Below are 57,671 nucleotides of genomic sequence, written 5' to 3'. Positions count from 1 at the left end.
TGATATTGCTCTTTAATCAGCGCATCTTTATCTAAGGCTTCGCTGGCGGCATAGCCCCATAAGTCTTGCCGCACGCGCTCGTGCATGTATTCGGCAAAGGCTTCGGCCAGGCGGTCCGCCAGTGACTTGAACATGATGGCGTTGTAGTCATCGTGATTTTTTTCAAAGTCAGCCAGGCGTTTTTCCATGCCCAATCCGGCGGTGACGGCAAACAGGCCGATGTAATCATCTATAGTTTCACTTCTCGATGGCCCTTTTGGTGCAATAAAGTCAGCCAGGCACTGGTTAGGGCGGGCCACACCGTCGATCACCGGTTTTTGGGTTTGCTGGCGCATGCCGTACCAGGTGAGTGCGACCTGGCTGCGGGTGTCGTCGGTATAGATTTCAATGTCATCCTGATTGACCTGGTTGGCGGGCAATAGCGCAATGACGCCATTGGCGCTTAACCAACGGCCATCCACCATGCGTTTGAGCATCACCTGCGCTTCGGCAAACACTTTGGTCGCAGCGTCACCAACCACTTCGTCTTTTAAAATCGCCGGGTAAAAACCGGCCAGGTCCCAGGTCTGGAAAAACGGACCCCAGTCTATGTATTGCGCGATCAAGGCTAAATCAATATTTTTAAACACGCGACGGCCGATAAACTTAGGCTTCACCGGCGCTTTATCGCCAGTGAACTCTACTTTTGCGGCATTGGCGCGTGCATCGGCCAGGCTCAGCATGGGCACGCCTTTTTTATTGGCATGCTGGTGGCGGGCTTTTTCGTAATCGGCCTGAATCTCGGCCAGGTAAGCCCCGCGTGTTTCTGGCGTGAGCAGGTTTTGCATCACACTCACTGAGCGCGAGGCATCGGGCACGTAAATCACCGGGCCTTGGTAATTAGGCGCAATTTTCACGGCAGTGTGCGCGCGTGAAGTGGTGGCGCCACCAATCAGCAACGGCGTTTGGTTTTCGACAAAGTGCGGGTCGCGCTGCATCTCTTTGGCGATATAAGCCATTTCTTCAAGCGACGGCGTAATCAGGCCACTGAGGCCGATAATGTCAGCATTTTCAGCTTTGGCCATGGCCAGAATCTCGGCCGCGGGCACCATCACGCCCATATTCACCACCTCAAAGTTGTTGCACTGCAACACCACCGACACGATGTTTTTGCCGATGTCATGCACGTCGCCTTTTACGGTGGCGATCACCACTTTGCCTTTTGGCTTGGCGACCAGGCCGGTGCGGCGCTCTTCGGCGGCTTTTTCTTCCTCAATAAACGGGATCAAGTGCGCCACAGCGGACTTCATCACGCGCGCCGACTTTACCACCTGCGGCAAAAACATCTTGCCCTGGCCAAACAGGTCACCGACCACGTTCATGCCGTCCATCAGCGGGCCTTCAATGACGTGAATCGGGCGGCCGCCGTTATTCATAATGTCAGCACGCACCTCTTCGGTGTCGGCCACAATAAAGTCGGTAATACCATGCACCAGCGCATATTCGAGTCGCTTACCAGGGGGCACCGGCGCCTCTGGCGTGCCGCGCCAAGCCAAGGTGGCTTCCTGTTTTTTACCACCGGCGACCAGTGTTCCGGCAATCTCGATCATGCGTTCGGTGGCCGCTAAAGGATTTTCCGGGTCGACCACGCGGTTGAGCACCACGTCTTCGACCCGCTCGCGCAACTCAGGGGCAATATCGTCATAGACGCCGACCATGCCCGCGTTAACGATACCCATCGTCATGCCGGCCTGAATGGCGTGGTAGAGAAACACGGTGTGAATGGCTTCACGCGCAGGCTCGTTGCCGCGGAAGCTGAAACTCACATTGGACACCCCGCCGGAAATACGGGCATAGGGCAGGTTTTGCTTGATCCAGCGCGTGGCTTCGATAAAGTCCACCGCGTAGTTGTTGTGTTCTTCAATGCCGGTGGCCACGGCAAAAATATTGGGGTCAAAAATAATGTCTTCTGGCGGAAAACCGTGCCCCACCAACAAATCGTAAGCGCGTTTGCAAATCTCGGTTTTGCGCGCATAGGTATCGGCCTGACCGGTTTCGTCAAACGCCATCACTACCACGGCCGCACCATAGCGTTGGCACAATTTGGCCTGCCGTAAAAACTCGGTTTCGCCCTCTTTCATCGAAATCGAGTTAACAATGGCCTTGCCTTGCACGCACTTTAGCCCGGCCTCAATCACCGCCCATTTTGAGGAGTCGATCATGATAGGCACGCGAGCGATGTCAGGCTCAGAGGCAACTAGGTTGAGGAAATGCGTCATCGCCTTGACCGCATCCAGCATGCCTTCGTCCATGTTGATGTCGATGACCTGCGCGCCGTTTTCTACCTGCTGACGCGCCACACTCAGCGCTTCTTCGTATTGCTCGTTGATAATCATGCGCGCAAACGCTTTAGAGCCGGTGACGTTGGTGCGCTCACCCACGTTTACATAGAGCGAGCTTTCATCAATGATAAAAGGCTCCAGGCCAGAGAGCTTGGTGGTGACCGGCAGAGTTGGCACCTGGCGTGGCGGCAGCGCTTTAATTGCGGTGTAAATGGCGTTGATATGGTCGGGCGTGGTGCCGCAGCAACCACCGGCAATATTGATAAAGCCACTATCGGCGAATTCTTTCACCAGGCTGGAGGTCACGTCTGGCGTTTCGTCAAAGCCGGTGTCAGACATAGGGTTAGGCAACCCGGCGTTGGGGTAAATGCAGACAAAGGTATCAGCGACTTTGCTGAGCTCTTCAGCATAGGGACGCATGAGTGTGGCCCCGAGCGCACAGTTGAGGCCAACCGTCAGTGGTTTAACATGGCGCACCGAGTGCCAAAAAGCAGTCACGGTTTGGCCTGAAAGAATACGGCCCGAGGCATCCGTCACCGTGCCAGAAATCATGATGGGCCAGGTTTTGCCTTGCTCGTCGAAGAAAGTCTCAATGGCAAACAAAGCGGCTTTACAGTTGAGCGTATCAAAAATGGTTTCCACCATCAAAATGTCAGCGCCACCATCAACCAGGCCGCGAATTTGCTCTAAATAAGAGGTGACCAATTGGTCAAAGCTCACATTACGCGCCGCCGGGTCGTTTACATCGGGCGAAATTGAGGCGGTTTTTGGCGTCGGGCCGAGGGCGCCCGCGACAAAGCGCGGCTTGTCTGGTGTGCTGTACTTCACGCACGCGGCCTTGGCCAGTTTGGCCGATTCCACGTTCATCTCATACACCAGATGCGCCATGTGGTAATCGTCTTGCGCCACACTGGTGGCACCAAAGGTATTGGTTTCAATCAGGTCAGCGCCTGCTGCCAGATACTTTTCGTGGATTTCTTGAATGACGTGCGGCTGCGTGAGCGTTAACAGCTCGTTATTGCCTTTAACGAACAACTCACGCTCGCCCGCTGGGCCTTGAAAGTCTTTGAAACGCGCACCGCGATAATCGGCCTCGGTCAGCTTGTATTGCTGAATCATGGTCCCCATCGCGCCATCCAGAATCAGGATGCGCTGTGAAAGCGCCTCACGTAACCATTGTTCAGTGGCGGAGATGGGCAGTTGCGGCATGCGTATCAACTTGAAAACAAAAGCGTTATTTTATCACAAGGCACTCCGCCACCCGGCAACGCATGCAGTTAGAAGTTAAAGCGTACCGTGGTCATCAACACATGATTTTCGCGATCGACCGTGCGCGTATTAATAAACTGGTGCAGATAGCCGGTTTCTACATTAGAAAAATCACTAAATTTCCAATTAGCGCCAATAAAAAAGCGGTTTTGGTCGATGCCGCGTTGTGCGCCCCACTCGGTCTGATTCAGGTTAACAAACAGCTCATCAAACATCACCAGCGATAATTTTGGATGCACCGGCAATGGCGTAGTCACACGCACCATTTGCCGCAAGCGATGCCCCACATCCTGAAAGTCTTCACGCCGCCGCTGCTCTAGGCGTGTGCGGCTGGTCAAGGTCACACTGGCGACTTCATCGAACTGATATTGAAACTGCTGCCACAGGCGGTTTTCGCGCTGCGACGACTGGCTGGGCGGATGGCTGATAATGGTGTCGTAGCCTAACCAAACGCTGGTTTTCGGGTTGAACTTGTAAAACACCGATGGCCGCAAAATCAACTGGTCAAAATGCTGGCCTTCGTTGCGCCAGCGCGGATGCGTGTCCATGCTCCAGTAAAAGTTGTCGGCGGGCAATTTGCCCTGGGTATAGAGACTAAACCAGTAACGGCCATCCTCTTCGGTGTCAGCTACCGCTTGCGATAAGCCACCAAGGACGAACATGAACAAAACACGGCTCAAAAAAATATGGCTGAATCGGAAAAATGACATTAACATCGCGGCATTCTATGTATCAATAATTCCAGGCACAAATATGGGCGGTATACCGCTCGCCTGGGCATCTGAGGGGACTGCATGATATCAGGTTTGGTTCAACTCTTTTTATGGCAGGGCCTGGGCGAGCTGCTGAGTAAATTCTTTTTACCCGGCATTCCGGGGCCGGTGCTAGGCCTATTGTTGTTACTGGCTTTTTTATGTTTAAGAAAACAGGTAGATAGCGACTTGGCACTGGTGGCAGATAGCTTTCGCCAGCACCTGGGCTTGCTGTTTGTGCCTGCGTCGGTGGGCGTATTGCTGTTTTTACCTGAGTTGCAAACACATGCGTTAGCGGTGAGCACCGCCTTAATCGTGAGCGTGATTCTCACCATTGCGGTGACAGCACTGGTACTTAAAGTGTTTTGGTATTTTTCACTCAAGCGCAGTAAAGGCCATCGCCATGAATAAGCGCATCCCGATTTCAGAGATCTGGGTCTACCTGTCTGGCGACCCGCTGTTCGCATTGATTATTACGCTGGCGACTTACCAGCTGGGCTACCTGCTTTATGTGCGTGCCAAGCGCAACCCGCTGGTTAACCCGGTAGCGATTTCGGTGATACTGACCTGCCTGGCCATAGAACTGCTAGACATGCCATATGAAAAATATTTTGAAGGTGCGCAATTTGTGCACTTTTTGCTGGGCACAGCAACAGTGGCGCTGGCCGTGCCTATTTACAATGGCTTTAAGCGCATGCAAGGCAAGATTTTTCACATTTGGGTCGCGCTCACAGCAGGCAGCACAGTGTCTATTGTGAGTGCAGTGGTCATTGCCAAGCTGATGGGCGCAAGTGACAACATTGTCGGCAGCATGTATGCAAAATCGGTCACGGCGCCGATTGCGATGGGCATTGCCGAACGGCTCAATGTGTCACCGACACTGACAGCGGTGTTTACCGTGATTACCGGCATGCTGGGGGCAATTTTGGCGCCCTACATCTTAAATAGCGTGAAAGTGCAGCAATGGTGGATACGTGGCACAGCCATTGGCGTGGGCGCGCATGGGCTGGGCATTACGCGTGCGTTTAGCGTCAATGAAGAAGCTGGTGTATTTGCCAGCATGGCCATGGGCTTGAACGGAGTGATTAGCGCGATCGGCTTGCCTATCGTGTTGACTTATTTACGGCCACATCTGGGGTTTTAGCCATACTGAAACCGAGCCTGTATTAAACAGCTTGAGCTGCTCATAAAACATTCTTTTTCGCCTTGTTGGCGAGTCACTTTCTGGTGCTTGTCCTTAAGACAAGTAACCAAAGAGGACGACACCCAGCCATCACGGCCTTCGGCTCCCTTGCGTTGCTCAACAAAATAAGCCGGTCACGAAACTCGCCCTGACAAGCCACACACTTCGTGGCTTGTTGCGGAGCTCAGACAGTCGCTCCCTCTACTCTTATTTTGTCTCCGCTACTCAGCGTGATGAATGGGATTTATCTCGCCAAACTCACGGCGTACAAGTTTGAACGGCTCAAAAACTCAATTCTTTTTTAATTCAACGCACTAAGAGTTGCAGTCGCATGGTGTTCGGGGTCCCCATCTGCCGCGCCGAGCAACGCAGGATTGGCGGGGGCCTTCGGCAAGCAACTGTTTGAGCTCCGTAGGAGCGAGTTTTTGATTGACGCCCGACAAGCCGAGTAGCACAGGGGACAAGCGGAAGCTGGGGTGCACTTTCTTTTGGTTACTTATTCTTTGGGCAAGCAAAGAAAAGTAACTCGCCGAAAAGGCGAAAAGCAACATCACAAACAACCACAACCGCGTGAGCATCGATGCCCCCCCCCGACGATGACTTCTTTGGTTGCTTATCCTAAGGACAAGCACCAGAAAATAACTCTCCGACAAGGCAAAAAAGGAAGTGACCATCTCCAAAACAGCGCAAACCAACGCACCAACTTGGTGCACTCAAAACTGACAGCCAGCTTACAAACGCCGCTTTTCTTAGAACTACGGCTGATTGCGTATTGTCATTCGCTATGTAAAAGCGTTTAATGTAAGCAATGTAAAGAGCATTTACGATAATATATTTTGGCGGTGTCGATGTTAACCTGCCAGCCATACAATGAATAAATATTCCGCCCAAGGCGATACAACACAAACACCACTACAGAATTGACGTTTTATTTCCGTTAACTGACTTATGCATAAACATCTGAACACCGCCGCGTTGCAACTCAGACTGTGGGTCGTCACAGTGCTGTTGGCTATGCTCGGCTTTGCATTGGTCGCAGAGTTTTCTGACCACTCCAGCTACAGTGACGACACGGTGCGTGTGCGTGTCGCCGAAGTGATCGAATACACAGGCGACGGTGAAACACCGTTCACACCGATTACCCCGTTAATTTCCCCGCCCGTAAGCGTGTCTGTTGCTTGCGTGATTCTATTTGCGTTACTGGCGATGCCTCGCCGTCGCGTGATCCCGCGCCCGGTGTTTGTACGCCACCTGCACTCACGCGCACCACCCGTCTAGCCATAGGTGTCATCGCGTTTGCGCCCTGCACAACGCCGCTGATCGCCACTCTCCTCCTCGTTGTTACCAGTATATCTCCCAGCGTCCACTCAGGACGGAGCCTAGGCTAGCGGTTGTGGTTTGCAACAAGAAAGGATAGTCTGACGATCAAGACAGGCCACCTGCAGTAAAGCCTTCGCCAACCACCTGTTTTTGCAAGTATTTCTCTTCACTTTTAAGATAAGAACACACTATGATTAAACAGAACTTAATCGTTTTAGGCTTGCTTGGCACGTTGCTCAGCGCTTGTCATCAAGAAGAGGCGCACGAAGAAGCGCCGCCAAAACTCGAAGTCACCACCCCTTGGCACAAAGACACCATGATTACCAAGGAATATGTCTGCCAGATTCATGCCATCCAGCATATTGAATTACGTGCGCTGGAACGTGGTTATTTGCAGGACGTGTTTGCCGGGGAAGGCCAAGTGGTCAAGCAGGGGCAACCGATGTTCAAGATCATGCCTAACGTTTACCAGGTCGATTTATTAAAAGCACAGGCTGAAGCCAAAACGGTGCAAATCGAATATGAAAACACCAAGGCGCTGGCCGAGAAAAACATCGTCTCGCAAAACGAGCTGGCGCTGGGCAAAGCCAAACTGGACAAAGCCAATGCCGAGGTACAGTTGGCACAAACTCACCTCAACTTTACCAATATCAACGCGCCGTTTACCGGCATCATGGACCACCTGCTAGTGCGTAAAGGCAGTTTGCTGGATGAAGGTGATTTGCTGACCACACTGTCTGACAACAGCCGCATGTGGGTCTACTTTAACGTGCCAGAAGCAGAGTATCTGGACTTTAAAATTCATCAAAAAAATGAAAAAGGCGTGCCGGTGAAACTACGTATGGCTAACGGTGCATTGTTTGACCAAGCCGGGGCGATTGAAACGGTAGAAGCCGACTTTGACAACAAAACCGGCAACATCGAATTTCGGGCCGACTTTCCTAACCCGCATAGCTTGTTGCGCCACGGCGAAACCGGCACCATTTTGCTTGAGGTGCCCTACCCTAACGCGATGTTAATTCCGCAAAAAGCCACTTTTGAAGTGCTGGATAAAACCTTTGTTTATGTGGTGAACAAAGACCACAAGATAGAGCAACGCATGATACAGATTGGCGCCGAACTGCCACATTTGTTTATTGTGAAGTCTGGTCTCAAAGACACCGACACCGTGTTGCTGGAAGGCTTGCGCCGCGTTAAAAACGGACAAAAAATCGACACCGAGTACAAAGCACCTGAAAAAGTCGTTCCTGAGCTGGAACTGTACGCAGAATAACCATTAAGGTGAAAAAAACATGTTAAACATCTTCCTCAGACGACCGGTGATGGCGATTGTGCTCTCGCTGGTGATGATTTTCCTTGGGTTTCTGTCGATCAAAACCCTGCCAATTTCGCAGTTCCCCGAAATCGCGCCGCCACGCGTGATTGTAACGCTGGCTTTTCCAGGCTCGAGTGCCGACGTATTGGTGCAGTCTTCACTGATTTCTATCGAGCGCGCCATCAACGGTGTGCCAGGCATGAAATACATCGTGTCTGACGCCACCAGTGCTGGTGAAGCCACGATACAGGTGATTTTTGACTTGGGCGTAGACCCTAACGCCGCCATGGTGCTGGTAAAAACCCGGCTGGACCAGGTGATGAGCAAGCTACCGCCGCTGGTGCAGTTAGAGGGCGTGATCGTTAACACGGTACAGCCGAGCATGCTGATGTATGTGAACTTGTACAGTAAAGATAAAAACGCCGACGAGAAGTTTTTGTTTAACTACGTCAACGTCAGCGTGATTCCTGAAATTCAACGCGTGCATGGGATTGCACAGGCACAAAACCTGGGTAGCCGCCAATTCGCCATGCGTATCTGGCTTAACCCTGAGCGTATGCGCGCCTACAAGGTATCCAGTAAAGAGGTGATGGATGCGATCAGCAGCCAGAGTGTGATTGGCCGCCCAGGTCGTCTGGGCCAAAGCTCGGGCATTTATGCGCAATCAAAAGAGTATGTGCTGGTCTACAAAGGCCGTTATAACAAGCCTGAAGAGTATGGCAACATTATTATCCGCGCCGACTCTAACGGCGAAATTTTGCACCTGCGAGACATTGCCAAGGTTGAGCTGGGTAGTGAGTTTTTTGATATTTACTCCAACAAAGACGGCTACCCATCTGCTGCGATTGTGCTCAAGCAAAACTACGGCACCAACGCCAGCGAGGTGATTGCTGACGTTAAAGTCAAGATGGAAGAGCTGAAGCAAAGCTTTCCGGCCGGTATGGATTATGAAATCAATTATGACGTGTCCAAGTTTCTGGATGCCTCGATTGAAAAAGTGATTCACACGCTGGCCGAAGCGTTTGTACTGGTGGCGCTGGTGGTGTTTATTTTCCTAGGCGACTGGCGCTCGACGCTGATCCCGACGCTGGCGGTGCCTATTTCGCTGATTGGTGCTTTCTTTGTGATGAAAGCGTTTGGGTTGAGCATCAACCTGGTCACGCTGTTTGCGCTGGTACTCGCCATTGGCGTGGTGGTGGATGACGCCATCGTGGTGGTGGAAGCTGTGCATGCCAAGATGGCCTCTGACCATGTCGGCCCCTACAAAGCGGTGCAACGCGTACTGGGTGAAATCGGTGGTGCGATTGTGGCCATTACACTGTTAATGACCTCGGTTTTTATCCCGATCACCTTTATGCCGGGCCCGGTGGGTGTGTTTTACCGCCAGTTCGCCATTACCATGGCCTCTTCCATCGTGCTGTCCGGTATCGTCGCGCTGACATTAACACCGGTGCTGTGCGCGATGATTCTCAAAGACACACATGGCCAACCTAAACGCAAAACACCCATCTCAGTGTTTCTGGATGGTTTTAACTGGGTGTTTGAAAAAGTCACTGGCCGCTATACCAACTTTTTAGAAAAAGTGGTCACGCTGCGCACGGTGACCTTTGTGGTGCTGGCGCTGTTTTCAGCCGGGATTGTCTATGTCGACAAAATCTTGCCAGCCGGGTTTATTCCTGGTGAAGACCAGGGCATGATTTACGCCATTATTCAAACGCCACCGGGCTCAACGCTGGAAACCACCAACAAGGTCGCGCGGCACCTGCAAACGCTGGCCAAACAAGTAGAGGGCGTGGAGTCTGTGTCGTCACTGGCGGGCTATGAAGTGCTGACTGAAGGGCGTGGCTCCAACGCGGGTACATGTATTATCAACCTCAAAGACTGGTCTGAGCGTAAGCAATCGGTGAAGCAGATCATTGAAGAGCTGGAAGAAAAAACCAAGAACTTTGGCGCGGTAGTTGAGTACTTTCAACCACCAGCCGTGCCGGGTTATGGTGCCGCGTCTGGCCTGTCATTGCGCTTGCTGGATAAAACCACCAGCGCTGATTACTACGTGTTCGACAAAATCAACAAAGAGTTCATGCAAAACCTGGGCAAGCGCAAAGAGCTCACTGGCTTGTTCACGTTTTATGCGGCTAACTATCCGCAGTATGAGTTGGTGATCGACAACCAGTTGGCGATGCAGAAAAAAGTCTCTATTGAAGATGCCATGAACAACCTGGATATTCTGATTGGTAGTACTTACGAGCAAGGCTTTATCCGCTTTAATAACTTCTTCAAGGTTTATACCCAGGCCGGGCCTGAGTTCCGCCGCTATCCAAGTGACGTACTGAACTACTTCGTTAAAAACGAAGATGGTGAAATGGTGCCCTACTCGGCATTTATGACCATGAAGAAGCGTCAGGGCCCAAACGAGATCACCCGTTACAACCTGTACAACTCGGCGGCGATTCGTGCTGAACCGGCGCCTGGCTACACGACGGAATCAGCCATTAATGCAGTGAAAGAAGTGGCACATGCCACCCTGCCTAAAGGCTACGACATTGCCTGGGAAGGCCTCTCATACGACGAAGAAAAACGCGGCAATGAAGCGCTGATGATCTTTATCGTGGTGCTGGTGTTTGTGTACATGGTGCTGGCGGCACAGTATGAAAGCTTTATTTTGCCGTTTGCGGTGATTCTGTCGCTGCCTGCCGGTATTTTTGGCTCGCTGTTTCTGCTCAAGATACTGGGGCTCGCCAATGATATTTACGCGCAGGTTGGCCTGATTATGCTGATTGGCCTGCTGGGTAAAAACGCCGTGTTGATCGTGGAATTTGCCGTGCAAAAACATGGCCAGGGCATGTCTATCCGCGATGCAGCGATTGAAGGTGCTAAAACCCGTTTCCGCCCTATTTTGATGACCTCGTTCGCCTTTATTGCTGGCCTGATTCCATTAGTGATCGCCACCGGTGCAGGTGCCGTCGGCAACCGCACCATCGGTACGTCAGCCATGGGCGGCATGCTGTTCGGCACCATCTTTGGTGTGATCGTGATTCCCGGCTTGTACTACATTTTTGGTACGCTGGCCGATGGTAAATCCATGATCCGTAAAGAGGAAACTGAACCTCTGACCGAGACCTACAAATACAACTCCCATCAGGATGATGATGAAGATGAAGAATAAGCATTTAACATGGATGGTGGCCGGGGCAGTGTCGTTGATGCTGCAATCGTGCGCGATTCCGCTGATTACCAGCAAACAGGCTGACACCACGCTGCCTACGCAATACCAGGAGTCTGTTGCCCCGGCGGGCAACAGCGCCAGCCTCAAATGGCAGGACTTTTTTGATGACCAGCACCTGGTCACGCTGATTGATACGGCAGTGAACAACAACAAGGAAATTCATATCATGGCGCAACGGATTAGCGTTGCCCAGAATGAAATCCAGGCACGTAAAGGGGAATATTTACCGTTTGTCGGTATCGGCGCCAGCGCCGATAAAGAGAAAGTCGGCAAATATACCCGCAATGGTGCCGTTGAAGAAAATCTGGACATCAAAGAAGGTCGCTCTAACCCAAGGTTTCTCGGCAACTACCAGTTTGGGCTGGTCGCGTCGTGGGAGCTCGACGTGTGGAAAAAGCTGCGCAATGCCACCAAGGTGGCGGTCATGGAGTATATGGCCACCATTGAGGGCAAAAACTTTTTGGTCACCAACCTGGTGGCCGAAGTGGCGCACGCCTATTACGAGCTGATTGCGCTTGATAACGAACTGCAAACATTGGATCAGAACATTCAGATTCAGCAAAACGCGTTATCGGTGGTGAAAGAATTGCAGCAATATGCACGGGCCAACTCCTTGGCGGTGAAACGGTTTGATGCCGAGGTGAAAAAGAACCAGAGCCGTCAGTATGTGCTGAAACAAAGCATTGTCGAGACCGAAAACCGCATCAACTATCTGCTGGGGAGAACACCGCAGCCGATTCAACGCGCCTCGGCTGACTTTATGGCCATGCAGAACAAAGTGATGCAAACTGGTGTGCCATCTGAACTACTATCCAATCGCCCGGACATTCGCCAGGCGGAGCTTGAACTCTCAGCGGCCAAGCTGAATATTGATGTGGCCAAGGCCAACTTTTACCCGTCGTTCTCGATTCGGGCAGGCTTGGGCTTTCAGGCGTTTGATCCTAAATACCTGCTGAATATTCCAGCCTCGGTGATGGCGTCATTTGGCGGCGAGCTGGTGGCACCACTCATCAACCGAAACGCGATTGAAGCACAGTACAAAAGTGCCAATGCCGTGCAGATTCAAGCGGCCTATGACTACGAGCAAAAAATCATCAATGCCTATATGGAAGTGGCTAACCAGGTTTCCAATATCGACAACCTGGATAAAAACTACCAGCTGAAAAACAAGCAAGTGGAGGCATTGACGCAGTCGATTGACGTCGCTAACCAGCTGTTTAAAGCCGCGCGCGCTGACTATATGGAAGTATTGCTCACGCAACGTGACGCACTGGATGCAAAAATGGAGCTGATAGAAACCAAGCAGCAGCAAGTGGCCGCGGTGGTAGATTTGTATCGCTCGCTGGGCGGCGGCTGGCAAACGCCTGATGCAACGACTACCAAGCAGTAAGCACGTTTAATCAGCAAGCATAGCCACACTAAAAGAGAGAAGTGCCGTTGGCCTTCTCTCTTTTTACGTCTATTTTTCACATCCATTGTTTACAGCGCTGGTTAATGTTCCGCGTCGGGCGCAGGCAGATAGGCCATCAACCAGTGCTCAATCACCACCACGATATAGGCCTGTTCTTCCAATGTGAGTGCCCGACCCTCGGCCATGCGGTGCCACTTATTTAAACAGCCCCGGCAACAAGTAGCGGTGGCGTGTTGTGCCACAAATACCGGGTGGCCACGCATCGGTGTTTGCTGGCCATCATTGGCAACCACGGCTGGCGCCAGGCGCTGGGCAATAAACTGTTCGGCATGGTCCAAAACAGTGGGTAGGCCTTTTTGTTGCAGATAGTGCAGGTCTTTGGCGTTTAAGCGGAAGCCAGTACGGAAGGTGGAGCGTTGCAGGGCTTGAAACAACGACTCCAGATCACGCATGGTATTTAATGCAACTGTGAGAGATGCAGGTCGCGCAGCTTGGGCGCTTTGATGGCAGTGACACCCACCACGGCAATGGTCATACAACCGCCAAACACCACCGACGGCACCAGCCCCATCAGCCTGGCGGTGAGGCCGGATTCAAACGCGCCTAACTCATTGGACGAGCCGATAAAAATACCGTTGATGGCTGACACACGGCCGCGCATATTGTCTGGTGTGGCCAATTGCAAAATGGTTTGCCGCAAGATCACCGATACGGCGTCCATCATGCCGGAAATGGCGAGGATGACAATCGCCAGCCAGTAGGTGCTACAGAGGCCAAACGCAATCATACACACCCCAAACCCGGCCACCGCCAGCAACAGCCAGCGGCCACTATGCTGATGAATCGGATGCTTTGCCAGCCAAAGGCTGGTGACGATCGCCCCCACGGCGGGTGCCGCACGCAACACGCCCAGCCCTTCGGGACCCATTTGGTAAATGTCATGCACAAACGCGGGCAGCATGGCCACCGTGCCGCCAAACAACACGGCAAACATATCGAGCAATTGCGCGCCAAGCACAACCTGTGTGCGCCGCACAAAGCGCAAGCCCTCACCGATGCTGGCAAATACTTTCATGGGTGCATGGTTGTGATGCTCTTTGACGCGCAAAGTGGTTGCGGCAATCGCCGCCGCCAATGCCAAGAGTGCAGACAAACCATACGCCATCGATTTGTCGGCAAAACCAATCAGCAAGCCGCCAATGGCTGGCCCCACAATCAGGCCAATCTGGAACATAGAACTGCCAATGCCAGAGGCTTTAGCGATTGAAGCACGCGGGATAATTAAGGCAAACAGCGTGTTATAGCTAGGCGAAATCAATGCGCGCGCAAAACCAGTGAGCGCGACTGTGCCATAAATCCACCAGGCCGCTTGCGGCGAAGGATGCTGGGTAATAAGCACCAGCAGCCCGGCATTTAATGCCAGAAATAATGCGGAAACGACAGCAAACCCCCGCCGCGAAAAATAATGGTCCACCGCATGCCCGGCAAACAGCGCACTGCCCATATAGGGGATCACCTCGGCCAAACCGATCAAGCCTAGCGACCACGGGTCGTGGGTGAGCTCATAAATATGCCAGCCAATGGCCACCATCATCATTTGATACGAAAGCACCATCAAAATACGATAAGACAGCAACTTGGGGAACGCATAGCCCTGATGGGCAAGAATCTGACGGACGGATAAAGACATGGCTGCATTATACGCTATCAGCACCAGCCGCCTGCGCATTGGCTTCTTGCGCAATAATCGCCTAAAATACCCGGGCGGGTGCAGTGAATCAGGCAGTAGGCGGTGACGCTGATGAGCCGTCGTTGACCTCGTGCGACCCTGCCGATATAGATGAGGCGCACCCGCCTCAGTAACACCAAGGGTTGAGGCGCACCCGCCATGACATCCTTTCAAGGAGCGCGTAGCAACATGCGTGACTGTTACCAATGCTGGTTGATCGCACTACTGCTGAGCCTGCCAACACCAGCACTGGCGCGCGAGGTGATGCAGCTGTGGGTTACGGTCGACTGGGAAGGCTTGTCATTACAAGAAGACAATCTGCAAGCCATGCAAAAATTCCGGCAACAGTTTCCGCATATCCCGCTCCTACACCTGATTAACCCCGCTTACTTTATACAGCCCGGCGTGAACCGCGCGCAAATTGGTAGCCAAATACGCAGCACCTTTTTGCCACAAGACACTATCGGCCTGCATATACACCCCATGCGTACACTGGTTAATTATTGCGGCATTGGCTACCAGGCTGCACCGTCTATTTCTGGCGCTGATGAAAATTGTACACAGAACAGTTGCGGCCACACCGTCAGCCTGGAATATGCGTATAGCCAGACCGAGCTCACACATCTGGTGCGTTGTGCCAGTGAGCTGATGGTGAGCAATGGCTTTAACCGCCCGCGGCATTTCCGCGCCGGGGCCTGGCAGTTTGGGCCCAAGTTACAAGCTGCGTTGGAGGCCAACCAGGTTCTGTGGGACAGCTCGCGCATTGATGCCAATTTACTCACCACGCGCTGGCATGTCGACAGCCCATTGGTAAAACTGCTACAACAACTGCACCCACACAGCACGCCCGTGGGTCAAATGATAGCGATGGATCAACCCTATGCCCTCGGCTATCAACTGATGGAATATCCTGACAATGCCGCCATGGCCGATTACACCAGCACCAAACAACTGCTCACCTTGTTCGAGCAACTATTAAACGCCCACCAGCCAGTGATGGTGATGGGCTTTCACCAGGAGTCTGCCGCAGATTACTTACTGCGTCTGGAGCGGGCGATTCCTCGTATGGAAGCCCTGGCCAAACAACGTAATGTCACCCTCGAGTGGATGCCATAAACCAGCAGAATGGATTTATTCTCAGCCCACCCCACTGAACCTGTAGCACTCGCTATCGGCGCCTATTGGCTGCCCGGGTTTGCCCTGCCCTGTATGCCATTGCTTTGGCAATGCTTACAGCAACATTTATTGGCACATCCGGCCCAACACATGATGACACCGATGGGCTACCCCATGTCGGTGGCTACCAGCAGCATGGGGCGTTGGGGTTGGGTCAGCGATGCGCAAAGCTATGGTTACAGTGCGCACAATCCGCTTACAGAGGCGCCGTGGCAAGCCATTCCGCCAGTGATACTCCAACTGGCGGCACAAGCGGCTGAGCAGGCAGGCTACGCCCGTTTTGTGCCCGACAGCTGCCTGATTAATAGTTACGCGCCAGACAGCAAGATGGGCTTGCATCGGGACAAAGACGAACAGGATTTTTCGCAGCCGATTGTCTCGGTATCACTCGGGCTCCCGGCCATATTTATGTTTGGCGGGGCCAAGCGCAGTGACAAAACCGCAAAAATACCCCTGCAACATGGCGATGTGGTGGTGTGGGGCGGTGCCAGCCGACGCTTTTACCACGGGGTGGCCGCCGTCAAGCCAGGGACGCACCCACTGACGGGTAGCAGACGGATTAACCTCACATTAAGGCAGGCAAAATAATCGACCATGAATGCCCCGCAGGCGCTCATGCACTTGCCAATAAAGTCTGCGCAATTTCTGATTAACATCAAAAACCCGCTTCACTTCCGGGTTGCATCTGTTTTTCAAAAGAGTAAACTGAAACTGTCTTATCGAAACTTTCACTTCTTTTTTATAGGTGAAAAACTTCGGTTGGATAATTTCAGAAAAAGGAGTTTGTCATGAATTTACAACTTACAGGACATCATTTAGAAATCACACCGGCATTGCGCGAGTACGTGTTATCCAAGTTCTCCCGCATCAGCAATCACTTTGATCATGTGATTGATGTCAAAGTCACCATGTCTGTTGAAAAGCTTGCCCAAAAGGTTGAAGCAACACTGCATGTGCCAGGCAACGATTTACACGCGACCTGCAGCGATGAAAATATGTACAGTGCTATCGACATGCTAACTGACAAACTTGACCGTCAGGTATTGAAACACAAGGAAAAACACGGTGACCACCATAAATCCGGTGGCGCAGTCAAACACCAGTTAAGTTCCTAAGTCTTGCCTCGCTTTCTCTACCCTTCCGGGTAGAGAACTCAAACCCGCTCAGCAGATTTCTTTTACGTCATTTCACCCCCGCCCGTCTGCATTCAGTTGTAAAATGGATGTCAATCTCATGTTTACATCTTGACCACACGTATGGCGCAAATCTCAGTCGCTGATTTGTACAAGCAGATTCGCAACAAACTCAAATTGAAATGGGTGGCAGGCGAATCAGGCAGTCAAAAAATACTGAACTCCGGCACGGTGACCAAACCCTCGTTGGCGCTGGTTGGACATTTGAATTTTGTGCACCCGAATCGGGTACAGGTGCTGGGCTGTGCCGAAATGGACTACATGGCAGGCTTAAGCATATTGGCGCTGCAACAGGCCGTGAGTAATTTATTCTCAACCGACCTCGCAATGGTGGTGGTGGCCAACGGTGAAAAAGTACCGCCCACCATGCTGGAGGCCGCCCAGCAAACGCAAACTCCCTTATTTACCACGCCCATGATCAGCCCGCAGCTGATGGAGTTACTTAGCCATTATCTGGCCGTGGCCACCGCAGAAACCACCAGCATGCATGGCGTGTTTATGGAGGTGCAAGGCTTTGGCGTGCTGATTACCGGCAGCGCCGCCATTGGTAAAAGCGAGCTGGCACTGGAGCTTATCTCACGTGGCCACCGGCTGGTGGCAGATGATATTGTCGACTTTTACCGCACCTCGCCCGAGCGCATTGAAGGCCGCTGCCCAGAGCTGTTACAGGACTTTCTGGAAGTGCGCGGCCTGGGCATTTTGAACATTCGCGCACTCTATGGCGATAATGCGGTCAAACCAACCAAGCCACTGGATATGATGATACAGCTGGAGCTGGCCGATGAAATGAAGCCGCAAGACCTGGACCGCCTGAGTGCTAACCGTCAAACTCAGCGCGTGCTGGATGTCGAAATCAGCAAAGTGATTATCCCGATTGCGGCCGGCCGCAACATTGCGGTGCTGGTTGAAGCCGCGGTGCGCAACCATATGTTATTGCTGCGCGGCGTCAATGCCACCAGACAGCTGACACAGCGGCAAAAACAAATCATGCTCAGAGAAAGTAAATTACGATGATAAAAAGGTGGTCACGCTTATGCAACTGGTGATTGTCACGGGGCTATCCGGCTCTGGTAAAACCATCGCTTTGCGTGTGTTTGAAGACAGCAGTTACTACTGCATTGATAACCTGCCAGCCACCTTGCTACCGCATATTCAAAACCATGTCGCCGACCGTGATGCGGCGAAAGTGGCTGTGAGCATAGACAGCCGCAGCATTGCCATTGAGTCTCTGCCGGATATCGTGCAAGCGCTCAAAACACAAGGCATTGCCGTGCATCTGCTGTTTTTAGATGCTAGCCTGGAAACGCTGGTCAAACGCTTCTCCGAAACACGGCGCAAACACCCGTTAAGCACGCCAGACCAGGCACTCTCCGAGAGCATTAATCATGAGCGCGAGCTACTGTCAGGCCTCAATAATTTGGGTCACCATGTAGACACCAGCAACTTGTCAGCCAATGCCTTGCGCCACCACACGCGTGACTGGATGTTGCAGATTGAGCAAAGTTACCAGGAGGCGCGTCCGCACTCACTGGTGTTGTCGTTTATTTCGTTTGGGTTCAAACATGGCATTCCGCTTGATGCCGACTTTGTGTTTGATGTACGTAGCCTGCCTAACCCGCATTACGACCCGGTTTTGCGTCCTTACAATGGCAAACAAGCCCCTATACAACAATTTCTGCAAAACGAACCACAAGTGCTTGAAATGCAGCGTGACATTCAGCACTATATAGAAAAATGGCTACCAAGCTTTTATCACGACCATCGCAGCTATGTCACCATCGGCATTGGCTGCACCGGGGGGCAACACCGTTCCGTCTATCTGGTGGAACAACTGGGGGCATACTTCAAGCAACAGCATCAAGTCATGATACGTCATCGTGAGTTACAAGATGCCCATGCCGTGGCGACCCCTTAATATACGGACTCTGAGAGTAAAATTATGATTGGTGTATTGATTATTGCGCATGGCAGCCTGGGCCCCAGCCTGATCGATTGCGCGACCCATGTGATGGGCAATCGCCCGGCACAGCTCGACTTTCTGGAAATTTCCAAGCATGACGACCCGGCTAATGTCTTGCCCAAGGCAGAGGCACTGGTCAAGCAACTCGACAGTGGCCAGGGCGTGCTGGTGTTGTCAGATATTTATGGCGCGACGCCATGCAACATCGTCACCCGCCTGCTGACACCAGATGCCATTGAAGGCGTCGCCGGGGTCAACTTACCCATGCTGGTACGCGTATTAAATTACCGTCATGAAGGCCTGCACTCCTGCATTCAAAAGGCATTAAGTGGTGGCCGCGATGGTGTTGTCCACTTTACCAAAACCACCTGTCACCACGCACAATAACGATTATTCTCTATGGCAAAACTCTCACTCGAAATCATCAACAAACTCGGCTTACACGCACGCGCCTCCACCAAATTCACCCAAACTGCCAGCCAGTTTAAAAGTGAAGTCTGGGTAGAAAAAAACGGGCGTCGCGTTAACGCCAAAAGCATCATGGGCGTCATGATGCTGGCCGCAGCCAAAGGCAGCATCATTGATATCGAAGCCACAGGCGCAGATGAAGAGCAAGCAATTGCGGCGCTGCAGGCCTTGGTGAACGACTACTTTGGTGAGGGTGAATAATTGACCAGTTTCAGCATGCACGGTGTAGGTGTTTCCAGTGGCATTGCCATTGGCCACGCACACCTGATCTCTCATGCCCTGCTGGAGGTGGTGCACTTTAAAATAGACGCCGATGGTGTTGCCGATGAAATCGCGCGCTTTGAGCGTGCGGTGGATCTGGTCAAGCATGACCTGGAGCAACTCAAGGCACAATTGCCCAAAAACGCACCTGCCGAGCTGGGTGCTTTTATCAATACGCACCTGGCCATGCTCAGTGACAAGTCGTTGTCCGAGGCACCCAAAGCGATTATTCGCAATGAACGATGCAATGCCGAATGGGCGCTCAAACAGCAAATGGATGACATCGTGGCGCAGTTTGATGCCATTGAAGACGCTTACCTGCGTGAGCGCAAGCAAGACGTCGTTCAAGTCGTCGAGCGCGTGATCAAGGTGCTGCTGGGCCGCGACCAACTCGCCGCCAGCGAAAAAAAACTGCAAGCCAGACAAGAGCGCGCCATGATTCTGGTCGCGCATGACGTTTCCCCAGCGGATGCCATCCAGTTCAAACATCATCAGTTTGCTGCGTTTATTACCGATGTCGGCGGCGTCACCTCGCACACGGCCATCCTGGCACGCAGCCTGAATATTCCGTCCATTGTTGCCTTGCAACGCGCACGCGACTTAATCAATGACGGCGAGTTGATGATTGTCGATGGTGCGGCAGGCGTTGTCATCGTCAACCCGGACCCAGAGGTGCTGGCGGAATACCAGCTCAAACAGAACCAGTGGCAGTTGGCGCAACAAAAGCTGCAACGCATCAAAACCACCAAAGCGGTGACGGTCGATGGTGTCGCCATTGATTTACTGGCCAACATTGAAGTGCCTGAAGATGTGATCAGCGCCAAAGCCTCTGGTGCAGTTGGCGTCGGTTTATACCGTACCGAGTTCCTGTTTATGAATCGCAGCGAAATGCCTGGCGAGCAAGAGCAGTTTGAGGCTTATAAACATGTCGCCGAGGCCATGAAAGGCTATCCGGTGACCATCCGCACACTGGATATCGGCGCCGACAAACAACTCAACCCGGATGAAGTCGTCACCGCGACCAACCCGGCATTAGGTTTACGCGCCGTGCGTTACTGCCTGGCCGAACCGCATATTTTTCACAGCCAGTTTCGCGCCTTGCTGCGCGCCTCGCATTATGGCCAGGTCAAAATACTGATCCCCATGCTGTCGACACTGGCAGAGTTACGCCAAACCAAGCTGTTGCTGGAGCGAGCCAAAGAATCGTTACGCAAGCAGAAAATACCGTTTGACGAGCAGATTCAACTCGGCGGCATGATAGAAATCCCGGCGGCCGCCATCAATGCCGATGCCTTCGCGCAAGAGCTGGACTTTTTATCCATTGGCACTAATGATTTAATCCAGTATACGCTGGCAATTGACCGTGCCGATGACGCCGTGGCGCACTTATATAACCCACTGCACCCGGCAGTGTTGCGGCTGATTCAAATGACGATCCAAGCCGCCACCAAGTTTGAAAAATCCGTCTCGGTGTGTGGCGAAATGGCGGGCGACACCCGGCTCACCCGCTTGCTGGTTGGCATGGGCATGCGTCAATTATCCATGCACCCTTCGCACATTTTGAGTGTTAAATCGCAAATCTTGCAGAGCGAAGAAAACATTCTGTCTAAACAAGCCAAAAAAATCCTGTCGTTCAATGACCTGGAAAAAATCGAGCCGCTGATTAAAAAATTTAACGGTGAAATGCTCTAAGCAAGGGCCGTCCAGGTCCTTGTATTTGGCAAACTCATCACCATCATCAACATATACAATCACCCAAGTGCGAACATTTGGCCAATAATAGGCCTCTATCGTGATATTGCATAAAACAAAGGATACTGTTGTGAGCACCAATCCATTACTCGTTTTTAACGGCCTGCCAAAATTTAATGACATTCGCCCCGAGCATGTGTCACCCGCCATTGACAGCCTGCTGGCTGAAGGCCGCAGCCTGATTGAGCAATTGGCCACGGCCTCTGAGACGCCTGACTGGCAACACTTTGTGCAACCGATTGAAAATTACTCAGAAAAGCTGTCACGTAGCTGGGGGCCGGTCGGCCATATGAACGCGGTGGTCAACACGCCGGAACTGCGTGAGGCCTATAACGATAACCTGGCCAAACTGACTGACTTTTACAGCGATTTGTCACAAGATGAACGCCTGTACAACAAATACAAGGCGATTCAAGCCAGCGCAGGCTATGCCACACTCAGCCGCGCGCAACAAAAAATCATAGACAACGAAGTACGCGGCTTTAAACTGGGCGGCGCTGAACTGCCAGCCGCCGAAAAAGTCCGCTTTAAAGAAATTGCCGAGCAATTATCTAAACTGGGCAGCAAGTTTGAAGAAAATATTCTGGACAACACCAACGACTTCAAGCACCTGGTAGCCGATGCTGCCGAACTTGACGGCCTGCCAGAAGATGCCTTACAGGCAGCGGCCGAAGCCGCCAAGGCCGAAGACAAAACAGGTTACCTGTTCACGCTGCACTACCCTTCTTATATGCCGGTCATGCAGTATTGCGGCAACCGCAGCCTGCGCGAAACGCTGTATCGCGCTTATGTCACACGTGCCTCAGAGTTCAGCAAGCCAGAGTGGGATAACACGCACCTGATTGCCGACTTGCTCAAACTCAAGCGAGAAGAGGCGCAGTTGCTAGGCTTTAATAATTATGCCGAACTGTCGCTCGCCACAAAAATGGCCGACACCCCAACACAGGTCATTGAATTTTTAGACACGCTGGCCAAACGCGCCAAGCCTTATGCTGAAAAAGACATGGCCGAGCTCAAAGCTTATGCCGAAAAACTCGGTTTTAGCGACATGCAGTCGTGGGATGTGGCCTTTATCAGCGAGAAGTTACGTGAGGAAAAATATGCATTCTCTGACCAGGAAGTAAAACAATACTTTCCGGAAGACAAAGTACTGGCCGGGTTGTTTAAAGTAGTCGAAACCATTTTTGGTGTGCAAGTGCGCAAAACCGACGCGCCGCTGTGGCATAAAGATGCCAGCTTTTATGAAATCAGCGACCAGCAACGCCAGCCGATCGCCTACTTTTACCTCGACTTATACGCGCGTCATGGCAAACGTGGCGGCGCCTGGATGGACGAATGTATTACGCGCCGCAAAACAGCCAACGGTATTGAGCTGCCTGTCGCCTACCTGACCTGTAACTTCTCGGCACCGGTCGGTGACAAGCCTGCATTGTTCACGCACGACGAAGTCATCACCTTGTTCCATGAGTTTGGTCACGGCCTGCACCACATGCTGACGCAAGTAGAAGAGTACAGCGTCTCTGGCATTAAAGGCGTGGAGTGGGACGCGGTAGAACTGCCCAGCCAGTTTATGGAGAACTTCTGCTGGGAGTGTGACGTGTTGCGCCACATGACAGCGCATGTAGACAGCGGCGAGCAATTGCCGCGCGCCCTGTTCGACAAAATGGTCGCCGCCAAAAACTTTCAGGCCGGCATGCAAACCGTGCGTCAAATCGAGTTTTCACTGTTTGATATGCGCCTGCACAGCACCTTTGACCCAGCGGCTAAACAAACCGCGCTGGATGTGCTGGAACAAGTGCGCAACGAAGTGGCCGTACTGCGCCCACCAGCATGGAACCGCTTCCCAAATAGCTTTAGCCATATTTTTGCCGGCGGCTATGCGGCAGGCTATTACAGCTACAAATGGGCAGAAGTACTGTCTGCCGACGCCTACAGTTTGTTTGAAGAACTGGGTGTGCTCTCAGAAGTTGCAGGTAGCCGTTTTAAATCCGAAGTATTGGCCCAAGGCGGCGCCCGCCCGGCCATGGAGTCATTTGTCGCCTTTAGAGGTCGCGAACCCAGCCTGGATGCCTTGCTCAGACATAATGGCATGGCAAGCTAACCACTCTCCTCACCAAGCCTTAGATGGCTTGGCTTTTTATGCACACTGTTTAAATACGCCAAGGAAACGCCATGTTACGCACTGCACGCTGGTTGCTAATCGCACTATGCCTGATCTCATCACACGGATTTGCTGCCGCCTCTGCAGAAGATGACATTCAAGCCAAAACACCAGATGGTGACGAAGTGGTTTTACACTCCAATGGCTATTGGGAGTTTAAAGACGCTAAAAAAGCGGCCGTGGCTAAAGTCAAAGTAGAAGAGTTTGAACGTAGCAATGGCTGCCCGCTTGGCATGCGCCCTAGCTTTCTCGGCATGGGACGCTGTATTTCTTATGACGACCCCATCCTCAAGCGCGGCTCATTGAGTGGCAAGAGTCGCTGAGCACGCCTCACCCCACAAAGCACTAAAACAGGGCAGCTAAGGCGGCCCTGTTGTTTTTTAAGGCGAGCTATCGTTTGCTTTCATATGCTCGCACCGCGCCAGTAAGCCGTTTGATTGATTTTTCAGACAAACGCTAAAGACAGGAACGGCCCTTGCTTAAACATGGCTTTACATTTAACGTTTAAGCATGATGATCAACTCACTCGACTTTGCCCGCCACGGCGATAAACAAAATTCAGCTTTTTTTGAAGAGTATTTGCAGAAGCTGCTCGAAGAACGTGACCAGATGGGGCTGACCGAGATGATTCAGGAAATTGATGCCCTGATGATTACGGTAGATCCGGACCATTCGATTCAATATATTGCCGAACTGTCACTGATGACGTCTTACCACTATCTGGTGACGCTGGAGAGTGAACACCACTGGACACATGTATTGCGCATAGACCTCAACTCACCAGATTTACTGGTGCGCGAGGTCAAAGACCCTAACCTGCGTGGCATTTTTCGCTCACTGAATGAAATCTACCCGGTGGGCGCGCGCAAGCCCAACAGCCGCTACATGGGTGAAATTATCCGTGTCAGCAATTTGCATGAAGTGGTCAAGCTGCAAGAAGAACGCGAGTTTCGGTTTTTTACGCAAGACGAGGTGCGTAAACTGGAGCTGCCAGGCAATGTGGCGGTGAGCAAACCCTCACCCTATACGCACAACATTGTCGGTTACATGAAGCGCGAGCCAGATGAGCTGCGCGTCTATTCGCTGGGCATCAGCACCATACGCCCCGATGTGCAGGCCGCGTATGACCAGGCCAAAGACCAGCAAGCCAAGCTGCGTATAGACGACTTGATTTTACCCGTCGACCACCTGGCGACACGTGTCTATAGCCAAAACCGTGAAGTGGCGATTCTGGAATACTTGTCGTGGTCTAGTTATTGTTTTTGGGGCGCCTACAATATCTGGGACCAGAACTCCTCAACCAACGTCACCAAAAGCGTGCATGGCTTTGCCGAAACCAAAAGTCCGGCCAAGGTATTCACCGCCAACAACACGCCTTATTTTGTCAATCATCTGGAAAAGCTGCCGTCGCCGACCGAAACCTTTGTGCGTAACTATGGCCCGCGTTTGCACCATATTGCGCTGTCGGTTAAAGACGGCACCCGCGATGGCAAAGAAAATATCGACTTTGTTGTCAACGCGATTGCCAGCCAGGGCAAAGGCTTTTTGCTGGATGTGATTGGCTCAAAAGAAGAAGGCCTGAAGCAGATATTTTCTAATGCGTCTGAACATTCATCGCTGATTATTGAGTATGTACAGCGCTACGATGGTTTTGATGGCTTTTTTACGCGTGACAATGTGGCCAAACTGACGGCCGCCGCAGGCGTGGAAGAGGGCGTGCTGGAGCAGCAAGCAAAACTGAGCCAACTGGCGGGCAAGTAATCGCGTGAGGGGTGGCTGCTTTATACTAGGCGCTACGTTAATGACCCCTCATCCGCATGCATCACGACTTTTGGCACCAGCGCTGGCAAAACCAGCAAATTGGTTTTCACTTAAATGCAGTGAATCCTTTTTTATCAACGCACTTTCACAGGCTAAACTTGCAGGCAGGCCAACGTGTGTTTGTGCCGCTGTGTGGCAAAACGCTGGATATTCACTGGCTATTAGCGCAAGGGCTTCAGGTCATTGGGTCTGAACTCAGCCAATTAGCTGTAGACGCATTGTTTATAGACCTCAAACTAACGCCTGAGATCACGCAAGTGGGCCCGCTGATGCACTATCGTGCGGCGAATATAGAGCTATTTCAAGGTGATTTTTTCGCGCTGAGTCAGGCACAGCTTGGGCCTGTGAATGCCGTCTATGACCGTGCGGCCCTGATTGCTTTGCCAGATGAAATGCGCACCCTGTACAGCCAGCAGTTAATGAAAATCACCGGTATGGCGCCTCAGCTTCTGATCAGTTTTGAATATGACCAGTCGTTAGTGCCAGGTCCGCCATTTAGCGTCAGCAAGCAAGAAGTTAGCGCCCACTATGAGGCGCATTACCAATGCACTGCGCTGGCAACGCTCACCATGACAAAAGGCCTGAAGGGGCAGTATCCAGCTGAAGAAACCGCCTGGCTACTCAGCCCGCGCTAAGGCACAGCCGACCAGGCTATCATGGTGCTCAAGCCAGTGCTGCAAGCTCTCAACCACCTGATGCGCGTTTGCACGTACCTGCTCGCTGGGCTGCCGCAGGTCGGGCACCACCACCACGCGCAAACCTGCCGCAATGGCTGCTTGAGCACCCAGCTCACTGTCTTCAAACGCAATACACTCATCAGCGTGCAAGCCCAATTTGTCTAGCGCCAGCAGATAAATATCCGGGTGAGGTTTACCGCGCTGCACCTCTTGCCCGCTGGTGACATGGCTAAAATAATCCAGCATACCAGTATGGTTTAAGCGATGTGTGATATGCGGCAAGGGCGAAGACGATGCCACGCTGCATACGATGCCTTGCGACTGGTAATACTGCAACAAGGCATGGGCGCCGTCTTTGAGTGGAAAAGCATGGTCGCGTGCTGCCAGAAAATCGTTTAGCCCCTGCATGACATGCTGAAAATTAGCCTCACTGCCTAACTGCTGCGTCATCAGGCGGGTCGAATCAGACCATATGCGCCCAACCAGCTCGACATATTCAGCTTGTGTGTACGTGATGCCGATGGTGGCCGCAGCCTGTATACAGCCTTGCATAATAATGCGCTCGGAGTCGATCAACAGACCGTCCATGTCAAAAATAGCCGCTTTAATCACTGACAACGCTCACTTGGCAAATAAAACACTATTTTACCGCGACCCGCTGAGGACTAAAAACACACTTTTGTATTTGTAATGGTTTTATTTGTCGCTTAAAACCCCTCAAACCTACACAACTTAACAAAGAGTGGCTACTATAAAACCACATGACACCAGCGCATCTACTGAAAGTCATGCCATGCACGAAACCGCTACAGGTGGAGGATGCACAGGTGGCGGCACTTAACCAATCAAGGAGCCCCGAATGGATAAAGCAAAACTGTATACCTTGCGCTGGTCGGCCATGCAAATTGCCAGGCTGGCTGTCGATGCTAAAGTCGATGCGCTGGCATTGAGCCAGATTGAGATTCTGTCGCAACTGCTGGAAGAGCCGGTGCCTGAGGAGTTTAGGCCGCCAGAACCGCCCCGCCCCAGCTTGCACCCGGAGGACATTGTCACCGAAAAAAAGCGCTATCCGGTCGGCGAAAAAAAGCTGTGGTATCCAGAAGCCGTCGTGCGCACTGACATTAAACGTGCAGCCCAGGGCGAATACCCGAAGCAATACCCTTACGGTGCCATTATTCACTTCACGGCCGGGCAATATAGCAAAGGGCTAGAAAACGCAGTGAGCGCGATTGCCAGCAGCCCTTATTTCTTTTGCTGCCTCAGCACCGATGGCACGCTGGTGCAAGCCAATCCGCTCAATCAATGGGGCTACCACGCGGGCGAAAGCGCCTGGACCATTGCCGGTGAAAAGCGTAACGGCGTCTCTAATTTTCTAGTCGGCATTGAGATCACCAATCCGGGCCGCCTCGAAGTGCATAACGGCAAGCATTACACCTATTGGGATACCGGCCACAAGCAACCGATAGACGCCAAAAAAGTACGTGTGATTGATAAAAATCGTGACAACATTCTGGCCGGGGCTTACCTGCCCTACAGCAAAGAGCAAGAAGCGACCCTGATTGAATTTTTGCTATGGGCCAAAGCCAACAATCCAACCGTGTTTGAGTTTGACTATGTACTGGGGCACGACGAGGTGGCTGGGCCCAAAGGCATCGGCCGCTGGCGCAAGAATGACCCAGGCGGCGCATTGTCGATGACCATGTCAGAGTTCAGGCAACTGCTCAAAGACGAATATAAAAAGCGTTATGGTTAACCCAGGCAAGCCAAACATGACAATGGCTTGGGGCACTTAATTAGGCTGGCGCATACGCCAGCGGTGTCACAGTGACGTTGACCGTGAGCTGCTGCTGGCCACCACCAAGCACCACCCCGCGCATGGGTGAAACATCGCTAAAGTCACGCCCCCAGGCCACGGTAATATGGTCCTGCTGTACCAGGCAGTTATTGGTGGGGTCAAAATCGACCCAACCGTACACCGGGCAATAGACAGAGACCCAGGCATGCGAAGCATCGGCACCCACCAGCCGAGGCTGGCCAGCAGGTGGATGGGTCAGAATATAGCCGCTGACATAGCGGCATGCCAACCCAAGTGAACGCAGGGCGCCTATCATCAGGTGGGCAAAATCCTGGCAGACGCCACGGCGGCCTTTGAGTACTTCATCTAATGGCGTGGAAATATCTGTCGCTTGCGGGTCAAACTCAAACTCGGCGTAGATATGCTGAGTGAGTGCCATGGCAGCTTCAAGCAACGAGCGCTGTGGCGTAAAACAGCTGCGCGCAAAACTGGCTAATGCCTCGCTGCACATGACTTTGGCGGTGGCATAAATAAAGGGGGCGGCGGTGAGGTGTAGCGTGGCCTGCAACTGCAACATGGCTTGTGCCTCTTCCCAGGCCGGGCTTTGCGTCAAGTCTGCCATAGTTGGGCGCGGCTGAATATCCACCTGAAAACGCGACAGCACGGCCAATGACTGGTGTGGCGTCAAAATGGTGAAGTAGTCATTATGGTTGCCAAAAAAGTCTGAGCGCCGTGACTGCTCGGCGGGCTGAGGCTCACAGGCCAGCGTATAAGAAACGCACTGCTGAAAGTCAGTCTGGCGCGGCATCATATGCAGCAGTTGCTGCGACTGAATCACAGCAAGATCGTAACTATAAAGCGTTTGATGTTCGACTTGATAGCGCATCGCGACCTCTTAATGTCTGGGCGTCACCAACGGACTGGCATAACTAAAAAAGCGCAGGCTCAACCGGTCTGACAAGGTCAGCGTGACGTCATAGGTGTGATTGAGCCACTCGGCCAGGCTGGCATTACCGGCAATAAAGCACTGGTCGGGGTCAAGTTGCAGCAATGTTTGCCAGCAACCATTAAGTTCGCTGGCAAGGCCGCCTGCATTGTCCTGCGCATCCATTTCTTCGAGGTATTTGACCAGCCCCTTGATCTGAAACACCACAGAATTAGGGTTGTTGGCATCCATCAACAGCAGGTCGAGTACCGGCAACCATTCTGGCTGCGAAGCATAGCGGGCGCGATAAGTAACCAGGTTATTGGTGACCTGTAACAGCCACTCCAGATTGCTGTGTTGCGGCATCGCCAGCGCACGACTGAGCAGCACACACATAAACTGCAAACGCTCAATGCGCCGCCCCAGCGACATAAAGCGCCAGCCCAGGTCACGCGTCATCCAGTCCATGGCAAAGCCAGTCAGGGTGACAAAGTGATTAATGGCCTGCTCAATGTAAGACAAAGCGTCTTGCAACGTCGCATGCTGGTGACGGGTAATAAACAAACGTGACAGTACATTGACGGTGCGCCAATGGTCATTAGAAATACGCTCACGCAGGTTAAATGCCTGCTGAAACAGTTGCTGCACGCTGGTAGCCAAGCTGCTGGATTGTTGTGAAAACACTGCCTGAATCAACAATGGCTCAATCTCATCGTCTGCCCATGGCTGCCAGTTGGCCTGTGCCTCTTCGTCCTCGGCGCCAGGCAAGAGATCAAACCACTGGCACAAGCCTTGCATGGTTGTCCACTCGCCATCACGCATTTCTGGGGTGTATTCGAGCAAGGCACGAATGGTTGTACGCAACATCATGGCTTTTTGCAAATTGCGCACCGAGTAGCGGCCATACCAAAACAGGTTTTCTGCCATGCGGCTGGAGAGATAGGCATTTTCGCGCACCAGGTCCTGGCTGGAGTTGGTTTTGCGTAACAGGCTGAACGGTGGCTGGCTATCATGCGACAGCACCCAGGTATCTTTGCTGGTGCCGCCACGCTGCATGGTCACTACACGCGCATCTTTACCACTGGCAACACGCGACAAACCGCCCGGCAAAACGGCATAGCCATTGGGCGTGGCAAATGCATAAACACGTAAGCTCACCGCCAATGAGCCGATTTGTGGCTGATGCTGGTGGTTGGTCAGCACGGGTGCATGCGAAATATCCACTTGCTCCTGCGCAATATAGTGGTCAGGCTGCGCCCGCAGCCGTGCAATCAGGGACTCTTTTTGCGCGGCATTTAAATCTTCGCCAAAGATGGGCGAAGACCGCACTTGCGGATAAGCCGGTTTAATCACTAAATCATCAAGGTGCTGGATCACATACTCTAGCGCAGCGGGCTCTCCACACCACCAGGTTGCCACCGACGGCATGCGCAATGCTTCGCCCAGCAACGACTGGCATACACCAGGCAAAAAGCCGAGCAAGGCGCCAGACTGCAACAAGTTGGCCCCCAGGGCATTGGCAATCAGCACATTACCCAGGCGGGCAGCCTGCGTCAGACCAGCGACCCCCAGTAACGATTCGGCGTTTAGCTCCAGCGGATCGCAGTAATCATCATCAATCCGCCGCAAAATAGCATGTACAGGTTTAAGCCCGGCAATGGTTTTGAGCCAGACCACGCCATTGCGCACCGTGAGGTCACTGCCTTGCACCAGCGGATAGCCGAGGTAGCCGGCTAAAAAAGACTGCTCATGATAAGTTTCGTTGTAAGGTCCGGGGGTCAAAATAACCACCAGTGGTGGCTCACCCGCACCCAGCGCCGTGATGCCGGGCACCGTTTGCGCCTGATTATCAGCCACACGATGTCCCCAATGCGCGAGGCTATCGCGCATGCTGGCAAAAAAACCACTCAGACGCTCAATATTCAGGTCACGAAACAGCTCGGGAAAAGCACTCGAAATAATGGTGCGGTTTTCTAGCGCATAGCCTGCACCCGTTGGCCCTTGCGTGCGGTCGGACACGACCCACCACTGGCCGTTAGGCGCACGCGCGAGGTCAACCGCGTAATGGTGCAAGGCAATATTGTCGTAGTGCGGAATACCCACCGACGACGGCAAAAAGCCGTTATGACCATAAATCAGTGCCGGCGGTAATTGGCCACTGGCCAGCAATTGCTGCTCACCGTAGACATCCAGTAATACCTGGTTAAGTAAGGTGGCGCGTTGTGCGACCGAGGCTGCAATATGCTGCCATTCGTCCTGCGGAATAATCAGCGGCAACACGTCCAGGTCCCACGGGCGCTGCACGCCATGTGTATCGGCATAAACGTTATAAGTGACGCCGTTATCACGCACTTGTCGCTGCACAGCCTCAATACGCTTGCGCATTGTCGCCGGCTCTTCAGACTCAAGCTGTGCCAACAGCGCCTGCCAATGCGGACGTGCCTGGCCCGTGCTATCTAGCAACTCATTGTAGCGGTCAGAAAAATAAAGCTGATTAAGCACTGATTGCATGCGGAATAAGGGCGCAGTTAAAGCACATTAAATAACAAAACTTAAATAACTAGACCATGAGTGTAGCAGGATGTTCACTCATTGGCCTGCCAACGCAGGTCTAGCGTGAACGGAAAACGTGGATTCGGTGGTTCTTTTACCACATCCACCTTGCCTGGGGTATGCCCATTTGCCCAAAAGCGGGTAAATCGACGTGCCTCAGCTTCATTGGCATTCACAGGGAACGTATTGTAGTTACGCCCACCCGGATGCGAGACGTGATAAGTGCAGCCACCCAGCGACTTGTTACTCCAGCTATCCACCAGGTCAAACACTAGGGGTGCCTGCACCGGAATAGTCGGATGCAATGCAGACCATGGGTTCCAGGCCCGGAATCGCACGCCGGCGACATACTCCCCGGCGTTGCCTGTCGGTTGCAGTGGCAACTGGCGGCCATTGCAGGTCACCACGTGGCGGCCATCGGTCAAGCCGCGCACCCGTAGTTGCATACGCTCCACAGACGAATCAACATAACGCGCCGTCCCACCGCCAGATACTTCTTCACCCAGTACATTCCAGGGCTCAATGGCCTGACGCAACTCGAGCTCAACACCGTGATAAGCCACCGTGCCATAACGTGGAAACCTGAACTCAATAAACGGCTCAAACCAGCGCTGTTCAAAAGCAAACCCGGCCGCGCGCAAATCGGCCACCACATCGGCCATATCTTGTGCAACAAAGTTGGGTAACATCCAGCGATCATGCAGCTCGGTGCCCCAATGCACCAGCTTGCCCTGATAAGGTGTTTTCCAGAAACGTGCCACCATGGCCCGTAGCAGCAAGCTCTGTAACAAGCTCATGCGCGCATGTGGCGGCATTTCAAACGCCCTGAACTCGACCAGCCCCAGGCGCCCGGTCGGCCCATCCGGTGAATATAACTTGTCGATGGAAAACTCGGCCCGGTGCGTATTACCCGTTAAATCAACCAGTAAATGCCGCAACAAGCGGTCGACCAGCCACGGTTGCTGGCTTTCTTTGCCCGCAGGCAGCATTTTTTCCATTTGCTGAAAAGCAATGCCAAGCTCATACAAATTGTCATCGCGCGCTTCATCTACCCGCGGGGCCTGGCTGGTGGGGCCAATAAACGTGCCGGAGAACAGGTAAGACAAGGCCGGGTGGTTCTGCCAGTAGGTAATCAAGCTACGCAGCACATCCGGTCGCCGCAGCAACGGGCTGTCCGCCGCCGTTTCGCCCCCCAGCGTCACGTGGTTACCGCCGCCAGTGCCGGTATGACGCCCATCCAGCATAAACTTCTCAGTGCCTAGCCGGCATAAGCGCGCCGCGTCATACAAATAACTCACATTGGCCACCAGCTCTTTCCAGCTATTAGCCGGATGGATATTGACCTCAATCACGCCAGGGTCAGGCGTCACACTCAGCAGCTTCAAGCGACTATCCCGTGGCGGCGTATACCCTTCCAGCCACAACTTGAGCTTGAGGTCGCTGGCCGTCTGCTCAATGGCGTTTAGTAAATCAAGGTAATCCTCGAGCCGGGTGACCGGCGGCATAAAGATAAACAAGCGGCCTTTTCGCACTTGCACGCACAAGGCAGTATGAATAACCTCACGCGCAGTCGGCTGGCTGGTTTTATGTTTCAGCCTCACCTTAGGCAGCTTGGCGTCGCCAAGTACGGTCTGTTCGGCAAACGTATCCAGCGCAAACGCGGGCTCAATCTCAGCAGGCAGTTGCCATGGCAACGAAGACAATGGCAGCCGCAAACCCATGGGGGAGTCGCCAGCCAGCAGATAAAGATGTTCGCGCCGCAACGGCCACTTGCTGGTTAGCCACTCACCTGCCGCCTGCGACTCTACCGGCTTTAAGGGCATGACATAACCAACCACCTTACCCAAGCCCTGATTCAGCACATTGGCCAACTGCTTACGCTCGGCGCTGTCGGTCAAATCGGCTTTGAGCGGGTCAATATTGTGCGCTAATTGCTGCTCTTGCTGCGCCAATGACCACACGTCTTCATAGGCGGGCACCACACAGGCCGCGGGAAAGCCCAGCATATCGGCCAAATGCATAGCGAATGCCTGCCCCTGTTTTACAGTATAGCCATCGCGACTGCCCTCGGCAGAAAACAGGCTCGCATCGTGCCACACCGGTTTGCCATCGGGCCGCCAATACATATTAATGGCCCAGCGTGGCAACGGCTCGCCGGGATACCATTTACCTTGCCCATAATGCAAAAAGCCGTTAGTCGCGAACTGTGCTTTCAGTCGCAATGCCAGCTCACCAGCCAGCGCGCGCTTGTGTTCGCCGAGCGCCAGCGTGTTCCATTGTGCGCCATCCATATCATCAATTGAGACAAACGTCGGCTCACCGCCATGCGTCAGCCGCACATCCATCTTGGTCAATTGTTTATCGACCTGATCGCCCAGCTTCACAATGGCTTGCCAGTCCTGCTCGCTATAAGGCTTAGTCACACGCGGGTCTTCATGAATGCGCGTCACCGTCATTTGGTGGCTAAATGTCACCTCAGCCACATCCGTCAGGCCCACCACTGGCGCAGCCGAAGACGGCAGCGCCGTGCACGCCAGTGGAATATGTCCTTCACCTGCCATCAGGCCCGACGTTGGGTCTAGCCCGACCCAACCAGCGCCGGGCACAAATACCTCGGTCCAGGCATGCAGGTCAGTAAAGTCCACCGTGGTGCCGCTCGGGCCATCCAGCGCCTCCACATCGGCCTTGAGTTGGATTAAATATCCGGACACAAAACGCGCAGCCAAGCCAAGCTGGCGCATCACCTGCACCAGCAGCCAGGCAGAATCCCGGCATGAGCCAGTACGCTTTTGCAAGGTGTCTTCTGGTGTTTGAATGCCCGGTTCCATGCGCACGGTATAACCGATATGCCCCTGCAAGCGCTGATTGACGGCAACCAGAAAGTCAACAATGCCAACCGCTGGCTGTACGACTTCATGGCGAATGATGTCCATCCAGCGTTGCAGCAAAGGCCCCATCGGCTCCGCCTGCAAATAAGCGGTTAACTCAAAGGCCTGTTGCTCGGTATAGTTGAATGGAAACTGCTCGGCATATTTCTCAACAAAAAAATCAAACGGGTTGATTACCGTCATATCTGCCACTAAATCGACCGTAAAATCGAGTTCGCGCACCATTTCAGGGAATACAAACCTGGCAATATAATTGCCGTAAGGGTCTTGCTGCCAATTAATAAAGTGTTTTTCTGGATTCACGGTCAGTGAGTACGACAACACAGGCGTGCGCGCATGCGCAGCAGGCTTCAGGCGGACTTCATGCGGTGACAAATTGACCAGGCGGTCGAATTGATAACAGGTGCGGTGATGTAAAGCGACGCGAATAGCCACTGCATATCCTCATTGGAGTGATGATTTTAAGCAGTAAGATGCAGGAAATATGCCAGCTGTGCGCAGAAAGCCATAGGCACAGCTGAGAAAGAAAACTAACCGGGGCAGATGACTGGCAAGTGCTACTTGCCGCCACCGACCAGACTTTTCACGGCGCTGACCACATCGCCTGGCATGACCACAATTTTACTGTTGTTGGAATCCGCCATTTTTTGCAGCGATTGAATATAACGGTCACCAAGCAAAAACGTTGCTGAAGCATTATTTTCTTTGACAGCTTCAGTGATCATTTTAATTGCCTCAGCCGAGGCTTTGGCGCCCACCATTTGCGCCTCGGCATCTTTACGTGCCGCTTCCAGACGCGCTTCAGCATTCAAAATCAAAGACTGCTTGGCACCTTCGGCCTGGGTCACCACAGCCACACGCTCACGCTCGGCGGCCGCTTGCCTTTCCATCGCATCTTGCATATTGGCAGATGGCTTGATGTCCTGAATCTCGACACTTTTCACGGTCAGGCCCCAATCGAGCGCTTCATCAGCAATGGCCTCTTTCAACTCTGCCTTGATACGGTCACGTGAGGTGAGTGCATGATTGAGGTCCATACCCCCAATAATAGAGCGCAAACTGGTTTGCACCATATTGCGCATGGCCTCGCGAAAGTTTTCAATGCCGTATACCGCACGCTCAATGTTGGTGACTTTGATAAAAGCCACCGCATTGGCCAAAATCACCGCGTTATCGCGTGTAATCACCTCTTGCTCCGGCACATCCAGAATAATGTCTTTGGTGGTGACTTTATAGCTGACACTGCTGAAAATCGGGTTAATCACATGCAAACCCGGCGTTAAAATCCCGGCAAACTTGCCCAGACGCTCAACCACCCACTCTTCGCCTTGCGGCACAATGCGCACGCCTTTAACAATGGCAATGACCACTAATACGATGACGATGACACTCACTTCGGTCATAACAACTCCCTTGATTCAATTAATTAATGTGTGGCACTGGCGCAACCCGCAGGCTGTTACCTTCAACTGCCACCACTTTGGCCGCTTGCTGCTCGCCAATCGCTACATTGGCATGCGCAACCCATTCGCGGCTACCTAACACGCCCTGCGTAAACCGTATTTTCCCGGGCTGCAAAGGTGAGATCGCGACAGTCACAATGCCTTCGCGGCCAATCTCTTCACCCTGCGCCTGACCCACACGCAATGCAGGAGTGCGTTTTTCCAGTTTGCGTATCACGGCCAGCGCCACCGCAGATAACACCGCATAGTTCAAGGCTTGCAGGGCGAGCGGCATCTCGCTAAATATGGCGCACAATACCGCCATCACCAATGCGGCAATCCCCAGCCACAATAAATACAGTGTCCCCAGCAGCATTTCCAGGCACAGCAGCACGAGCCCCAGCCCACACCACCACCATAATGTCGTCATTCGCATACCCTTCCAACGAAATTGCAGCTCATGGTATCACTAGTTGTGTCAGAATGGTGCGTGATGAACCCGCCTGCACTCCTATCTCTCGACGCAGATCGCCCCACTCGCCTGCAGCAAATCAGCGCGTACTTTCCGCATGCGTCAGGCAACGATCTGGATGCGGCATGGCAAGGCGGCCGCATCAGCGCTTTGCAGCGACTACGGGACGTCAATGCTGAAGACTATGCGCGTAGCCGCAACCACCTGGCAGGTGCGGTGACCAGGCTTTCACCCTATTTGCGGCATGGCTGCCTGTCACTGCCAGAAACCGTAGCGCACGTGCAGGCACGCTTTGGTAAACGCGCACACAAACTCACTGCCGAGCTCAGTTATCGCGATTATTTTCGCCAGGTGTGGTATCGGTTTGGCGATGCCATCATGCAGCAGATGGAACAACCAAAAGTGGCATTGGGCCAAAAACCCATACCAGCCTTTATTACACAGAGCTTTACCGGGTTAGTGTGTATGGATGAAATTGTGCAGCAATTACAGCGACACGGTTACCTACACAACCATGCGCGCATGTGGTTTGCCGCTTATGTCGTGCATTGGTTGAAGGGCGACTGGCGCCAGGCCGCAGATTGGTTTGAAGCCCAGTTACTGGATGGCGACATCGCCTCCAACCACCTCTCCTGGCAATGGATTGCCTCTAGCTTTAGTAACAAGCCTTATGTGTTTAACAAAGAAAACCTGCTGAAATTTGGCGGGGAATCCTGGTGCCAGCAATGTCGGGTTGCCTGCCCGTTTGAAGCGAGCTACGAGCAATTGCATCAGCAACTGTTTACGGATGCCGTGGTGACAGAAAAAGCAGTTACCCACCGCCTTAAGCCACCTGAGCCTAGCCCCAAAGGCGTCGCAACCCTGGTTTGGGTGCACGATGAAATGCTGTCATCAACACATGCCATGCATAGCTTTAACTTGCCTGCGGTGTTTGTGTTTGACCCGACACTCTACCAGCACTGGCCGCTCAAGCGCTTGCAGTTTATGGCCGACTGCCTGGTTGAAATGCCAGGGGTAGAGGTATGGGCCGGAGAGACCAGGCAAGTGCTGGCGCAGCGCGCGCAGGGGCGCATTCTCACCCAAAACACCCCGCAACAGGTACTTAAGCAAGCCGCGAGCACACTCAACATAGAATGGCGCGCTGAGCCCAGCCTAACGGACGCAGCACTCAGTGACCACCAACTAATGCGGTTTAGCCGCTATTGGAAAGTCGTCGAGCCGACACTCGCGCGCTAGTTTACGCAAACTAGCGCCTGCCTCTGCGCTGCGGGCATGCCCGCCTGTGGTAAAATCCCGCGCATGAATACTTCTAACACACACGCCAACACCACCCGCGAACTCGCAAAATCATTTGATCCAAAAACCATCGAAAGCCAATGGTATGCCTTTTGGGAAAGCAAAGGATTTTATGCCGCCGGCATGAACCCGCAAGTGCAAGATAACTTTTGCATTTTGCTACCCCCACCCAACGTCACCGGCACTTTACATATGGGCCATGGCTTTAACCAGACCATTATGGACGCCTTGACCCGCTACCACCGCATGCGTGGCGACAACACATTGTGGCAACCAGGCACCGACCACGCTGGCATTGCCACACAAATAGTCGTCGAACGCCAACTCGACGCACAAGGTGTGAGCCGTCATGACTTAGGCCGCGAAAAGTTTTTGGAAAAAGTTTGGGAATGGAAAGAGTATTCTGGCGGCACCATCACCCAGCAAATGCGTCGCCTGGGCACCTCACCTGACTGGCAGCGCGAGCGCTTCACCATGGATGCAGGCCTGAACAAAGTGGTTACCGAAACCTTTGTGCGTTTGCATAAAGAGGGCCTGATTTACCGCGGCAAGCGCCTGGTCAACTGGGATGTGAAACTGGGTACCGCCGTGTCTGACCTCGAAGTGGTACAAGAGGAGGAAGATGGCGCCATGTGGCACATCAACTACCCACTGGCAGATGGCTCAGGCCAATTGACAGTTGCAACAACGCGCCCGGAAACCATGCTGGGCGACGTCGCTGTGATGGTCAATCCGGAAGACGAACGCTATGCACACCTGATTGGCAAAAACGTGATTCTGCCACTGTGTACCCGTGAAATTCCGGTGATTGCTGACGACTACGTTGATAAAGAATTCGGCACCGGCGTGGTGAAGGTCACGCCTGCGCATGACTTTAACGACAATATGGTCGGGCAGCGCCAGGGCCTGGATAAGATTATCATCCTCAACTTGCAAGGCTTTGTGCCTGCAACGGCTGAAGTGTATGCCGCCGATGGCAGCGCCAAAGCCGCGATCACTCTGCCTGCTAATCTGGTCGGGCTGGAGCGCTTTGCCGCACGCAAACAAGTGGTGGCAGACCTCGAAGCCGGTGGCTTTTTGGTCAAGGTTGAAAAACACAAATTGAAAGTGCCACGTGGCGACCGCACCAACGTGGTGATTGAACCCATGCTCACCGACCAGTGGTTTGTGGCGATGAGCAAGCCGGGCGACGACGGCAAAAGCATCACCCAAAAAGCGCTCGACGTCGTGGCAAACGGTGAAATCAAGTTTTACCCGGAAAACTGGGTCAATACTTACAACCAGTGGCTAAATAATATCCAGGACTGGTGTATTTCACGCCAACTATGGTGGGGTCACCAAATTCCGGCCTGGTATGGCGAGCAAGGCCAGATTTATGTGGCGCATGACGAAGCAGAAGCCAAAACCATGGCCGCGAACGACGGCTACACCGGCAACCTGACGCGCGATAACGACGTACTCGATACCTGGTACTCCTCTGCCCTGTGGCCGTTCTCTACCCTGGACTGGACGGGCGATGAAGCACTCGATGCGCAGAATCAAGCCTTGCAGCAATATCTGCCATCATCAGTGCTGGTGACAGGTTTTGACATTATCTTTTTCTGGGTGGCACGCATGGTGATGATGACCAAGCACATCACCGGCAAGATTCCGTTCAAGCATGTATATGTACACGGCTTGATCCGCGATGCCGAAGGCCAGAAAATGTCCAAGTCCAAAGGCAATGTACTGGACCCGATTGATTTGATCGACGGCATTGATTTGGAATCACTGCTCAAAAAGCGCACCACTGGCTTGATGAACCCGAAAGATGCAGAAAAAATCGAGAAGCGTACACGTAAAGAGTTCCCAGAAGGCATCGCCGCTTATGGCACCGATGCCCTCCGCTTTACCTTTGCCAGCCTGGCCTCACCTGGACGTGACATTAAGTTTGACCTGCAACGCTGCGAAGGTTACCGCAATTTTTGCAACAAACTGTGGAACGCGACACGCTTTGTGCTGATGAATACAGAAGGCCAGGACAACGGTTTTGGCGCTGAAAGCTGCGAAGAGGGCGGCCGTAAATTTAGCCAGGCAGATCGCTGGATAGTCTCGCTGCTGCAACGCACCGAAGCCGACGTTGAGCGCGCTTTTAACGACTATCGTTTTGACTTGGCGGCCAAAGCCATTTACGAGTTTGTGTGGGACCAATACTGCGACTGGTATCTGGAAATTGCCAAAGTACAAATTCAAGGCGGCAGCGAAGCCGAGCAACGCGCAACCCGCCGTACCTTGCTGCGTGTATTAGAAACCATTTTGCGCCTGGCGCACCCGATTATTCCGTTTATTACCGAAGAAATCTGGCAAACCGTGGCGCCAATGACTGAGCTCAAAGACAAGTCGCGCGGCACCGACAGCATTATGTTGCAGGCTTATCCTAAAGCTGACCTGGAAAAAATTGATACGCAAGCCGAAGCTTGGGTTGCAACCCTGAAAACGGCCGTTGAGGCTTGCCGTAGCTTGCGCGGCGAGATGAGCATTTCGCCCGCAGCCAAGGTGCCATTGATTGCAGCGGGCGATGCTGAGCAACTGGCCGCATTTGCGCCCTACCTTAAGTCATTAGCCAAGCTGGAAAACGTCGACATTGTGGCCGAATTGCCAGAAGCCGATGCACCAGTGATGCTGGCGGCTGACTTCAAGCTCATGCTTAAAGTTGAGATTGATATTGCCGCCGAAAAAGAGCGCTTGGGCAAAGAAATTGCCCGTTTGCAAGGTGAAATCACCAAAGCCAACAGCAAATTGGGTAACGAGAGCTTTGTAGCGCGTGCACCAGCAGCCGTGGTTGAGCAAGAAAAAGCACGCCTGACCGAGTTCAGCGCAAACCTTGAAAAGCTACAAGCGCAACTGACCAAGTTGAAGTAAGGCATGTTAATAAAACCGTAGCCGACTCAGGCTACGGTGCCACACTTGTGGCAAAACTTGGCAAACGCATTTTTTCTCGCCTGGCATCCGCCGCAGTAATTATGCAAACAAATGCCACAATGCATGCAAAAGTCATGATGCTCGCTCTTCAGGTCTACCTGACGCTCGCAGCCTGGGCAAATATTCTTACCTAGCCGCTCTAACGCCGTGTCATACCCCAGCTCTTCGCGACGCTGAAACTCCGGCTGCGACTCGGCCAAGCGTTGTTGCTCAAGATAGTGTTGCAGGGCGGCAATCGCATATTTTCCGCCGACCACCGTCAACACAATGCCGACCAGATAGCGCACATAGCCACCATAATCTGGCAAATATGGCACCAACTCAACGAAAAAAGCCATTAAAGCAAAAATAATAAAGCCCCAGACAAACGGCCAATACTGGGATTTGCGTTGCATGGCAAACAACCATGCTGCGAGCGCTAATAAAGGCAATGTCAGCAGCAAGCGGTACAAAAACACGCGCGTGGCCTGATGCTGGGAGGCCTGATCTAACTTTTTGCGCGCAATTTCTTCCATGCCGTTAATTTGCGCTTGTAGTTGTGCCTCATATTGAAACATATTGGTCTGTTTTTGCTGAATGGTTTCTACCGCTTTTTCAGCATTGCGCTCCTGCACTTTTAACGCATCCAATTGCTGCGTCCGCCTGACCAGTTCATCATCCTGTGTCGATAGCCGGGTCGCATCGCGCGTGGCCACCCAGTTATCAAACGTGCTGCGCGCCGCCTGGTAATCTTTTTGCCGAATGGTGAGTTGCAAACTGGCTTGCTCAAGTTGATCATTCAGTCGCTGGCGCTGCTGAGCGGTCTCTTTTAGCGACGTGCGCAATGGCTCAATGGTGACGTGATTAACAAAGTGCTCAAGCGTGTACTGAGCCTCGACACGCGGCAGGTCACCGATAATGCTTTTGCCCAATCCGGTTAAAAACCAGGCAAACACAAAGGCCACGAGCCAGAGTGCCCGGTTAAACCATTTTTCAGATAAACGAACGCCTTTGCTCATCATCAGCCCCTCGTAGATAGGTAATAAATGCTAACGGGCTTTCACACCGACCGCAAGCGACCATCCAAGGACGCAAGCCTGGCACAACCTGGCCATCTGCCGTTAAAATGCTGTTTTAGAGGATAGCCTTGATGCCTGACACCGAAGAAGACAATCCAAAAGAAGTCATGTGTAGCTGTAGCGGAACAACACGCGGCATGATTATTGACCTGGTCGCGCAAGGCAAAGACCTGGACGCCATCTCACGCTATTCAGGCGCACTGTCTGGGTGCGGCGGGTGTGAGTGGGAGATTAACGAGCTTGTTAACGCGCTCAACTCAAGCGGCCAAGCCTGATGACCCACAAACCGTGCATGACGAATCTTTTTTCAAACGTATCGTGCGCCATTCAGCACTCAGTGCATCCAGCAACAACAACCGGCCTTGCATGGTGTGACCAATGTTGAGTAATACTTTAAGTGCCTCGGCTGCCTGTGCCGTGCCTATCATGCCAACCAGCGGTGCAAACACACCGTTATCAGCACAGCGTAGCGCCTGATCATCCCCCACATCCGGGTACAGGCAGTGGTAGCAAGGGCTCTCGTCATGGCGAAAATCAAACACACTCAGCTGCCCCTCAAAGCGAATGGCGGCACCAGAAACCAAGGGGGTTTTGTGTTTAAAACACAGTTCATTCAATAAATAGCGCGTGGCAAAGTTATCAGAGCAATCTATTACCACGTCCGCTACCGATACACCTCCGGCAAGCGCTTCAGCACTGAGCCTTATCGTCTCAACATTCACTTTAACCTCAGGATTCAGCCCGGCAATGGTTGCCCGCGCAGACAAGGCCTTGTTTTGTCCAACCGATGCAGTGGTATGAATGATCTGACGCTGCAGATTGGTTAAATCAACCTGATCAAAGTCGCAAATGGTTAAAGTGCCCACACCAGCGGCGGCCAGGTACATGGCAACCGGCGCCCCCAAGCCACCGGCACCAACAATCAACGCATGGCTTTGCGTGAGTTTTTCTTGCCCCGCATATTCAATCTGCGGCAACATGATGTGCCGACTGTAACGTAACAATAAATCGTCTTGCATTAAAAATCCATCTTTAAGGCAGGCGCTGCGCCTGCACCATCTGCTGTATTAATACTTTGGGGGACAGCATCACCAGGCGATCATCAAACACCGCATTTGCCGTTTGCTGTTGTGCTTTATCAACAAAAACGAGGTCGCCATCAGCATTCTCTTGCTCGTCAGAGTACGTGGGTGCAACCATGGCTTGCACTTGCCCACCAGACACCGATTGTATGCCACCCAGCCCATTTTCGCCATGTGAAAGGATAATGGCCGCCGGGCGACTGGGCGTACTGGTTAAAGCCCCGACATCGCCAACGACTTGAATACTGCTGGCGTTCTCGGCCGCCGACACCGCGAACCACTGCGCGTGATGGGTAAAAGTGCTATCCGCACGATAACGGAAAAACCGGCCCCAGGCATCGGTTGCCACCAGCCCTAATTGCAGCCAGGGCAACACGCCTTCATCGCTGGCGCAACTTTGGTTAGTTAATATATTCTCCCAACCATCCGGCGGCTGGTCCGTATCCGGGCACGGCAAATAGTGATAAATAATGGCGTGCCCAAGCAATGCCTGCTGGGCAACATTCAGCCTTTGTTCAGTTTGCTGATATTTCTGCAAGCTATGTTGCACCCGCAATGGCGTCATCAGCCACCCCATCATTAAGCTTAAAACCACCAATGCCAGCGCCATCTCCAGCAAGCTGAATCCTGAAATTGCAGCACTAACGCCGAGCGCCTGACGGTGATGCCCACGCATACTCATGGCCGACTCACGCGATCCAGCATGTCATTGCTTTGCACATTAAGCGCCGCCTCCTGCACATGCAAGGTGAGCAAGGTAGATGCTTCAAGATAAGCTCGCAGATGCAGTTTATCGGTGGTCGCGTCGCGAACCTGCCCAGACAATCGCTCACCTGCCACAATAATGCTGGTTTGCGATTGCCCCGGCACATAAAAAACCTGCTCCCGCCAGCCATTTTGTTGAAACCAATGATGTTGTGGATGGCCATCCAGCAAATGTTGTACCGCCCATGACCAGTGAGCGTTCACATCAAGGGGCAAGCGCCCAATGCTGGTCGCAACAGAAAGACACTGCCCAGCATTTAAAGGTAGATTACCTAAACAGCTGCTATCTTCGTAAGACGCAGGCGACGGATAACTATTGCATGGCAATGCCACACAGCGCAGGCTTCGTTTGACCTCTGCCAGCACCTGCTTTTGCATGACTTGATGCATTTGACTGGCGGTGATGGGTAGAACCACATCGTTAAAATGGATTGAGTTTGGTGCCATGACAAAACCCAGCAACGCGGCTTCTTGCGGGGCGGCATGATCAATGACACCGTTCAGATCAAGGTAATGTTTGGCAAGCTCAGTGGTCGCTTCTTGCCGTTGCTGCACCCAGCCATCCTCTCGCATCAGCGGCTGCATGGGCGCAATCACAACGGCAACGACACCATTACCTTGGGTGGCGTCCCATATCACGCCTTGAGACGACGCAACACTCCATGTGCCCGCAGTATCCAGATTCAATGGCCGCAAGCGCGGATTATTTTTATAACGCTCGGACACGGCATACCATAATCGCTCGCCGCTGCCATCGCGCACATCGCCCATGCCCAGGGTCTTCCAGGGCAAGCGCCCCAGGCGGGCCGTGTTGCTACATGAGGTTTCTGCGATACCGTCATTATTACGGTCAGGACAAGGCAAATCGCCGGGGCGAGGGCAATTTAACTCGCACTGAGTGAGCCCTAGCGGTTGTTGGGCATAGGCCAGCAATGCTTGCTTCGCCATTGCCAGTGCTGCAACCGTTTTTTGCATAGCGCGCTGTCGTGCAGGATCAGTGCCATGCGCGATGTACAGCATGACTCCCGCCATGCCTGACAGCAAAAACAACGCTAGCCAGAGAACAATGCCTGTTTGCGTATTTCGCAACATGGGCGTCCCCATCATGGTTGCGCCGCGCTCATGGCGACCCAACCAACGCATCAGGCAACACATGAGAAAAGTTAAACAAATCCAGCTCACATTGTGTGGCAATCATGTCCGCCCCTTCTGTCAATGCCCAGCGGCAATGACGCACTAACAACAAGCCAGCGTAAGCCTGTTCAAGTTGCTGCAACCAGTCGACAACGACTGACTCATGCGCCACCGACCACGTAAGCTTTATGGGCGTCACGGTGAAGTTAAACTCTGGTGGCTGACTAGCTGGCCATTGCTGCTGGCAAGTGGCCGCAGCACAAGCAACCGAAGGCTGAATCTGATAACTGATATGCGGCAGCAAAAACTGCTGCTGAGAGGCAACCAAAACGGCATCCCAGTGATCAAAATCAGGTGGCTGCATGACCCCCGACGCCTGCCACTTTGCGCGATGCGCCATAAAAAAATCAATGTCGGGCTGGTAACTGGCCCGATACGCGACTTGTTGTTGACGTTGATGCCATTGCTTTTGAGCCTGAAGCCACGCATCCTCCACCTCCCATTGGCGATGCAATACGATTGCAATCGCCCCTGCTCCCAAGCACAGAGCCGCCAGCCATCCGATCAATGTTGTACGTAAAGCAGGCCAGTAATCTCTGGCTTTCATCAGCTGGCTCCCGGCCTGGCATCACGCAAATACAACTTAATGGCTGGTGGCTGGTCGACTGCTTGTGCTGAGCCAGTGCTGCCCTGCCGCTGAGCGCCGCCCGCAGACTCAGTCGGAGTAAGCACTTCTACTCTTTCAACCTCAGGCAGGTCACGCAACCGACGCAGCAATGGTGGCCACTCCATCGCCGCCTGCTCATTTTGATTACTTTTAGCCCAGGTGATCGCGAGTGTTTCTTGCCAAACAGTGGCAGGCGTAGCCATCACCGGCTGCGCCACAGCCTCACTTGAGAAATCCCACGTCATCGTTGCGACCTGCCAGTGGGAGGCGCCCACCAACGCCTGTTGCATGAGAGTCAACGCGCGGGCGGGCAGCCGGACCGATGACTGCAAACTGTGCACCGCCTGTGCCAATGCGCGTAATGGCGGCAATTGCTCCTGGCTTATGATGTCAGTAGGCGCCAGTTGCCTAACATTCAGTTGACGCTGTATCTGCCGCATTTGCCGCTCTGCATAGTGCGTGGCTTGTATGCCAAACCAGCCTGCCAGCAACATCAAACTAGCCATCACCACACCAGCCCCATGCAAACTGCGCTTGACGCGCATGATGCTATCCGGCAACAAAGCAGCTTCTGGTGCCAGATTGGGTAAAGGGTGGCCTTTTAATACGACCTGAATGGCCGCCCAATCCACGGCATCAAGCTCAGCGGGCAATGCCTTAACCCCTAAATGGCGGGCTAACTCAGGCTCAGAAAGACCGGCCCAGACACAAGCAGCAGGCAGCTGTTTTTTTAACCACTGAATATCCGTCGGCATCTGGCCTAGCCAAATAAGCTGCAACACATCAACCTCGGACAACCAGCCTTGGTGCACCAGCATGATACGAATTTGGCTAATCTCGTGGACAATGCGGCCTATACAAGCCTCAGACGTAGAAAACGTGTCTGCTGGCAGCAGGATCAAGCGGCTAAAAAATAGCCGCTGCTGCAGATAACTGATACGCACCTGTTGTTGCCTATACTGAATGCACAGGCGATGCAGCAAACCCGGCTGACAGGCTGGCAACCAGCAGGCCAGCGCAAGTGCTTGCGTATACACGCCCTGTATGCGAATGGCTTGCTTTTGTAACACTGGCAGCCAATCAGCCAGCGGTGAATAAGCACATGCCACTAACAGAAAACGCGCTTCCCGGCGCAATGTTTGCACGTGATCCAGCAAGCAAGCCGTGTGCATGTTTTGCGAAAAAGGCCAGGCGGCCAGTTTACGCATCAGTAATTGGCGCCCGGCCGCGCCTCGCACCTGCGGCAAGACTTCAACGTGATAGTGCTCATCAGCATGATTGGTCAAAAATGATACTTTTGCCTGTGGAAACTGCTGCCACCAGTTAAGTAACTCCGTGCGACTGCCAGCATCTACCCCAAACGCACGCATAGCCAACAAACGCTGTCCACGCATATGTACCGCGCGCCAACATGTTTGATTAATCAGCACAATGAAGTGATGGCTAGCCATGTTTAATAGCGCAAACTTGAAAAGCTGTCATAAACAGGCAACATCACCGCCGCCATTAAAAACAACAACATTAGCCCCAGCGCGATGGTGAGTGCGGGCTCAAGCAATCGCAGCAGCATCTGCAGCTGTGACTGCACCTCGCGGTCGTAAAAAGCGGCTAACTGAAATAACATACGATCAAGCGCGCCCGTGGTTTCACCCACACTTAGCATGCGCAACATTAACGGCGGAAACTGTTGGGTAGCAGCAAAACTCGCGGTGAGGCTTTCACCCGCGAGCACGCGCTGGTGGACGTCTGCCAGCGCATGCGCCATGACGCGTTGTTGCAGCAAAGGCTGACACCACTCGAGCGCCTGCAATAAAGGAATCCCTGTCTGATACATCAATCCCAGAAACCTGCACAACCTGGCCAGCACCAGTTGATGCAACAAACGGCCAATCACCGGCAGCTTTAATAGCCGTTGATCAAGAAAAAAGGCAAATGCAGGCGAGCGACGGATGGCCAGCATGAGGGTGCCTATCAGGGCGATCAGGCCTAACAGCAGCCATACGCCATAGACCATCATGCCGTCTGATAGCGCCAATAACAAACGGGTAGACCAAGGGAGCGCCTGGCCCAGGCTTTGCAAAAAACTGGCCATTTGCGGCACCAGAAAAGTCAGCATGACGTAGGCGGCAGCCGACACCATGACGCACAATACCGCCGGATAAGTCAGGCCGCGCCGCACTTGTGCCAACAATTCGGCCTGCCACGACAATGTGCGTGTTAAATGGCCAAAAATTTCAGGCAACTGCCCAGTGCGCTCACCCGCATCAATCAGTTGCCCCAACAATGGTGGAAACACCTTGGGTTGCGCCTGCAAAGCCTGCGACAATAACTTGCCAGCCTCCAAGTCGCGCTGTACGGTGCGCAACGCAGCCATCATGCCTTGATGCTCGCTTTGCTCAGTGAGCTCGGCAATCGACTGCAACAATGGCACACCGGCTTGCAGCAATTGCTCCATTTGCACACAAAATAAAATCAGTGCCTGCGTGTTAACGCGTGGCTGCCGCCATAACAACGACTGCCCTAATTTAAAGGTGAGTAACTCCAGCCCCTGCTGCTGCAAACTCACCATCAGCGCTTGTTCATTAGGCACGTCTAACACGCCCCGCTGCCGCTGGCCGTATTGGTCGATAGCGGTATAGCGATAGCTGGTCATGGCGTCACCGCATCAAGCACACTCAAGTCGACGACGCGACGCAACTCCTGCATGCTAGTCTCACCAACCTTGACCAGTTGCAAGCCCTCTTCGGCCAGTGTGGTATAACCATATAGCCGTGCCTGCTGTTGCATTTGCTGCATGGGCAAGGGCTGCGTCAACATGGCGTTCATCCCGGCATGCATGGTGAGCACCTCCATGATCACCAGCCTGCCGAGGTATCCACTCATGCGGCAGTGTTTGCAGCCTTGCGCTTCAAACACAGGTTGTGGCTCGGCTTGTGCCAACGCACCTGCTTGACGCAACAAGTGCATCAATGCGCTATCTGCCATGACTTCTTGCTTGCAGTGCAAACATAACCGCCGTAGCAATCTTTGCGCGACCACCCCCACCAGGCATCCCGTCATCAGGTGAGGGCTGACGCCCAGGTCCTGCAGCCGCGAAAAGGCGGCGGCCGCACTGTTGGTATGCAACGTCGTCATCACCAGGTGACCGGTCATCGCTGCCCGCACGGCCATGGCCGCGGTAGACTCATCACGCACCTCACCCACCAGGATGATGTCAGGGTCTTGCCGTAAAATGGCTCGGATGCCATTGATAAAATCGACCTTGTTGGCGGCGTTGACCGAGGTTTGTCGCATGAGTGAGTGCGGATACTCTACCGGGTCTTCCAGTGTCATGATGTTGACGTGCTCATGATTGAGATAACCCAGCATCGAATACAAGGTAGTGGTTTTACCACTACCGGTAGGCCCGGTTAAAATCAGCAGCCCTTCTGGCTTCTCCAGCATAGCCTTCACCCGCTGCAACTGGGGTGGCCTTAATCCCATCGCATCCAGCGGAATAATGGCCTTATCTCTATCCAGCACGCGCAGCACAAGGTTTTCACCATGCAGGGTAGGATGGCTGGACACCCTGAAATCAATCTGGCGACCACATAAAAATAAATTGACCCGACCATCCTGTGGTGTCCTCTGCTCGGCAATGTCCATCCCGGACAGTATTTTGAGCCGCACACACATGGCAGGCCAATAACGGTCATGTAAACAGCGTATCTGCCATAAAACGCCGTCAATCCGGTAACGAATCCTGAGAAAAGCATGCTCAGGCTCAAAGTGAATATCAGAAGCGCCCTGCTTGACCGCATCAATCAACACAGCATCGACCAGGCGAATCACTGGCCGCGATGCCTGCTGTGGCGAGAGCAAGGCCGGTGCACTGGTTTCTTGCTCAATTTCGCGCAAAATACTGTCTAGTGACAAACTATGCCCATAACACTTATCCAGCGCTTGCTCTAAATGTGCTTCGGTAGCCAACACCGGTTGGAGCTGCATGGTGCCACCAAGCATATGCCTCAGCGCATCTAGCACCAGCATATTATTGTGGCCTGACAACGCCACACGCATGATTTGTTTGTCCGGAGAAATATCCAGCGGGAGCAAGCCATGCTGCTTGGCAAAAGCCTCCGGCACCATCGCCAGCGCTTCCGGGTCTGCAATCACCTGCTGCAAATCAATGCTCTCCTGAGCATGATGCTGTGCCAACACGTCGCGGATCATGGCATCGGTCACAAAATGCAGCCTGACCAATTGTTGCCCGAGCAAAAGCCGATGCTTTTGCTGCTCAATCAGCGCAATGTCCAACTGGTCGGCCGTGATCATGCCTTTTGCCAACATCCACTCGCCAATACGCGTTTTGTCTGCGGCGACCAACATCGTCAATCCTCCAGCTGCATTAAAAACAGGTCATCATCAGGCTCATAGTCTGGAATTTCCTGACGGATTCTGCTTAAATAAGCTTCACGCTGCTGAATATCGCCTCGCTGGCTAGTGACGACCAGCATGCCCGCCAACGCGACCACCTGATGCGGATCTTGCTGCAGTATTTGCTCAAAAGATTGGCTGGCCAACGCAAGTTGACCTGACAGCAGCTGTTGTGTCGCCATAGTGATCTGCGACTTCACACTGGCGACCAGCTGTGGACTCGCTTGCACTTGCAATACCAAGTTTGAGGGCTTAAATGGCGGCTTTTCGAGCTCATGCGTCAGCTGCGGCACCGCAACGACAGGGTGGTTGAAGGATATCGGCGGAGAACCTTCTGCCTGCTTGAAATTAAACAGGCTGGGTAATTTATTAGACGTCAGCCCACGCTCCAACACCAAGACATTAATAGGATAAAAAGCATCTACTGGCTTACTCAAACGACCAGGCAATACCCTGATCATGCCATCTTCACCACCAGCCAGCATGTGGTAACCCTGCTGCCAGACCAGGCCGCTCATCAACGCCACGCAGCCCCACAGCAAACAGCTTAATCCGACTTCAACACGCTTAAGACCTGTCTGCATAAATGTGCGGCGATAAGCACGTAAGGGTAAGCGGGCAGGCTTTTGCCAGGATGAAAAGAGATCAATAATATGGCTCATGAGGGCTCTCCCACATTAATCTCAAATGCATCCGCAGGTAGCTCATCGGGCAATAAAGGTTGAAACGATTGCAAATCGCCCGATCGCACATCTGCATGCCTAATGACCGTGGGCCGGAGAAAAACGATCAGCTCTGTTTTTTTCGCCGCCTGATTTTTGCCAATAAAAGCTTGCCCGAGCACTGGCAACCGTGAAAGGCCGGGGACACGATCGGTAAATTCGCGCTGATCTTCTTGCATCAAGCCTCCCAGCACCGCAATATTGCCGCTCGCAATATTCAGCACTGACTCCATTTCACGCACCTGGATTTCGGGAATACTGCTGACTATCCGCGTACTACCACTACCTAATTGCGGGTTGGGGTCTTCGATATAACGCAAGACTTTAGACACCGTCGGGCGCACATTTAAATTCACTCGCTGATGACTATTAATTTGTGCAGTGACCGCCATGACCAAGCCAACCGGCACGGTATTGGCTGTCGTCGTCACCGCTTGCAAATTACTGCCGCCATTGCTGCTACTTTGAGAGATTTGAGACTGAATCGTGAAGTACACCAGATTGTCGACGACCTTGAGAATCGCAGTCTGGTTATTGAGCACCATTAATTTAGGGCTGGATAACACACGCGTTTTGCCAAATTGCTCGAGCAAGGTCACGCTTGCACTTAGATTGCCTAAGCGACTCAACGGATTAAAATAACCAAGCATCCATGCCACACTGCCATTATTCTGGCCGAGTGCATTTTTGCTATTGTTACTTTCCCAGTTACCCGCAGCGCGATTAAATTGCGCTGCGTCGTTGCCAAGCGATTGCGCCACCTGCCATCCGCGCTGCTGTGCTGACGCGGATAACCGGCTCCAATCTATGCCCATCTGAAAGCTTTTACTCAGCTCGACTTCGACAATCGTGGCTTCGATCAACACCTGTCTGGCCGCCACTTGCATCACCGATTCAAGATATGACTTGACTTGTGCTTGCTGGCTCTGCGAGGCGCGGATGGTCAAAATACCGGTTTCAGGATTGGCAATTAACCGCGACGCATGCCAGCGCACATGTGCCTGTTTGATTTTTTCAAATGCCACAGCGCCGCTGGCTGAGGCGGCCTCTGACGGAGACTCGTTGCGCTCTGCTTGGCTGCCCACGCTTGCCTCGCTGACACGTGCGGGCAACGCGAGCGTGGGTGCCGTGGTTTCCAGCACCTCATCACGCGCCGTGCTGGCTTTGTCTGTTTCCTCCAGCAGGGCCTGTATATTCTCAACCACGCTTTCCCACAGGTGATAGCGAGACTGTGAGGTCACGGCGGTTCTTGAGCTATTACTGCTACCGCCCTGTGTAACCACCGCGGTCGCACCCCCACCATTACCGGCAGCGCCCGTTGCCGCTCTACCTGCACTATTAATTTCACTGGCGACCCCGATATAAGCGGTTGTATCGCGGCTGATATTGACGTAATTCAGCTTATAGCTACGAATCACAGGCATGTCTGGTGTAATCAACCACACCCCATTCGACCACTCATAATACATATCTAGCTGGTGAGACATGCGTGCCAAGATTGAAGGTACCGATTGCTGAATCGCGTTGAGGCTCACCTTGCCACGCAAGCCTGGATGCACATCAATATTCAAACCGCTTTCGCGCGCGATCGCCAGCAACACCTCCTGCACAGGCGCGTCGTGCACAACCAGATTAATCAGTAAGGTGGGGGTCGCCGACTGTAATGGCGGCTTGATTGCGCGCCTGGTGTCAATCTCGGCAATATCAACTTCGGGATAAACGGGGACGGCTGGAGTCTCAGCTCGGCCGGCGTGTTCTGGCAAATGTAATGCCGAGTGGGTAGATGCATCTAGTGGCGGCCGTATACATGCGGTCAGCCACAAACAGCACAGCAGGATGATAGCGAAGTGCATCAACTTCCCCCGTCACAATATTGACATTTTTTAACACATATTAATTAAAATTAATATGCAATGTCAAATCATCAGCGGAGAAAATTGATACGACTGAACAGACTGTCAGTATTTAGACACTATTTTAGCGCCCAGGCTTGAGAGTTGAGACGTGAAAACTAGAACAGCTCGATTTCGCCCGTAATCATGCTGTCTTTCAGCAGTCCCTGCGCAATCAGGGTTTCATAATAGCAAATTTGATTTCTACCGTGTTCTTTGGCGTAGTATAAGGCTTCGTCTGCATGCTCAAGCACCGTATTCGGCAACACATTCAGCGCCATTTTTGAGCACCCAATGCTAATCGTGACTTGCCCCACTTGCGGGAACACATACGCTGCCAGTGCCTCTTTAAATCGGTCCAAAAGCATCACGATGTCATGCTCTTCAGCGCAGGAGAACACGCCCACAAACTCCTCCCCGCCAAATCGGAACAGCAAATCGCCATCCCGAAATGCGTCTTGCATGAGCCTGGATAACAGCAACAACACTTCATCGCCAATCAAATGGCCATAGCTATCGTTAATTCTTTTGAAAAAATCAATATCGAAGATCACCAGATAATGGTGCAAAGGGAATCGGTATTCCGGCTTATAGTCATTGAGCAGGATCTTGCCAACGCATTGATCAAATGTTTTGCGATTAAGCAGGCCGGTCAGCGAATCACGCTCGTTTTCAATAATGAGCCCGGCGTAGTGATGAAACATCTGCAAACACTGCTCCACCAACGCAATCGCTTCGTCAGAAAGCGCTTCATGCTGAATCAGAAGAATAGCGTTTTTATGAGAAATACTTTGCTTGAGCGGGAACACATGCAGCTTGCCGCTGGCGGTATCAAAACACACATGTTGACGATGCTCTTGATTCAAAAAACCCAATAACAGCGTGTACACCTCTGGCGGCCAGGCTTCAAAGGTCGGGTCCGTACTCGACGCCTGAGTATCCATCACCGAGACAAGCTGCCGCTTGGACAATACCTGCATTCTGATCGGCGGCACTTGCGGCGCAAACACGCACATCCAGTGCTGCATCAATGACAGCAACGCCGGGTCAAGTGCAAGACTCTCCCTGACCTTGGTGAGGTCGATCAGGCTTTGCATAAACGTTTTCAAATTCGGATGTGTAGTCATGTTCGCGACAATGGTTGTTTCGAACACTTTATCAAACGCTTTGCGCTGACCTATTGGCAAACAGAACCAATTATTAGTGACTATTTTTGAATTTAGATAAGAATTAGAGTGGGGTGGCTGATGGGGCTCGAACCCACGACAACAGGAATCACAATCCTGGACTCTACCAACTGAGCTACAGCCACCATAGAGACTTTATTGGCCTGCCCGACAGGAATCGAACCTGTAACCCCCAGCTTAGAAGGCTGGTGCTCTATCCAGTTGAGCTACGAGCAGATAAAGTATTAGTTACATGCCGATCAGGCAATCCAGAGAAACTGGTCGGCGTGGAGAGATTCGAACTCCCGACATCCTGCTCCCAAAGCAGGCGCGCTACCAGACTACGCTACACGCCGAAGACGGAAATATAACCGATTTTCCGATTTTGTGTCAATGTCGATGTGATAAAATTCTATTTTTTACGACAAATATTTTGTTCATGAGCGCTCATATTATTGATGGCAAGCAAATTGCCAATCAACTGCTAGAGGAAATCAAAACCAATATCGACCAACGCTTGCAGGCCGGAAAACGTGCGCCTTGCCTCGCGGTCATTTTATTGGGGGATGACCCTGCCTCCGCTATTTATGTACGCAACAAACGTCTGGCCTGTGAAAAAACAGGCATCGTTTCAGTTGCGCATAACTTGCCTGCCAGCACCTCGCAGGCAGCCTTATTTGCATTGATCAGACAGTTGAATGCTGACGATGAAACCGACGGCATTCTGGTGCAATCACCACTGCCGGACCATATTGATGAAGCAGAAATTCTAGCGCTGATTGATCCGGCCAAAGATGTGGACGGCTTTCACCCTTATAACATTGGCCACCTGGCCGTACGCCAACCGTTGCTACGCTCTTGCACACCTTATGGCGTGATTAGAATGCTACAAGCAAGCGGCATCGCCCTCAAAGGCCTGGACGCCGTGGTAGTTGGCGTGTCTAACCATGTCGGGCGCCCTATGGGCCTGGAGTTACTGCTGGCAGGGTGCACGGTGACCAGCTGTCATCGACACACGAAAGAATTGGCAACCCACATTGGCCGGGCTGATTTGATTGTCGCGGCCGCAGGTAAAGCAGGCCTGATTAAAGGTGAGTGGGTCAAACCAGGCGCCATTGTTGTCGATATTGGGATTAATCGCTTGCCGGACGGCAAAATTACCGGCGATGTGGACTTTGCCGTGGCCAGCCAGCGTGCGAGCCACATTACCCCCGTCCCTGGCGGCGTGGGACCGATGACGGTGGCCATATTGATGGAAAATACATTAAAAGCACAGGCGCTGCGCGAGCAAGCTTGATCTTCGCGTATTTAAAACAGCGCAAAGAGACTTTGCATGGCCCTGAAAACTGGTGTAAACTCGCGCGATTGTTGAGTGACCTAATGCAGTACAAACGCCGTTTTTGGCAATAACTATTCAGTAGTTTCGTTCTTTGGAACCATCATGGCAGATACCGTTAACAAATCCTTCACCCCTTACCAGCCAGCTGCCGGTGAGGAATACATGAATAAAAAGCAGCAGGATCATTTCCGCAAAATCCTGAATGACTGGAAATCAGAACTGAGTCATGACATTGACCGCACTGTGCATACGATGCAGGACGAAGTCACCAGTTTTGCTGACCCGAATGACCGCGCCAGCCAAGAATCTGACATGGCGCTCGAGTTGCGTAACCGTGACCGCGAACGCAAACTGATTAAAAAAATTGACGAAACACTGCGCAATATTGACAGTGGCGACTATGGTTACTGCGAAGGCTGCGGCATTGAAATCGGCCTCAAGCGTCTGGAAGCCCGCCCAACGGCAACGCTGTGCATAGACTGCAAAACGCTGGATGAAATGCGCGAAAGACAAGTCGCTAAATAATCCCGCTCACGGCGCTGATTAATTCAGCTTCCGGCAATAAAAAAGGCTGCCTGAAATCGCAGCCTTTTTTATTGCCTTAAAACAATGACGGATTACCAGCTTTCCTCTACCGCAAACAAGCGCCTGTGTTCACGGATCGCATAGCGGTCAGTCATGCCGGCGATATAGTCAGCCACGGCACGCGCCTGATTTTGCTTGGCAGCGAGCTGATATTCATCAGGCATCAGGGCAGGATTATCCATAAAGGCCGTAAACAACTCGTCGATAATGCGTCGCGCTTTGGCACTCATGCGATTGACGCGATAGTGCTGGTATAGATGCTTACGCAAAAACTGCTTGAGCTCCAGGTTCTTTTCATCCAGCGCCTGGCTAAACCCCACCAGGTAGGCAGGCGCCTTGCGCACATCATCAACACTGGCAGGACTCAAGCTGGCAATGGCCTGCTGGCTTTGCTGGCACAAATCGACCACCAGCACATTAATCATGCGGCGGATGGTTTCATGCACCAGCCGTTTTTCTTCAATCTCACCATACAGCTTTTTGACTTCCGCCATATTTTCAGCGAACAGCTGAATATTGGCCAATTGCTGGATCGTGATCAATCCTGAACGCAGCCCATCGTCTACGTCGTGATTGTTATAGGCAATTTCATCGGCAAAGTTAGTGACTTGCGCCTCCAGACTAGGCGACTCGCCACGCAGAAAACGCTCGCCGACATCTCCCAGTAACTGCGCATTTTTGCGCGAGCAGTGTTTGAGGATGCCTTCGCGCACCTCAAAGGTGAGATTCAATCCATCAAAGCTGGCATAACGGTTTTCCAGCACATCGACCACGCGTAATGACTGCAAATTATGTTCAAACCCACCATAATCGCGCATGCAATGGTTCAATGCATCCTGCCCGGCATGCCCAAACGGCGTGTGGCCGAGATCATGTGCCAACGCAATCGCCTCGGCCAAATCCTCATGCAAACCCAAGGTGCGCGCAATACCACGCGTCAGTTGCGCTACCTCAATGCTATGTGTGAGGCGTGTGCGGAACAGATCACCTTCGTGATTCACGAATACCTGTGTTTTATATTCGAGCCGACGGAAAGCCGTGGAATGAATAATACGGTCGCGGTCGCGCTGAAACACATTGCGCGACGGCGACTCTTGCTCACCGACCTTGCGGCCACGCGTTTGTTCGGGGTATGCGGCAAAGCGGGCTAAGGTCATTGGCGGCTCGCTGCGTTATGCCGCCAATGACAGCGTTTGTTTTAACTTGTCTGCATCGTAATCGGCCGTCATCACGGCTTTGCCAATATCTTGCTGCAAAATCAACCGTATACGCCCATCAGCCACTTTTTTATCCAGCTGCATGAGGCGCAAATACTCATCTGCGCCCAGGTCTGGCGCGTCTATTGGTAATTTAGCCGCTTGCATAATGGTTTTAATACGGGCGATTTGTGCCGAGCTGAGCCAACCCATGCGTTGCGACAAATCCGCCGCCATCACGGTGCCAGTGGCCACGGCTTCACCGTGTAGCCAGACGCCATAACCCATGGCATTTTCGATGGCATGCCCAAACGTGTGGCCCAAGTTGAGTAAAGCACGCTCGCCCTGTTCATGCTCGTCGATAACGACGACTTCGGCCTTGTTCTGGCATGAACGGTACACCGCATAACTGACAACCGCAGTATCCAACGCCATCAGGGCGGACATATTGGTTTCCAGCCAGTCAAAAAAATCGGCATCACGAATCAAACCATATTTAATCACTTCGGCCACGCCTGCCGACAACTCGCGCTGCGGCAACGTTTTTAAGGTGTCAATATCGGCTAGCACCAATTTCGGCTGATAAAACGCGCCTATCATGTTTTTGCCCAATGGGTGATTAATGCCGGTTTTGCCACCCACACTGGAGTCGACCTGCGATAACAAAGTAGTCGGCACCTGGATAAAAGGCACACCACGCAAATAGGTCGCCGCAGCATAGCCGGTCAAATCGCCAATCACCCCGCCGCCCAAGGCAATCAGCGTGGTATTACGCTCACAGCGATTTTGCAGCAAATGATCGTAGATCATTTGCAAGGTCTGGTTATTTTTATGTGCTTCGCCATCCGGCAGCACAATTTCAATCACATTCACCCCCGCATCGCGCAAGGGCTGGGCGATGGCTTGCATATACAAAGGCGCCACCGTGGTGTTGCTAACAATCGCCACTTGTTTACGCTTTAAATGCGGCAAAATCAGTTCGGTTTGCCCTAGCAGACCATTGCCAATATGAATAGGGTAGCTACGGTCAGCCAGACTGACGGTTAAGGTTTGCATGAGGGCTCCAACGCATTGAGGGCGTTTTCAATTTTTTGAATAATCACCGCCACGGGCTGATGGCCAGTATCGACGATCAGGTTTGCGGTTTCGGTATAGAGTGGATTGCGCGCGTGAAACAATTGCTCCAGCTTGGCTTTAACGTCCACATTTTGCAGCAAGGGGCGATTTTTATCGTTGCGGGTGCGTAAATAAAGCTCATTGACATTGGCGCGCAGATAAATCACATAGCCATACTGTTTAAGAATATCGCGATTTTCGGCGGC

At 52.7% G+C, this 57,671-nt stretch carries 48 protein-coding genes and 3 tRNA genes (2 of these 51 cut by a window edge); 24 read left to right on the top strand and 27 right to left on the bottom strand.

The genetic code is table 11. The features are described 5' to 3' along the window. Nucleotides 1-3,530, bottom strand: the 5' portion of a protein-coding gene (gene metH, locus METH5_RS0106985; protein ID WP_029147831.1) for a methionine synthase. It extends 277 nt beyond the left edge of the window; the window shows 3,530 of its 3,807 coding nt (coding positions 1-3,530); the start codon lies at nt 3,528-3,530; its stop codon lies beyond the left edge, outside the window. Between the two features lie 68 nt (nt 3,531-3,598). Further along, nucleotides 3,599-4,252 (bottom strand): DUF2490 domain-containing protein, encoded by a 654-nt coding sequence (locus METH5_RS0106980; RefSeq protein ID WP_232410974.1) that lies wholly within the window; start codon nt 4,250-4,252, stop codon nt 3,599-3,601. A gap of 132 nt (nt 4,253-4,384) precedes the next feature. Here METH5_RS0106980 and METH5_RS0106975 point away from each other — a divergent pair, with 132 nt between their 5' ends. The 6 genes from METH5_RS0106975 to METH5_RS0106950 all read left to right on the top strand — a co-directional run bounded on the left by METH5_RS0106975 (nt 4,385) and on the right by METH5_RS0106950 (nt 12,776). Next, nucleotides 4,385-4,753: a CidA/LrgA family protein gene (locus METH5_RS0106975; RefSeq protein ID WP_029147829.1), complete on the top strand. Its 369-nt coding sequence runs from the start codon at nt 4,385-4,387 to the stop codon at nt 4,751-4,753. Then, on the top strand, nt 4,746-5,486 hold the full coding sequence (locus METH5_RS0106970) for an LrgB family protein (RefSeq protein WP_029147828.1): 741 nt from the start codon (nt 4,746-4,748) through the stop codon (nt 5,484-5,486). The genes METH5_RS0106975 and METH5_RS0106970 overlap by 8 nt, the downstream gene beginning before the upstream one ends. Nucleotides 5,487-6,473: 987 nt before the next feature. Next, on the top strand, nt 6,474-6,803 hold the full coding sequence (locus METH5_RS0106965) for a hypothetical protein (protein ID WP_029147827.1): 330 nt from the start codon (nt 6,474-6,476) through the stop codon (nt 6,801-6,803). Between the two features lie 232 nt (nt 6,804-7,035). Further along, nucleotides 7,036-8,118, top strand: a complete 1,083-nt coding sequence (locus tag METH5_RS0106960) for an efflux RND transporter periplasmic adaptor subunit (RefSeq protein WP_029147826.1) — start codon at nt 7,036-7,038, stop codon at nt 8,116-8,118. A gap of 19 nt (nt 8,119-8,137) precedes the next feature. Next, nucleotides 8,138-11,326, top strand: coding sequence for an efflux RND transporter permease subunit (locus METH5_RS0106955; RefSeq protein ID WP_029147825.1), 3,189 nt, complete (start codon nt 8,138-8,140; stop codon nt 11,324-11,326). Continuing rightward, complete coding sequence (locus tag METH5_RS0106950) at nt 11,316-12,776, top strand: TolC family protein (RefSeq protein WP_029147824.1); 1,461 nt, start codon at nt 11,316-11,318, stop codon at nt 12,774-12,776. The genes METH5_RS0106955 and METH5_RS0106950 overlap by 11 nt, the downstream gene beginning before the upstream one ends. A gap of 101 nt (nt 12,777-12,877) precedes the next feature. On the opposite strand, the gene METH5_RS0106945 is transcribed toward METH5_RS0106950, so the two are convergent. After that, nucleotides 12,878-13,249: a DUF4186 domain-containing protein gene (locus METH5_RS0106945; RefSeq protein WP_029147823.1), complete on the bottom strand. Its 372-nt coding sequence runs from the start codon at nt 13,247-13,249 to the stop codon at nt 12,878-12,880. Nucleotides 13,250-13,254: 5 nt separating this feature from the next. After that, nucleotides 13,255-14,487, bottom strand: coding sequence for an MFS transporter (locus METH5_RS0106940; RefSeq protein WP_029147822.1), 1,233 nt, complete (start codon nt 14,485-14,487; stop codon nt 13,255-13,257). A 228-nt stretch (nt 14,488-14,715) separates the two neighbouring features. Here METH5_RS0106940 and METH5_RS0106935 point away from each other — a divergent pair, with 228 nt between their 5' ends. From METH5_RS0106935 to tmpT, 12 genes are all read left to right on the top strand, one after another. Then, the gene (locus METH5_RS0106935) at nt 14,716-15,642 is read left to right on the top strand and encodes a hypothetical protein (protein ID WP_029147821.1); all 927 of its coding nucleotides are present in this window, start codon (nt 14,716-14,718) and stop codon (nt 15,640-15,642) included. Nucleotides 15,643-15,651: 9 nt separating this feature from the next. Then, nucleotides 15,652-16,290 carry a DNA oxidative demethylase AlkB gene (gene alkB / locus METH5_RS0106930; protein WP_029147820.1) on the top strand — a complete coding sequence of 213 codons (639 nt, stop codon included), beginning with the start codon at nt 15,652-15,654 and terminating at the stop codon, nt 16,288-16,290. 200 nt (nt 16,291-16,490) lie between these two features. Further along, complete coding sequence (hpf, locus tag METH5_RS0106920; protein WP_019881018.1) at nt 16,491-16,817, top strand: ribosome hibernation-promoting factor, HPF/YfiA family; 327 nt, start codon at nt 16,491-16,493, stop codon at nt 16,815-16,817. A 141-nt stretch (nt 16,818-16,958) separates the two neighbouring features. Beyond that, a complete protein-coding gene (gene hprK / locus METH5_RS0106915) occupies nt 16,959-17,909 on the top strand; it encodes an HPr(Ser) kinase/phosphatase (RefSeq protein ID WP_029147818.1) in 951 nt (316 codons plus the stop codon). Nucleotides 17,910-17,928: 19 nt separating this feature from the next. Then, nucleotides 17,929-18,810 carry an RNase adapter RapZ gene (rapZ, locus tag METH5_RS0106910; protein ID WP_029147817.1) on the top strand — a complete coding sequence of 294 codons (882 nt, stop codon included), beginning with the start codon at nt 17,929-17,931 and terminating at the stop codon, nt 18,808-18,810. Between the two features lie 24 nt (nt 18,811-18,834). Beyond that, nucleotides 18,835-19,242 carry a PTS sugar transporter subunit IIA gene (locus METH5_RS0106905; RefSeq protein ID WP_029147816.1) on the top strand — a complete coding sequence of 136 codons (408 nt, stop codon included), beginning with the start codon at nt 18,835-18,837 and terminating at the stop codon, nt 19,240-19,242. 12 nt (nt 19,243-19,254) lie between these two features. Further along, nucleotides 19,255-19,524, top strand: a complete 270-nt coding sequence (locus METH5_RS0106900) for an HPr family phosphocarrier protein (protein WP_029147815.1) — start codon at nt 19,255-19,257, stop codon at nt 19,522-19,524. Continuing rightward, nucleotides 19,525-21,276, top strand: a complete 1,752-nt coding sequence (gene ptsP / locus METH5_RS0106895) for a phosphoenolpyruvate--protein phosphotransferase (protein ID WP_029147814.1) — start codon at nt 19,525-19,527, stop codon at nt 21,274-21,276. A 130-nt stretch (nt 21,277-21,406) separates the two neighbouring features. After that, a complete protein-coding gene (locus tag METH5_RS0106890; RefSeq protein WP_029147813.1) occupies nt 21,407-23,437 on the top strand; it encodes a M3 family metallopeptidase in 2,031 nt (676 codons plus the stop codon). Nucleotides 23,438-23,508: 71 nt separating this feature from the next. After that, a complete protein-coding gene (locus tag METH5_RS0106885; protein WP_029147812.1) occupies nt 23,509-23,820 on the top strand; it encodes a hypothetical protein in 312 nt (103 codons plus the stop codon). Nucleotides 23,821-24,010: 190 nt separating this feature from the next. After that, entirely contained in the window at nt 24,011-25,258 is a 1,248-nt protein-coding gene (locus tag METH5_RS0106880) for a hypothetical protein (RefSeq protein WP_029147811.1), read from the top strand. Between the two features lie 56 nt (nt 25,259-25,314). Then, complete coding sequence (tmpT, locus tag METH5_RS0106875) at nt 25,315-25,953, top strand: thiopurine S-methyltransferase (RefSeq protein ID WP_029147810.1); 639 nt, start codon at nt 25,315-25,317, stop codon at nt 25,951-25,953. Here tmpT and METH5_RS0106870 read toward each other — a convergent pair. Beyond that, nucleotides 25,936-26,607: an HAD family phosphatase gene (locus METH5_RS0106870; RefSeq protein WP_029147809.1), complete on the bottom strand. Its 672-nt coding sequence runs from the start codon at nt 26,605-26,607 to the stop codon at nt 25,936-25,938. The genes tmpT and METH5_RS0106870 overlap by 18 nt on opposite strands. A 247-nt stretch (nt 26,608-26,854) precedes the next feature. Here METH5_RS0106870 and METH5_RS0106865 point away from each other — a divergent pair, with 247 nt between their 5' ends. Next, nucleotides 26,855-27,748: an N-acetylmuramoyl-L-alanine amidase gene (locus METH5_RS0106865; protein ID WP_029147808.1), complete on the top strand. Its 894-nt coding sequence runs from the start codon at nt 26,855-26,857 to the stop codon at nt 27,746-27,748. Nucleotides 27,749-27,788: 40 nt separating this feature from the next. On the opposite strand, the gene METH5_RS0106860 is transcribed toward METH5_RS0106865, so the two are convergent. The 5 genes from METH5_RS0106860 to METH5_RS0106840 all read right to left on the bottom strand — a co-directional run bounded on the left by METH5_RS0106860 (nt 27,789) and on the right by METH5_RS0106840 (nt 36,028). Then, a complete protein-coding gene (locus METH5_RS0106860; protein WP_029147807.1) occupies nt 27,789-28,676 on the bottom strand; it encodes a transglutaminase family protein in 888 nt (295 codons plus the stop codon). A 9-nt stretch (nt 28,677-28,685) separates the two neighbouring features. After that, entirely contained in the window at nt 28,686-31,226 is a 2,541-nt protein-coding gene (locus tag METH5_RS0106855) for a circularly permuted type 2 ATP-grasp protein (protein WP_029147806.1), read from the bottom strand. A gap of 74 nt (nt 31,227-31,300) precedes the next feature. Further along, the gene (locus tag METH5_RS0106850; protein WP_029147805.1) at nt 31,301-34,591 is read right to left on the bottom strand and encodes a DUF2126 domain-containing protein; all 3,291 of its coding nucleotides are present in this window, start codon (nt 34,589-34,591) and stop codon (nt 31,301-31,303) included. Nucleotides 34,592-34,713: 122 nt separating this feature from the next. After that, nucleotides 34,714-35,559 carry an SPFH domain-containing protein gene (locus tag METH5_RS0106845; protein WP_029147804.1) on the bottom strand — a complete coding sequence of 282 codons (846 nt, stop codon included), beginning with the start codon at nt 35,557-35,559 and terminating at the stop codon, nt 34,714-34,716. A gap of 19 nt (nt 35,560-35,578) precedes the next feature. Further along, the gene (locus METH5_RS0106840) at nt 35,579-36,028 is read right to left on the bottom strand and encodes an NfeD family protein (protein WP_029147803.1); all 450 of its coding nucleotides are present in this window, start codon (nt 36,026-36,028) and stop codon (nt 35,579-35,581) included. Between the two features lie 30 nt (nt 36,029-36,058). Here METH5_RS0106840 and METH5_RS0106835 point away from each other — a divergent pair, with 30 nt between their 5' ends. Beyond that, nucleotides 36,059-37,306, top strand: a complete 1,248-nt coding sequence (locus tag METH5_RS0106835) for an FAD-binding domain-containing protein (RefSeq protein ID WP_232410973.1) — start codon at nt 36,059-36,061, stop codon at nt 37,304-37,306. Nucleotides 37,307-37,369: 63 nt separating this feature from the next. Continuing rightward, nucleotides 37,370-40,267 carry a valine--tRNA ligase gene (locus METH5_RS0106830; RefSeq protein WP_029147801.1) on the top strand — a complete coding sequence of 966 codons (2,898 nt, stop codon included), beginning with the start codon at nt 37,370-37,372 and terminating at the stop codon, nt 40,265-40,267. 26 nt (nt 40,268-40,293) lie between these two features. Here METH5_RS0106830 and METH5_RS0106825 read toward each other — a convergent pair whose 3' ends face one another. Beyond that, nucleotides 40,294-41,328, bottom strand: coding sequence for a zinc ribbon domain-containing protein (locus METH5_RS0106825; protein WP_232410972.1), 1,035 nt, complete (start codon nt 41,326-41,328; stop codon nt 40,294-40,296). Nucleotides 41,329-41,456: 128 nt separating this feature from the next. Here METH5_RS0106825 and METH5_RS0106820 point away from each other — a divergent pair, with 128 nt between their 5' ends. Then, complete coding sequence (locus tag METH5_RS0106820) at nt 41,457-41,660, top strand: (2Fe-2S)-binding protein (protein ID WP_029147799.1); 204 nt, start codon at nt 41,457-41,459, stop codon at nt 41,658-41,660. Here METH5_RS0106820 and METH5_RS0106815 read toward each other — a convergent pair. The 13 genes from METH5_RS0106815 to METH5_RS0106755 all read right to left on the bottom strand — a co-directional run bounded on the left by METH5_RS0106815 (nt 41,643) and on the right by METH5_RS0106755 (nt 53,585). Next, the gene (locus METH5_RS0106815; RefSeq protein ID WP_029147798.1) at nt 41,643-42,404 is read right to left on the bottom strand and encodes a molybdopterin-synthase adenylyltransferase MoeB; all 762 of its coding nucleotides are present in this window, start codon (nt 42,402-42,404) and stop codon (nt 41,643-41,645) included. The two genes, METH5_RS0106820 and METH5_RS0106815, sit on opposite strands and share 18 nt — an antisense overlap. Before the next feature lie 13 nt (nt 42,405-42,417). Next, on the bottom strand, nt 42,418-43,149 hold the full coding sequence (locus METH5_RS0106810) for a type II secretion system protein (protein ID WP_029147797.1): 732 nt from the start codon (nt 43,147-43,149) through the stop codon (nt 42,418-42,420). Continuing rightward, nucleotides 43,146-44,375, bottom strand: a complete 1,230-nt coding sequence (locus METH5_RS0106805; protein WP_232410971.1) for a hypothetical protein — start codon at nt 44,373-44,375, stop codon at nt 43,146-43,148. Before METH5_RS0106805 ends, METH5_RS0106810 begins: the two co-directional genes overlap by 4 nt. Beyond that, nucleotides 44,353-44,973 carry a hypothetical protein gene (locus METH5_RS0106800; RefSeq protein WP_029147795.1) on the bottom strand — a complete coding sequence of 207 codons (621 nt, stop codon included), beginning with the start codon at nt 44,971-44,973 and terminating at the stop codon, nt 44,353-44,355. The genes METH5_RS0106805 and METH5_RS0106800 overlap by 23 nt, the downstream gene beginning before the upstream one ends. Further along, on the bottom strand, nt 44,973-46,427 hold the full coding sequence (locus tag METH5_RS0106795) for a hypothetical protein (protein ID WP_232410970.1): 1,455 nt from the start codon (nt 46,425-46,427) through the stop codon (nt 44,973-44,975). Before METH5_RS0106795 ends, METH5_RS0106800 begins: the two co-directional genes overlap by 1 nt. A 59-nt stretch (nt 46,428-46,486) precedes the next feature. Next, nucleotides 46,487-47,686 (bottom strand): type II secretion system F family protein, encoded by a 1,200-nt coding sequence (locus tag METH5_RS0106790; protein WP_029147793.1) that lies wholly within the window; start codon nt 47,684-47,686, stop codon nt 46,487-46,489. Further along, the gene (locus tag METH5_RS0106785) at nt 47,683-49,401 is read right to left on the bottom strand and encodes a GspE/PulE family protein (protein WP_029147792.1); all 1,719 of its coding nucleotides are present in this window, start codon (nt 49,399-49,401) and stop codon (nt 47,683-47,685) included. The genes METH5_RS0106790 and METH5_RS0106785 overlap by 4 nt, the downstream gene beginning before the upstream one ends. A 2-nt stretch (nt 49,402-49,403) precedes the next feature. Beyond that, a complete protein-coding gene (locus METH5_RS14820; protein ID WP_051412883.1) occupies nt 49,404-50,111 on the bottom strand; it encodes a lipopolysaccharide assembly protein LapB in 708 nt (235 codons plus the stop codon). Then, the gene (locus tag METH5_RS0106775) at nt 50,108-52,024 is read right to left on the bottom strand and encodes a type II secretion system protein GspD (protein WP_081726715.1); all 1,917 of its coding nucleotides are present in this window, start codon (nt 52,022-52,024) and stop codon (nt 50,108-50,110) included. Before METH5_RS0106775 ends, METH5_RS14820 begins: the two co-directional genes overlap by 4 nt. 158 nt (nt 52,025-52,182) lie before the next feature. After that, nucleotides 52,183-53,190: a GGDEF domain-containing protein gene (locus METH5_RS0106770; RefSeq protein WP_232410969.1), complete on the bottom strand. Its 1,008-nt coding sequence runs from the start codon at nt 53,188-53,190 to the stop codon at nt 52,183-52,185. 109 nt (nt 53,191-53,299) lie between these two features. Then, a tRNA-His gene (locus METH5_RS0106765) sits at nt 53,300-53,375 on the bottom strand. A gap of 14 nt (nt 53,376-53,389) precedes the next feature. Further along, nucleotides 53,390-53,466: transfer RNA gene (locus METH5_RS0106760), tRNA-Arg, on the bottom strand. Nucleotides 53,467-53,508: 42 nt separating this feature from the next. Further along, nucleotides 53,509-53,585: transfer RNA gene (locus tag METH5_RS0106755), tRNA-Pro, on the bottom strand. Nucleotides 53,586-53,668: 83 nt separating this feature from the next. On the opposite strand from METH5_RS0106755, the gene folD reads away from it, so the two are divergent. Beyond that, complete coding sequence (gene folD / locus METH5_RS0106750; RefSeq protein WP_029147789.1) at nt 53,669-54,526, top strand: bifunctional methylenetetrahydrofolate dehydrogenase/methenyltetrahydrofolate cyclohydrolase FolD; 858 nt, start codon at nt 53,669-53,671, stop codon at nt 54,524-54,526. Between the two features lie 144 nt (nt 54,527-54,670). After that, entirely contained in the window at nt 54,671-55,093 is a 423-nt protein-coding gene (dksA, locus tag METH5_RS0106745) for an RNA polymerase-binding protein DksA (RefSeq protein ID WP_029147788.1), read from the top strand. Between the two features lie 92 nt (nt 55,094-55,185). Here the strand turns inward: dksA and METH5_RS0106740 are convergent, their stop codons facing one another. The 3 genes in view from METH5_RS0106740 to METH5_RS0106730 are tightly spaced (at most 15 nt apart) and all read right to left on the bottom strand, a layout consistent with a single transcriptional unit that may run on beyond the window. Beyond that, complete coding sequence (locus METH5_RS0106740; RefSeq protein ID WP_029147787.1) at nt 55,186-56,310, bottom strand: deoxyguanosinetriphosphate triphosphohydrolase; 1,125 nt, start codon at nt 56,308-56,310, stop codon at nt 55,186-55,188. A gap of 15 nt (nt 56,311-56,325) precedes the next feature. Then, entirely contained in the window at nt 56,326-57,405 is a 1,080-nt protein-coding gene (aroB, locus tag METH5_RS0106735) for a 3-dehydroquinate synthase (RefSeq protein WP_029147786.1), read from the bottom strand. Further along, a protein-coding gene (locus METH5_RS0106730; RefSeq protein WP_029147785.1) for a shikimate kinase crosses the window boundary here: on the bottom strand, nt 57,393-57,671 show its 3' portion. It continues 264 nt past the right edge of the window; only the last 279 of its 543 coding nucleotides appear in the window; its start codon lies beyond the right edge, outside the window; it ends in the stop codon at nt 57,393-57,395. The genes aroB and METH5_RS0106730 overlap by 13 nt, the downstream gene beginning before the upstream one ends.

The sequence above is a fragment of the Methylophilus sp. 5 genome (genome assembly GCF_000515275.1).
GTDB lineage: Bacteria > Pseudomonadota > Gammaproteobacteria > Burkholderiales > Methylophilaceae > Methylophilus.
This window is presented reverse-complemented; position numbering and strand designations above follow the sequence as displayed.

Coding starts and splice junctions, on each gene's coding strand:
- METH5_RS0106935 (WP_029147821.1), top strand. CDS start 14,716: ATGCGTGACTGTTACCAATGCTGGTTGATCGCACTACTGCTGAGCCTG.
- METH5_RS0106770 (WP_232410969.1), bottom strand. CDS start 53,190: ATGACTACACATCCGAATTTGAAAACGTTTATGCAAAGCCTGATCGAC.
- METH5_RS0106815 (WP_029147798.1), bottom strand. CDS start 42,404: ATGCAAGACGATTTATTGTTACGTTACAGTCGGCACATCATGTTGCCG.
- METH5_RS0106830 (WP_029147801.1), top strand. CDS start 37,370: ATGAATACTTCTAACACACACGCCAACACCACCCGCGAACTCGCAAAA.
- METH5_RS0106805 (WP_232410971.1), bottom strand. CDS start 44,375: ATGCGTTGGTTGGGTCGCCATGAGCGCGGCGCAACCATGATGGGGACG.
- tmpT (WP_029147810.1), top strand. CDS start 25,315: ATGCATCACGACTTTTGGCACCAGCGCTGGCAAAACCAGCAAATTGGT.
- METH5_RS0106905 (WP_029147816.1), top strand. CDS start 18,835: ATGATTGGTGTATTGATTATTGCGCATGGCAGCCTGGGCCCCAGCCTG.
- METH5_RS0106835 (WP_232410973.1), top strand. CDS start 36,059: ATGGTATCACTAGTTGTGTCAGAATGGTGCGTGATGAACCCGCCTGCA.
- METH5_RS0106970 (WP_029147828.1), top strand. CDS start 4,746: ATGAATAAGCGCATCCCGATTTCAGAGATCTGGGTCTACCTGTCTGGC.
- aroB (WP_029147786.1), bottom strand. CDS start 57,405: ATGCAAACCTTAACCGTCAGTCTGGCTGACCGTAGCTACCCTATTCAT.
- METH5_RS0106885 (WP_029147812.1), top strand. CDS start 23,509: ATGTTACGCACTGCACGCTGGTTGCTAATCGCACTATGCCTGATCTCA.
- METH5_RS0106900 (WP_029147815.1), top strand. CDS start 19,255: ATGGCAAAACTCTCACTCGAAATCATCAACAAACTCGGCTTACACGCA.
- METH5_RS0106945 (WP_029147823.1), bottom strand. CDS start 13,249: ATGCGTGATCTGGAGTCGTTGTTTCAAGCCCTGCAACGCTCCACCTTC.
- alkB (WP_029147820.1), top strand. CDS start 15,652: ATGGATTTATTCTCAGCCCACCCCACTGAACCTGTAGCACTCGCTATC.
- METH5_RS0106865 (WP_029147808.1), top strand. CDS start 26,855: ATGGATAAAGCAAAACTGTATACCTTGCGCTGGTCGGCCATGCAAATT.
- folD (WP_029147789.1), top strand. CDS start 53,669: ATGAGCGCTCATATTATTGATGGCAAGCAAATTGCCAATCAACTGCTA.
- METH5_RS0106775 (WP_081726715.1), bottom strand. CDS start 52,024: ATGCACTTCGCTATCATCCTGCTGTGCTGTTTGTGGCTGACCGCATGT.
- dksA (WP_029147788.1), top strand. CDS start 54,671: ATGGCAGATACCGTTAACAAATCCTTCACCCCTTACCAGCCAGCTGCC.
- METH5_RS0106965 (WP_029147827.1), top strand. CDS start 6,474: ATGCATAAACATCTGAACACCGCCGCGTTGCAACTCAGACTGTGGGTC.
- METH5_RS0106820 (WP_029147799.1), top strand. CDS start 41,457: ATGCCTGACACCGAAGAAGACAATCCAAAAGAAGTCATGTGTAGCTGT.
- METH5_RS0106975 (WP_029147829.1), top strand. CDS start 4,385: ATGATATCAGGTTTGGTTCAACTCTTTTTATGGCAGGGCCTGGGCGAG.
- METH5_RS0106855 (WP_029147806.1), bottom strand. CDS start 31,226: ATGCAATCAGTGCTTAATCAGCTTTATTTTTCTGACCGCTACAATGAG.
- METH5_RS0106825 (WP_232410972.1), bottom strand. CDS start 41,328: ATGATGAGCAAAGGCGTTCGTTTATCTGAAAAATGGTTTAACCGGGCA.
- METH5_RS0106810 (WP_029147797.1), bottom strand. CDS start 43,149: ATGAGTATGCGTGGGCATCACCGTCAGGCGCTCGGCGTTAGTGCTGCA.
- hprK (WP_029147818.1), top strand. CDS start 16,959: ATGGCGCAAATCTCAGTCGCTGATTTGTACAAGCAGATTCGCAACAAA.
- METH5_RS0106840 (WP_029147803.1), bottom strand. CDS start 36,028: ATGACGACATTATGGTGGTGGTGTGGGCTGGGGCTCGTGCTGCTGTGC.
- METH5_RS0106960 (WP_029147826.1), top strand. CDS start 7,036: ATGATTAAACAGAACTTAATCGTTTTAGGCTTGCTTGGCACGTTGCTC.
- hpf (WP_019881018.1), top strand. CDS start 16,491: ATGAATTTACAACTTACAGGACATCATTTAGAAATCACACCGGCATTG.
- METH5_RS0106860 (WP_029147807.1), bottom strand. CDS start 28,676: ATGCGCTATCAAGTCGAACATCAAACGCTTTATAGTTACGATCTTGCT.
- METH5_RS0106950 (WP_029147824.1), top strand. CDS start 11,316: ATGAAGAATAAGCATTTAACATGGATGGTGGCCGGGGCAGTGTCGTTG.
- METH5_RS0106800 (WP_029147795.1), bottom strand. CDS start 44,973: ATGAAAGCCAGAGATTACTGGCCTGCTTTACGTACAACATTGATCGGA.
- METH5_RS0106955 (WP_029147825.1), top strand. CDS start 8,138: ATGTTAAACATCTTCCTCAGACGACCGGTGATGGCGATTGTGCTCTCG.
- METH5_RS0106940 (WP_029147822.1), bottom strand. CDS start 14,487: ATGTCTTTATCCGTCCGTCAGATTCTTGCCCATCAGGGCTATGCGTTC.
- METH5_RS14820 (WP_051412883.1), bottom strand. CDS start 50,111: ATGAGCCATATTATTGATCTCTTTTCATCCTGGCAAAAGCCTGCCCGC.
- METH5_RS0106845 (WP_029147804.1), bottom strand. CDS start 35,559: ATGACCGAAGTGAGTGTCATCGTCATCGTATTAGTGGTCATTGCCATT.
- METH5_RS0106880 (WP_029147811.1), top strand. CDS start 24,011: ATGATCAACTCACTCGACTTTGCCCGCCACGGCGATAAACAAAATTCA.
- METH5_RS0106980 (WP_232410974.1), bottom strand. CDS start 4,252: ATGTTCGTCCTTGGTGGCTTATCGCAAGCGGTAGCTGACACCGAAGAG.
- METH5_RS0106795 (WP_232410970.1), bottom strand. CDS start 46,427: ATGCGTGGACAGCGTTTGTTGGCTATGCGTGCGTTTGGGGTAGATGCT.
- METH5_RS0106740 (WP_029147787.1), bottom strand. CDS start 56,310: ATGACCTTAGCCCGCTTTGCCGCATACCCCGAACAAACGCGTGGCCGC.
- METH5_RS0106790 (WP_029147793.1), bottom strand. CDS start 47,686: ATGACCAGCTATCGCTATACCGCTATCGACCAATACGGCCAGCGGCAG.
- rapZ (WP_029147817.1), top strand. CDS start 17,929: ATGCAACTGGTGATTGTCACGGGGCTATCCGGCTCTGGTAAAACCATC.
- METH5_RS0106785 (WP_029147792.1), bottom strand. CDS start 49,401: ATGTTGGTCGCCGCAGACAAAACGCGTATTGGCGAGTGGATGTTGGCA.